Here is a 57,671-nt window from a genome sequence, read left to right as displayed (position 1 = left end):
ATGCACTGGGTCGAATTTACGTTGCCCACGAAGGCATCAACGCCCAAATGAATGTTCCTGCCGAAAATTTCGAAGCTTTCAGGGAGACTTTGGAAGTCTATGATTTCATGAAAGGCATTCGCCTGAATGTAGCCGTGGAGCATGACGATCACGCTTTTTTGAAACTGACCATCAAAGTGCGCCACAAAATTGTTGCCGACGGTCTCAACGACGACACTTTTGACGTAACCAACAAAGGAATCCACCTAAAAGCCAAGGAATTCAACGAAATTCTGGATGATCCCAACACCATCGTCGTGGATTTCAGAAACCATTACGAAAGCGAAGTCGGGCATTTCAAAGGCGCCATCACTCCCGATGTGGAAACGTTCCGAGAAAGTTTGCCCATCATCAACGAACAACTTCAAGACCATAAAGAAGACAAAAACTTGGTAATGTATTGCACCGGAGGAATTCGTTGCGAGAAAGCCAGTGCTTATTTCAAACACCAAGGTTTCAAAAAAGTTTACCAACTCGAAGGCGGCATCATCAATTACGCCAAACAAATTGAAGAAGAAGGTTTGGAAAGCAAATTCATTGGCAAAAACTTTGTGTTCGACAATCGTCTCGGCGAAAGAATCACGGACGATATTGTTTCCCAATGCCACCAATGCGGAAAACCTTGCGACAACCACACCAATTGTGCCAACGACGGATGCCATTTGTTGTTCATTCAATGTGACGAATGCAAAGCCGCCATGGAAAATTGCTGTTCTACCGAATGTTTGGAAATCACCCATTTGCCATTGGTGGAACAAGTAAAACTGAGAACCGGAAAACAAGTCGGAAATAAAGTTTTCAGAAAAGGAAAATCAGAAAGTTTAAAATTCAAACACTCTGGAGAATTAACGGATACAGCTTTGGCGACAGCCGCAAAAACAACTGACATTCGCCAGAAAATAAAAATCAAAAAAGTATTGCTTGGCAAAGCGGAACATTATTATGTAAAAGCGCAAGTAGGCCTTTTCATTATCGAAAACCAAGAATTGAATTTGGGCGACAAAATCTTGATTTCGGGTCCAACCACCGGAAACCAAGAAATGATTTTGGACAAAATGATGGTCAATGGAACCGAAAAAAACCAAGCAAAAACAGGCGACAAAGTAACCTTTGCAGTGCCTTTCAGAATTCGATTGTCTGATAAATTATATAAAATCTTAAACTAATTTGTGATGACAACAACCAACAAAATAGAATTAATGGCTCCAGCAGGAAACTTCGAGTCATTGCAAGCAGGACTGGACAATGGAGCGGATTCCGTTTACTTTGGCGTGGAGCAATTGAACATGCGCGCCCGTGCCACCGTGAATTTCACGATGGATGATTTGCCGGAAATTGCCCGCCGTTGCGAAGAAAAAAACGTTCGAAGTTATTTGACCTTGAACACCATCATTTACGACCACGATTTGTCGGTCGTGAAAACCTTATTGAACAAAGCCAAGGAAGCCAACATCACGGCCGTAATCGCTTCCGACCAAGCAGTAATCGCAATGGCAAGAGGCATTGGTATGGAAGTTCATATTTCGACCCAACTGAATATTACCAACATTGAAACCATTCGATTCTACAGCCTTTTTGCCGACACGATGGTTTTGAGCCGGGAGTTGAGTTTACGCCAAGTAAAAAAAATCACGGAGCAAATCGAAAAAGAACAAATCAAAGGACCCAACGGCAATTTGGTCGAAATTGAAATCTTTGGTCACGGAGCCTTGTGCATGGCAGTTTCGGGAAAATGTTATTTGAGTTTACATTCGCATAATTCATCGGCAAATCGTGGTGCTTGCAAACAAAATTGCCGCAAGAAATACACCGTCATCGACCAAGAAACTGGTTTTGAAATCGAATTGGACAACGAATACATGATGTCGCCAAAAGATTTGTGCACATTGGATTTCTTGGATCAAGTGATTGATTCTGGCATTCAAGTCTTGAAAATTGAAGGTCGTGGCCGCGCTCCGGAATATGTGGCAACAGTAGTAAAAACCTATCGTGAAGCCATCGACAGTTATTATGAAGGCACTTTTTCGAAAGAAAAAATCACAACCTGGATGGAAGACTTAAACACTGTTTACAATCGCGGTTTTTGGTCGGGATACTATCTGGGTCAAGAATTGGGCGAATGGAGCGATGTTTCGGGATCGGCTGCGACCCAAAAGAAAGTGTATGTGGGAAAAGGAACCCATTTTTTCCCGAAAGCGGAAATTGGCCAATTCAAAATCGAGGCTTACGACATCAAGATTGGCGACAAAATATTGGTTACCGGTCCAAGCACGGGAGCACAGGAAATGATTATCGAGGAAATGTTCGTGAATGACACTACTGCTGAAAAAGCAACAAAAGGTGACGACTGTACTTTGAAACTGCCTTTCAGAATCCGTATGTCGGACAAATTATATAAAATTGTGGAAGCCTAATGGTCATTATTACGCTGCAAAGGGACAAATGCATTGGCTGCAATTATTGCGTGGAAATGGCGCCTGTCCAGTTTCAAATGTCCAAAAAAGACGGGAAATCGGTTTTGATCAAGAGCGTGAATGCCAAAGGCTTTTTCACCTTGAAATCACCCGACCACACTATCGTTGAAGGATGTGAACTGGCCGCCAAAGCCTGTCCGGTAAAAATCATTTCGGTAAAAGAAACGTAGATTTTTGTTAAATATTAACTATTTATTAGCATTTTTTGTTAAATTAACATTAAAATTTCATTGTGTTTTGTTTATGTTTGCAAGACTAATCAAAAAAATTAACCACAATGAAAAAAAGGTATTTAATTCTTTTACTGTTTTTTTTCGGAATACTTACAAACTATTCCCAAAACATTATCGTAAAAGGTAAGGTTTCAGACGCCCAAGGTCTCGCTTTGCCGGGTGCAAATGTCTCCCTGAAAGGAACCAAATCTGCCGTTGCGACAGATATTGATGGAAATTATCAAATTGAAGCTTCAAAAGGAAGCACTTTGGTATTTTCTTATATCGGTTTTTTAAATCAGGAGATAAAAGTTACGGGCAACAGCCTCAACGTAATTTTAAAAGAAAATGGCGAAAATAAACTAGAGGAAGTCGTGGTAACGGCGATGGGGATTAAAAACAAATCCAAATCTTTAGGATATGCCAACCAGACCATCAAGGCGGCAGACGTGGAACGTCCTGGCCAATTAAATGCATTAGAGTCGCTGCAAGGAAGTGTTTCAGGTGTAACCATAAGCAAAACTTCAGGTGAAGCTGGAGGTGGTGTTGATATTTTAATTCGTGGTGTTTCCTCCTTGAGTACAGGAAGTAACAATCAACCTTTAATTATTATTGACGGAAACCCAGTAAACAACAGCACCATATCTGGTAATGTTTTGGCGAGTATCGGTAACTCACCAAGTAGTGCCGAGCAATTTTCGTTCTCCAATCGTGGAGTTGACTTAAATCCAAATGATATTGAATCCTATACTGTGTTAAAAGGAGCAGGAGCGACAGCCTTGTACGGTATCTTGGCCGGAAATGGGGTAATTATCATAACTACCAAAAAAGGAAAAGAAGGAAAAACAAAAGTAAATGTTTCTTCGAGTACTTCTTTTAGCGATGTAAATAAATATCCTGAACTACAATCTACTTACAGAGAAGGTTCGTATAGAAGAGTAAACTTGAACTCACAAACTCCTGCTGTGTTTGATTATTATCCTGCTGTAAAAAGCATGAATGCAAATACTCCTTCTGGTATTGAATTTAACGTAAATCCAAATAGCGCCACTGGAGCGATTATCAATGGAGGTTTCCAATCGAATGGTCCCAAATATTCAAGTGCTGATGGTCCTGGAATATACTACAGAAATTTCTACAAAGATTTCTTTAAAACAGGAATTAATTTTACAAATAATGTTAGCTTCAGCGGTGGCACCGATAGAATAAATTATTTTGTGTCGGCGTCTAGCAGTAAAGACCAAGGTATTGTGCCAAATACTGATTATACCCGAAAAACTTTCAAGTTCAATGGAGGATACAAACTTTCAGAAAATTTAAAACTAGGAACCTCGGTAGCTTATTCTAATTCTGGTGGAGCTCGTGCCAATGGAGGAGACAGATCAATCATGAGTGTACTTTCTTATTGGTCACCATCTATCGATGTCAATGATTATTTAACGCCCTCCGGAAGCGAGAAAGATTGGTCCGTGGGAACGGTTGACCAGCCATTATATTTAGCAATGGTAAGCAACTTGCATGACAAAGTAGATCGTTGGATTGCTTCTGCCGATGTGAATTGGCAAGCAAAACCTTGGTTGCAAGTAGTTTACAGAGCCAGTTTAGACAACTATGCCGAACAAAGAAACCGTTATGTTGGTGCTGAATTGGATGCCGGAGGACCTGTAGGTGGTTTTATCGTAAACGAAAACATCAACTTTAAAGGATTAAACTCTAACTTTATGGTTACTGCCAACAAAAAATTTGGCGATTTTAACACTTCTGCTTTGGTTGGAAACATGATTTTTGACACTAATTCCAATTACATGAATGTAAGAGGAGAAGGATTGTTAAAACCAAATTTCAACAATATGGCAAATACCATCAACAAATATGTGTCACAAACCAATGAAGTTGTTAGAACAGTGGGGTATTATACCGAGTTGAAAGCTGATTATAAAGAAATAATTTTTGCATCTGTAACAGGAAGAAGGGATTATGCTTCTACGCTACCAAAAGCAAATCGTGCTTTTAACTATTTTTCAACAAATTTAGCTTTCGTTTTCAACGACTTTATAGACAAAGAAGCCAGCATCCTTTCTTACGGAAAACTTCGAGGGTCATGGGCGCAAGTAGGGAAAGTTCCTCCTTTTGGAATTGGCAGGTATTCATCTCCTGATATCCCTTTCAATGGAATTGGAGGAGTAAGTATTGGAACCGTGGATGCAGATCCGAATATCAAAGCTGAAATTGTAACCACCAATGAAGCAGGTATCGATTTAAACTTTGCAAAGAATCGCATTCGTCTGGAATATACTTATTTTGATAGAACGAGCGATGGACAAATTTTGAAAGTTACCGTTCCACAATCTGCAGGATTGTCATCAATTTGGAAAAATTCGGGTTCCTTAAACACTAAAGGTCACGAACTTACTTTAGCGGCAGATATCATAAAAAACAACGATTTTAAATGGACTGCTACTGCAAATTTTACGGCTTATAAAACAGAAGTATTATCGTTACCGTTTGAACAAATCGATTTTGCAAATGACGCTGGTGCTTCTGAAGTGTATTCTCGTATAAAAGTGGGTGATGCAATAGGTTCTTTGTACGCACAATCATGGGCTTATGTAAATGGACAACGATTAATTGTTAATGGTTTACCCGTAATGGCAAAAGATGCCAATGGGGCAATCGCCTATACTAATGTAGGAAATGCTTTTCCTGACTATGTGATTACATTAAACAATAGCTTAAAATATAAAAACTGGAATTTAGGCTTTTTGGTTGAATACAAAAAAGGAGGCGAAGTTTTCGATTCAGCCGAAAGAAATGGTATTCGTAACGGAAGTTTGAAAATGACAGAAGACAGAAACTATTCAAAAGTTTTAGACGGTGTAAAATCAGACGGAGCTGGAGGTTATGTTAAAAACGACATCCCAATTATGTACGACGGAAATACATATTGGAGAAACACCGTTATCAACAGGGCTTCGGAGATTTTAATACAAGATGCATCTTGGTTCAAATTGAGAAATGTAAATCTGACTTATAATCTAGCTTCCTCGATTGTAAAACGCATGAAATTAGACTCAATGTCATTAACTGCCAGTGGAAGTAATTTCTTGATTTGGACTCCATACAGAGGTTTTGACCCTGAAGGAACACAATATGGTGCAGGAAGCAATGTGTACGGATTTACAGGAAAAAGCATTCCTCTGACACAAAGTTATTCCTTGGGACTTAATATTGGATTTTAATTAATAAAGATGAGAATTATGAAAAATATATTTAAAATTGTAGGAGTGTCAATACTGGCAATCTCAATTTACAGTTGCAGTGATAGCTATTTCGATGTAAACACACCAAGCAATATATTGGCCAATGAAGTTGTGGTAATGAAAGATGTTTTATCGCCTTGTATTCAATATACGATGACTGCACAGTATCAAGCATCAACAAACATTGCAATTGTAGATCAACACATAACTACAATAGTACAAGACCGACAAGGGATTGACAACCACTATTTAAGTACTTTAGATAATTATTGGGCCACCGTTTACACAAAAGCGTTGCCAAACATCAAAGTCTTGGAAGAGAAATCAATAACCACAAATTCAAGCCATTACCTTGCCATTGCAAAAGTTTTGAAAGCGATCAATATAGGACAAACTACTGATATCTATGGAGATGTTCCTTACACAGAAGCAACTTTGTCGGGTCAAAATTTTACTCCAAAATATGATAGTCAGCAAACTATTTATGCAGATGTAATTAAATTATTGGATGATGCAATTGTACTATTTTCCAGTCCAAACACATCTACTTTTGCACCAGGCTCAGAAGATTTGATTTATGCAGGAAACATTACTAAATGGACCAAAGCGGCTTATACTTTCAAAGCCCGATATCAATTGCATTTATCAAAAATAAACGGATCAGTTGTCACTGGAAATGCTGTTGTGGAAAGCTTGGCAAAAGGATTTACTGCAAACACAGAAGATTTTCAAATAAAATACAATGCTGTAAATGTGAATCCTTGGTATGCGAGTCAATTAGGATTATTTGCAGGAAATGTACTGTATGCGATTTCAAATCAATTCATAAGCTACATAAATGGAGGAACAGTATACCCATTTACTACAGTAAACATGGATCCAAGATTACCATTATTGGTTGACATGAGAACCTATAACGGCGCCGGTATTAGTGGAAGCCAGCCCACAACAGGAGCAGGATTTATTGGCACCACAAACGGGACAGGAACAGGGTCATCGGCAAAAATTGGCACTGAATTTTACTATTCAAACGCTGCTGCACCAACAGTTATTTTAAGTTATGCCGAGGCTAAATTTATGGAAGCCGAAGCACAATTTCTTATTAATGGAGGAAATGCAACCACAACAGGTACAAATGCCGCATCCTATGCCGCCTACAAAGCGGGTATCACTGCAAACATGACTAAATTAGGCGTTGCATCAGCATCGCAAACGGCCTATTTATCAGACACATCTATCGATAAGGGCGCTGCAGCATTAGAATTGAAAGACATCATGCGTCAAAAATTCATTGCCCTGTTTTTGAATCCAGAAACATTTACAGATTATAGAAGATACGACTTTTCGGCAAATGCTTTCAAAGGCCTAACGATTCCTGTGAATACCGACCCAGTAAATGGCGGAAAATGGATAAGAAGATTTGTATATTCAACCAATGAAAGAGGCTCGAATGCCACAAATTATTCAGCTAATTTCAAACCAATGGTTACTCCAGTTTGGTGGGACAAACAATAGTTGATTCATAATCAAATTAAAAACCTCAATTTCCGTAAAAAGAAATTGAGGTTTTTTTATGAAAATTGGAAATCTTAAACTTGAAAATCAAAACTAAAAAAAATACTATCTTTACCAACTAAACGTTTTAAAAACTTAATTTGCGTCTTTCGCAATACTACATATAAAATTATGGCATGTACAAGTTGTTCGACTTCTGATGGTAGCGCACCAAAAGGTTGTAAAAATAATGGGACTTGCGGCACCGATAGCTGCAACAAATTAACGGTTTTCGACTGGCTTTCCAACATGAGTTTACCCAATGGAGAAGCTCCGTTTGATTGTGTCGAAGTACGTTTCAAAAACGGAAGAAAAGAATTTTATCGCAATACAGAAAAACTATCATTATGCATGGGCGACATTGTTGCCACCGAAGCTTCTCCGGGACATGACATCGGAATCGTAACGCTAACAGGTGAATTGGTTCGCATCCAAATGAAGAAAAAAGGAGTCAATCCTGCCAGTTCTGATGTTGCCAAAGTCTACAGAAAAGCGTCTCAAAAAGACATTGATATCTGGTCCAATGCCCGTGATAAAGAAGAACCAATGAAGGTTCGTGCAAGAGAATTGGCCATTGCTCAAAAACTGGAAATGAAAATTTCCGACATCGAATTCCAAGGCGATGGTTCGAAAGCCACTTTCTATTATACCGCCAATGACAGAGTAGATTTTAGACTCTTAATAAAAGATTTCGCCAAAGAATTCAGCACCAGAGTCGAGATGAAACAAGTAGGTCTTCGACAAGAAGCCGCACGTTTGGGCGGAATTGGATCTTGCGGAAGAGAACTCTGTTGTTCGACTTGGCTAACTGATTTTAGAAGTGTAAACACCTCGGCAGCACGTTACCAACAATTGTCCTTGAACCCACAAAAACTGGCTGGTCAATGCGGAAAATTAAAATGCTGCCTGAATTATGAATTGGATACTTATATGGATGCCTTGAAAGGTTTTCCAAGTTTTGACACCAAATTAGTTACCGAAAAAGGTGATGCCATTTGCCAAAAACAGGATATTTTCAAAGGATTGATGTGGTTTGCCTACACCAATGATTTTGCTAATTGGCACATGCTAAAAATAGAGCAAGTCAACGAAATCATTGCCGAAAACAAGCTCAAAAACAAAGTGGCTTCAATTGAAGATTTTGCAATTGAAGTGATTCAAGAACCGGAAAAACACTTTAACAACGCGATGGGCCAGGAAAGTTTAACCCGTTTTGACCAACCCAAGAAAAAGAAAAAACCAAACAAAAAACGCAAACCCGGCGGAGAAAATGTTATTGTTGCAAACAAAAACAGCGAAAACGGAAACGGAAACAGCAATAAACCAAACAATAATAAATCAAACAACAACAAAAGGCCTAACAACAATTCCAAGCCTAATGTAGCAAACGATAAAAAACCTGCGGTAGCCAGAAAACCAATAATTATCACCAAAAATGAGAATAAACAATAGTGCATTACTGATTTTAGTTGTGATACTCTTTTTTTCCTGTGATAAAAAAAGGGTTTTCGACGAATACAAAACCGTGGGAACGGCATGGCATAAAGACAGTGTTGTAACTTTCGATTTACCGGAGCTAGATTCAACCAAACAATACAATTTATTCGTAAATTTGAGAAACAACAATGACTATCCATTCAACAATCTGTTTTTAATTGTTGCACTGGAAATGCCAAACGGCTTTACAAAAGTCGACACGCTAGAATATCAAATGGCAGAACCAGACGGAACCTTGTTGGGCGATGGATTTACGGATATCAAGGAAAGCAAACTTTTTTATAAAGAAAAAGTACGATTTAGAGGGAAATACAAAGTGAATATCAAACAAGCCGTTCGAGAAAACGGAAAAGTTCCTGGAGTAACTGCTTTAGAAGGAATTACGGAAGTGGGTTTTAGAATAGAAAAAATAGATTAAAACATAATATGGCTACTCGAAAAAACAATAATCAAACAAACAACATAGAAAAAGACATCAAATACTATAAAAAGAAATTTTGGAAAGTTTTCTTTTATGGTTTGGGAGGCGTGCTGGTCTTTTTCTTATTTGCATCATGGGGTCTTTTTGGTTCCATGCCTTCATTCGAAGATTTAGAAAATCCAGATTCCAATTTGGCAACAGAAATCATCTCGTCTGACGGAGTGATTCTGGGAAAATATTTTGAAAAAAACAGATCCCAATTAAAGTACTCCGACTTGCCAAAAAATCTTGTGCAAGCACTTATAGCCACTGAAGACGAACGTTTCTATGAACACTCCGGAATAGATGGCAGAGGAACATTGAGAGCCATTGCCAGTATGGGAACCAGCGGAGGAGCCAGTACCTTGACCCAACAATTGGCCAAACAATTATTTCACGGAGAAGGTTCAAAATTCCTGCCTTTCAGAATCGTTCAAAAAATCAAGGAATGGATAATTGCCATCCGATTGGAAAGACAATACACCAAAAACGAAATCATCGCCATGTACTGCAACGTGTATGATTTTGGAAATTATTCCGTTGGGGTAAGCTCTGCGGCGCAAACCTACTTTTCAAAAGCACCCAAAGATTTAACCATTGACGAATCGGCAATATTGGTCGGAATGTTCAAAAACTCAGGGTTGTACAATCCCGTAAAAAATCCGCAAGGTGTAAAAAACCGTAGAAATGTAGTGCTTTCGCAAATGGAAAAAGGCGGTATAATTACAGAAAGCCAAAAAGAAAAACTACAAGCATTGCCTATTACGTTAAAATTCAAACTGGAAAGTCACCGCGAAGGAACGGCCACTTATTTCAGGGAATATTTGCGTGATTACATGAAAAAATGGGTCGAAGAAAACAAAAAAGCCGATGGTTCGGATTACGACATCTACAAAGACGGCTTGAAAATCTACACCACCATCGATTCCAGAATGCAATTGCACGCCGAAGAAGCGGTTGAAAAACACATGGCTAACCTGCAAGAACAATTTTTTATTGAAGCCAAAGACAATAAAAACGCACCTTTTGTAAACATTTCCGAAGCAGAAACCCAACGCATCCTCAAACAAGCGATGAAAGCATCCTACCGATGGACGGTAATGACAGAATTGGAAAAAAGCGAGGACGAAATCATCGCTTCTTTCAGCAAAAAAACAAAAATGAAGGTCTTCACCTGGAAAGGCGAAAAAGACACTATCATGACGCCATTGGATTCCATTCGCTATTACAAACACTTTCTGCAATCCGGTTTAATGGCCATGGAACCTCAAACAGGCAACATCAAGGCTTGGGTTGGAGGAATCAACTACAAATATTTCCAATACGATCACGTGGGTCAAGGAGCAAGACAAGTAGGATCCACATTCAAACCCTTTGTTTATGCCACGGCTATCGAACAATTGGGGATGTCGCCTTGTGACACCATTGTCGATGGACCGTTCATGATTCGCAAAGGACGTCACCACGTAACCGAAGATTGGGAACCTAGAAACTCCAACAATCAATACCGTGGAATGGTCACATTGAAACAAGGATTAGCCAATTCCATCAACACCATTTCGGCCAAATTAATCGACAAAACAGGTCCGGAAGCCGTTATCGAATTGACCCATAAATTAGGCGTAAAATCCGAAATTCCAGCTCAACCATCCATTGCATTGGGTGCAGTTGATATCACCGTCGAAGATATGGTAGCCGCTTATGGAACTTTTGCCAACCAGGGCGTTTATGTCAAACCACAATTCATCACTCGAATTGAGGACAAAAGTGGCGTGGTGATTTACGAACCCATTCCAGAATCACACGATGTATTGAATAAAGACATTGCATTTGCCGTTATCAAATTGTTGCAAGGCGTTACCGAAAGTGGCTCTGGAGCAAGATTAAGAACACAAGGCGGCGGAAGCGGAGACACCCGTTGGACAGGCTACCCATATATGTTTACCAATCCTATTGCCGGTAAAACAGGAACAACACAAAACCAGTCAGACGGTTGGTTTATGGGAATGGTACCCAATCTGGTAACCGGAGTTTGGGTAGGATGCGAAGACCGTTCGGCACGTTTCAAAAGTTTGACTTATGGACAAGGAGCCACAGCCGCATTGCCTGTTTGGGGATATTTCATGAAGCTTTGCTACGAAGACAAAAACCTAAAAGTTTCCAAAGAAGATTTCGAAAGACCACCAAATCTTTCCATAAAAGTAGATTGCTACACCCGTCCTGCAGTCGTAAAAGACACCACTGCAGTAGAACAAGATACCGAGGAATTCGAGTTCTAGTAAGCATTACGAGAGCTAAGCAATTTGTAGTTATTGGTTTTATAATGAGGAGCTATTTCCAGCTGTTCGCTAAATCTTTTTATCCCGCTAAAAAACGCGGGGTAAAAAGGATATCGCTGCCATCTGGGCTAAAAAACACGATATGATCAACAAAAAAGTTAACAACGTTCAAGAAGCACTCCAAGGAATCGAAAACGGAATGACCCTAATGCTGGGTGGATTTGGATTGTGCGGCATTCCCGAAAACTCCATTGCCGAACTCGTCAAAAAAGAAACCAACAATCTCACCTGTATTTCAAACAATGCCGGTGTCGATGATTTTGGTTTGGGACTGCTTTTGCAAAAACACCAAATCAAAAAAATGATTTCTTCCTACGTGGGAGAAAATGCCGAATTCGAACGCCAAATGCTCTCGGGAGAACTCGAAGTAGAACTCATCCCACAAGGAACTCTGGCCGAACGTTGTCGAGCGGCACAAACCGGAATTCCCGCTTTTTTCACACCAGCCGGTTTCGGAACCGAAGTCGCCATTGGCAAAGAAACCAGAGAATTCAACGGAAAAATGCACGTGATGGAACTGGCCTTCAAAGCCGATTTTGCCATCGTGAAAGCTTGGAAAGGCGATACGGCTGGAAACCTCATCTTCAAAGGAACCGCTCGAAATTTCAATCCCTGCATGGCAGGTGCCGCCAAAATCACCATCGCCGAAGTAGAAGAACTAGTCGAAGCCGGAACCCTCGACCCCAACCAAATTCACACGCCCGGAATTTTTGTGCAACGCATTTTTCAAGGCGAAAAATACGAAAAGAGGATTGAGAAAAAAACGGTGAGGGAAAAATAGTGTTCAGTTGCAGTACACAGTCAAAAGCAACAACTTAAATTGACCTTCTATTCCTTATATGATTTAAAAAGACTTAACGGTTCAAAATTATGCTAACAAAAGAAGATATCGCCAAACGAATTGCCAAAGAAGTCAAAGACAAATATTTTGTCAACCTGGGAATTGGGATTCCAACTCTAGTGGCAAACTATATCCCTAAAGGAATTGAAGTGGAATTCCAGAGCGAAAACGGCGTTCTGGGAATGGGGCCTTTCCCTTTTGAAGGCGAAGAAGACGCCGATTTAATCAATGCCGGAAAACAAACCATCACGACTATGGAAGGCGCTTCCTTCTTTGACTCGGCAATGAGTTTCGGAATGATTCGCGGGCAACACGTCGATTTAACGATTCTTGGTGCGATGGAAGTTGCCGAAAACGGCGATATTGCCAACTGGAAAATTCCCAAAAAAATGGTCAAAGGAATGGGCGGCGCCATGGACTTGGTCGCTTCGGCCGAGAATATTATCGTGGCCATGATGCACGTCAACAAAGCCGGAGAAAGTAAAATCCTAAAAAAATGTACTTTGCCATTAACGGGCGTTGGCTGCGTAAAAAAAGTCGTTACCGAGTTGGCAGTAATGGAAATTACTCCAAATGGTTTTAAACTGTTAGAACGTGCGCCAGGCGTTTCTGTAGCATACATAGTTGCCTCCACAGAAGCCAATTTAATTATCGATGGAGAAATTCCCGAAATGGTGATTGATTAATATTTTTATGATTCAATGTGGCAAAATAAAAGACCTCATTTACTCATATCCCAATTTTTCTCTCACTCTAGCCAAAACACCATTGGCGACCATTCCAGCTTTTTCGGCACCAGCTTTTAGTAAAGAATCCACTTCGGCGAGGTTGTTTATGTAGTAATTGTATTTTTCTCTTTCTGTTTTGAATTTATCGATAATCAGTTCAAACAAGGCTTGTTTGGCGTGACCGTAGCCGTAATTTCCACCAAGGTAATTGGCGGTCATTGTTTGAATTTGACTTTCGTTTGCCAATAATTTATAAATAGCAAAAGCATTGCATGTTTCTGGATTTTTGGGGTCTTCGAGTGGCGTACTGTCGGTTTCGATACTCATAATTTGCTTGCGCAATGCTTTGTCATCCAAGAAAATATTGATGAAATTGTTGGCTGATTTACTCATCTTTCCACCATTGGTTCCCGGAATATACATCGTGTCTTTTTCGATTTTGGCTTCAGGAATTACAAATGTTTCTCCCATTTGGTGATTGAATCGAGAAGCAACATCACGTGTAATTTCTATGTGCTGCAACTGGTCTTTTCCCACGGGAACAAATTCGGCATCATACAACAAAATATCAGCCGCCATCAGCATTGGATAAGAAAATAATCCCGCATTTACATCTTCCAATCTATCAGCTTTGTCTTTGAAGGAGTGTGCCAATGTCAATCTTTGGAATGGGAAAAAACAACTCAAATACCAAGACAATTCTGCCGTTTGTGGCACATCTGACTGACGGTAAAAAACCACTTTCTCCACATTCAAACCACAGGCAAGCCAGGCTGCTGCAGTGCTGTAAGTATTTGCTCTTAAAGTTTTTCCGTCTTTTATTTGAGTTATCGAATGCAAATCGGCGATAAAAAGAAAGGATTCGTTTTCAATATTATTCGATAATTCGATTGCGGGAATGATTGCGCCAAGTAAGTTACCTAAATGTGGTGTTCCTGTACTTTGAACGCCGGTGAGTATTTTTGCCATTATGTTTATTTCTTAACCGCAAAGGTTGCCAAGAATGCGGATTCTATATTTAAATTGGTTACAAAAATAACTAAAATCCATACAATTTAATACATTTTAGAGCAGCTTCTAAAATAAAAATACCGCAGATTCCCAGCCTGAAAAAATCATGCTTATAATTTGGGAATCTGCGGTTAAAAACTTTGTAAACTAAGTGCGAGACTTCGAGTTATTTATGGTTATTGGAAACTACAAATTAGCAAAGAAATCATTCCCTTTATCGTCAGTGATAATGAAAGCAGGGAAATCTTTAATCGTGATTTTACGAACGGCTTCCATCCCTAATTCTTCGAAATCAACGACCTCAACCGAAAGAATGTTTTCTTTGGCCAAGATAGCCGCCGGCCCTCCAATGGAACCCAAATAGAAACCACCGTAGGTTTTGCAAGCATTCATCACGTCTTTGGTTCTGTTTCCTTTGGCAAGCATCACCATACTTCCGCCGTTCTTTTGGAATTCCTCCACATAAACGTCCATTCTGCCCGCAGTAGTTGGTCCAAAACTTCCAGACGGCATTCCTTCAGGTGTTTTTGCAGGTCCTGCGTAATAAATTGGGTGATTTTTGAAGTATTCCGGCATTGGTTTACCCGCATCCAATAATTCCTTGATTTTGGCGTGGGCAATGTCACGAGCAACGATTAAAGTTCCGTTTAATTTCAAACGGGTTTTGATTGGGTATTGCGATAATTTTTTAAGAATGTCGGCCATTGGTTGGTTCAAATCAACCTCAACCGCTTCTTCTAAATGTGGTGGTGTTGCTGGCAAAAATTGCTTTGGATTTACCTCCAATTGCTCCACAAAAATACCGTCTTTGGTGATTTTTCCTTTAATGTTTCTATCGGCAGAACAAGAAACTCCCAATCCAACCGGACAAGAAGCCGCGTGACGTGGCAAACGGATTACGCGAACATCGTGGGTGAAATATTTTCCTCCAAATTGTGCTCCAATTTCACTTTGTTGACAAATCAACTGCACTCTTTTTTCCCATTCCAAATCACGGAAAGCCTGACCGGCCATATTTCCTGATGTTGGCAAATGGTCAAAATATCCAGCCGAAGCTTTTTTAACGGCAGCCAAATTCGCTTCCGCAGAAGTTCCTCCAATCACTAAAGCCAAGTGATACGGCGGGCAAGCCGAAGTTCCCAAATCCATTATTTTGGCACGAACGAAAGCATCCAATGATTTTTCATTCAACAATGATTTTGTCTGTTGGTACAAATAGGTTTTATTGGCAGAACCGCCACCTTTTGCCAAAAACAAAAATTCGTAAGAAGCCCCTTTTTTGGCATAAATATCAATTTGCGCCGGAAGATTTGAACCCGAATTTTTCTCTTCGAACATACTGATAGGCACAATTTGGGAATAACGAAGATTTCTTTCTTGATAAGTATTAAAAATCCCTTTAGAAAGCCATTCGGCATCATCGACTCCTGTATATACATTTTCGCCTTTTTTGGCCATTACAATCGCCGTTCCGGTGTCTTGACAAGAAGGCAATTCACCATCGATGGCCACGACTGCGTTTTGCAATAAATTATAAGCCACGAATCGGTCGTTATCGGTCGCTTCGGGGTCGTCAAGAATGGCTTTTAGTTTTGCTAAATGTGCTGTTCGCAACATAAAAGAAACGTCTTTCAAAGCTTCTTGCGCCAACAATTCCAAGCCTTTTGGGTCAACGGTCAAGATTTCTCTTTCGCCTAATTTTTCTGTTTTTACAAAATCAGATGTGATTTTGCGGTATTGGGTATCGTCTTTTAAAATTGGATAAGGATCCTGGTATATAAAGTCCATATTATGAGGTTTTTTAGAACGTCAAATATAAGAATTGTATAAAGAATTAAACCTGATTTATCTCAACTTATGCTTTAGAATTGTTATAAATTAAAGGGTTTTTAATCGTAAATTGGCTTGACAAAATTTTCTACGAATTGAAATCGTTTGCGGAAAATTGGAAAAGCAAATTGTTTTTTTTCTCTCTTCGAATGGATTGAAATCTATTGCTACAATATCAATATTCCTATCTCCAACGGATTTTAATCCGTTGCTACAATATAATTCGTTCCTATGAAACTTTCACGTACAGCAAAGAGCCATCGGCTCGACACATCTTATGGGCTGGACTTTAATCCAGTTTATTGGGTGTATATCAATTTTTTAAGTTGAATTAAAAAAACCAGCTCGCCACAAAAATCGCCGTAATCACGCAAATTACGTCCACCAAAAGCATTGTTCCTAAAGCATATCGGGTGTTTTTGATGTTAACCGAGCCAAAATAAACCGCAATCACATAGAAAGTGCTTTCGGCACTGCATTGAAAAATGCTGCTCAAGCGACCCGTTAAGGAATCGGCGCCAAAAGTATTCATCGAATCAATCAAAAATCCTCTTGAACCCGCAGAACTGAACGGTCTTAGCAAAGCAACCGGCAAAGCATCGGTGATTTCTTTGCTGACTCCCATATTGGAAAAAGCAAAAGCAATCCAGTTACTGATAATTTCGAACAACCCGCTGTTTCTGAACAATGAAATGGCCACCAACATTCCCAATACATAGGGAAAAATAGTTACGCCGGTTTTAAGCCCGTTATTAGCACCCGAAACAAAAGCCTCATAAACCGTGGTATTTGCCTCGGTAAATTTCTTTTCCTTGACAAAGGACAAGACTAATGTAGCCACGATAATCCCTACCAATATCAAGGCCGAAAGATTAGAAGTAAAATAATTTTTTCCAATTAAATCCAAATGGTTTACGTACATCAACAAACCAACTATGGCTGCAATCAAAACCATTAAAGACAAAACTAAAGAAGCACTTTTGAAATTGATTTTCTGCTTGATTCCAACTATAAGAAAAGCGGCAATCGTACCAATAAACGATGTGATGATACAAGGCAACATCACATCGGCGGGGTTGCTGGCATTGGCAGCAGCACGATAACCAATAATAGAAGTTGCGATTAAGGTAAGTCCCGAAGCGTGCAGACACATAAACATAATTTGTGCATCGCTAGCCTTGTCTTTTTCGGGATTTATTTCTTGTAAACTTTCCATCGCCTTCAATCCAAAAGGAGTAGCTGCGGAATCCAATCCCAAGAAATTAGCTGCAAAATTTAAGGTCATATAGGAAATCGACGGGTGATTTTTGGGAATACTTGGAAACACTTTTACAAATACCGGACTCAATCCTTTGGCCAGTTTTTCAGAGGCTCCAGAAATGATTAAAAGCTCCATCAAACCGCAGAAAAAAGCCAAATAAGCCATAAGCGGCAAAATCAAATCCAGCAAGGTGCTTTTGCAAGTGGGTAACAACCCATCCGATTTTTGAACACCACTAAAAATTTTCACCACTTTATTTTTATACACATAAGTAGTATCGGCATTTAGCGTATCACGGTTGATAACAAAGGTTTTTTCTTCCGATTCATTGATGCTGTCTTTTATAAAAACAGGAATCTGATCCATATATTTCTCAGAAATTAAAACAGGATCGTCTTTTTTTCCGTTTAAAACGTGGTCAATAGTATAACTGTTACCAGAGAACAAACTGAAAATCACAAATGCAATCGAAGAAATGAAAATAACCAACCAAAATCTGCTCAATACCATAATATATAATTTTTGTAAATGTAAATATTTTAAAAAAGTTCAGCCTCAAATTCGCAAATTAAAATAAATTGGAAATAAATATTTGAATTATAAAAAGTCCAATTTCCAAATTTGCGGTGAATAATTAAACATGCATAATCTCTTCCTCAATCAACAAATCTTGCCGGCGAAGGCGAAGGAAAATCTGTGCCACGGCAATGGTGTCTTTTTCGCAATAAGTGACTATTCGGTCGATGTCTTTTTCCACATAAAAAACATGACCTACCTGACTGCCATCGATATCGCCTTTTGGTGAAGGTATTCCGAGAACTTTACACATTAATTTCAAGGAAGTAAAATGCTTGTAGTCGCCAAATTTCCACAATTCTAAAGTATCCAGATGCGGAATTTCCCAAGGTTTTTTGCCAAATAAATTGAGCTTATCGGGAATGGCAATGTTGTTTATAATCATTCGGCGCGCCAGAAACGGAATGTCAAATTCCTTGGCGTTATGCCCACACAAAACGTGTTGCGGCTGATTGAAATGATTGTTGAGCAGATTGTTGAAGTCTTTCAGGATTTTCGTTTCCTCTCCAAAAAAAGAAGTCACCCTAAAATTCCGAATATCGCCCTTGATGACAAAATAACCTACCGAAATACAGACAATTTTCCCAAACTCGGCCCAAATTCCGGCTCGATCGTAAAAATCCTCGGGTGTGTATTCATCTTTGCGCTGGTATTGGGTTTTGTGTTCCCATAACCCTTTCATTTCATCATCCAAAGAATTGAAATCGGCTACTTCAGGAACCGTTTCTATGTCGAGAAACAGGATGTTGTTGAGGTTGATTTTTTCGATCATAATGATTTATTTGAACACAGATTTAATACATTGAAAAAAAAATATAAACTTTTGAAGTCCTAAATTTAGTCAATTTTGTAATCCAATAAATTTAAATTAGTGAAAATTCGTTCAATTCACGTAATTCCTAAAACAAACTTTGCTGCGAAGTGGGATTTTCGTGTCCCAACAGCCATTTTTTCCGCCACAATCCACCGGCATAACCAGTAAGCGAACCATCGGTTCCGATGACTCTGTGGCAGGGAACCACAATCCAAAGCGGATTTTTCCCATTGGCGGAAGCCACGGCGCGAATGGCTTTGACATCGCCCATTTTTTTGGAAAGTTCTAAATATGACATCGTTTTTCCGAAAGGTATTTCGAGTAATTCTCGCCAAACTTTTTGCTGAAATTCAGTTCCTGAAGGATTTAATTTAAAGGTAAAATTGATTCTTTTCCCTTCAAAATAGTCGTCGAGTTGGAAAACGGCTTCTTGTAAAACCATTGGAATTGTTGCTGAAATCTCACCTTCATCTGAAACTGAAATGGTTGAAATGCCGTTTTCATCCCCTATTATTCTGGCGATTCCTAAAGGCGTTTTGATGTAAACAGTTTCCATAATCAAGAAAAAAAACTTACCCGCAAAGTACAGAAAGTTTTTGGCAATGCAAACAAAGAATTTAGCTATAAAAAAACCATCTCGGTTGAAATGGTTTTGTTTATATGAGCTTCTCACTCCTCAAGTCAAAGATGACGATTATTTCAAATTCGAATAAACATAAGCTTCCAGGGCTTTTAGTTCTTCATCAGAAAATGTTTTTGTTATGGCAAAATTGGCTTTCATTACTTCATATTGTGTTGGATCTACAATTGCTTCGCCTTCGCCTTTAAGGAAAGTAACCATGTCGCCATTTTTGTCTTTATAGATTTTGGCAATGTCTTGTAAACTTGGGCCAACTAGTTTCACATCGGGTTTATGGCAAGCCACGCAAGCTCCTTTACCGTTAAAAATTTCTTTTCCCAATTCTTCGGGTTTTTGAACTTCGGTAGTAGCTTCATTTGTTGTTTCATTTGTTGTTTCAGGTTTGCCAAAGGATTCTTCACTTTCTTTTTTACAGGACATCAAAACTAAAACGGACATTAAAAATATAACTTTCTTCATATTTATTTGTTTAAAATTATAGCGGCTTCTTTGGCAAAATAGGTCGAAATCAAACTCGCTCCTGCCCTTTTGATACACATTAATTGCTCCATCATGATTTTGTCGTGATCGAGCCAACCTCTTTCTGCTGCGGCTTTGATCATCGCGTATTCGCCCGAAACATGAAAAACGGTTACGGGAACATTCACTGCATTTTTTACTTCGCGAACAATATCAAGATATGCTATTCCAGGTTTTACCATCACCATATCAGCACCTTCTTCGACATCCATTAGTACTTCACGAATGGCTTCGATGCGATTGGCATAATCCATTTGGTAGGTTTTTTTGTCTTTTGGAACGACAATATCTGCATCTTTTGGCGCACTGCCCAAAGCATCACGGAATGGTCCGTAAAATGCCGAAGCATATTTAGCCGAATAACTCATTATTCCCACATTTTGAAATCCTGCAGCATCCAATCCTTGACGCAAACGCAAAACACGACCATCCATCATATCGCTTGGCGCAACAAAATCGGCTCCAGCCTGAGCGTGAGAAACCGCCATTTTTACCAAAGCATCGTTGGTCGCATCGTTGGCAATATCCCCGTTTTCGATGATTCCGTCGTGGCCATAAATAGAATATGGATCGAGAGCCACATCAGGCATAACAATCATTTCCGGACAAGTTGCTTTGATGGCTTTAATGGCTCTTTGCATCAATCCATCAGGATTCCAAGCTTCTTTTCCGGTATTGTCTTTTAGGGATTCGTCGACTTTTACGTAAATATTTACGGCACGAATTCCCAAAGCAAAAAGTTCTTTAACTTCTTCCACGGTTAAATCTATCGAACGGCGGTAAATTCCTACCATTGATGGAATTTCAACTTTTATGTTTTCTCCTTCTGCAATGAACATTGGGAACATAAAATCGGACGGACTTAATGTCGTTTCTCGAACTAAGGAACGAATACTTTCGTTGGTTCTTAATCTTCTACCTCTTTGTAATGGGAACATATGATTTATGATTTTAGATTAACGATTGCTGATTTATGATTTAAAACGATTTGACGATCTCAGAAAATCTGAAATCAAAAATCGTTAATCATCAATCTGCAATCCATTCTTTTGGTTGTTGTAATACTTTCAATAATTTTTCTTCTTCGCTTCCGGCTTCCGGATGATGGTCATAAACCCACTGAACGTGAGGTGGCAAACTCATCAAAATACTTTCTATTCTTCCGTTGGTTTTCAAACCAAACAAGGTGCCTTTGTCGTGTACCAAATTGAATTCGACATAACGTCCTCGACGGATTTCTTGCCAAGTTCTATTGGCATCCGAATATAGTAATTTTTTTCTTTTTTCGACAATTGGAACGTAGGCTTCCAGAAAACTGTTACCGACTTCAGTTACAAAATCAAACCAATTTTCCATTGACATTTGCTCATTTGCTTTGCAATAATCAAAGAACAAACCACCAATTCCGCGGGCTTCGTTACGATGTGCGTTCCAAAAATAAGCATCACATTGTTTTTTATATTTTAGATAAAAATCCGAATTGTGTTTGTCACAAGCGGTTTTACAAGTTTGGTGAAAATGTTTGGCATCTTCTTCAAACAAATAATACGGAGTTAAATCCTGTCCGCCGCCAAACCATTGTTGAATTACTTTTCCTGAACCTGTACTGAGCGGAGTCGAAGTATCGTACATTTCAAAATAGCGCCAATTGGCGTGAACCGTTGGCACCATTGGACTTTTAGGATGCAAAACCAAACTCAATCCGCAGGCAAAAAAATCGGCTTCGCCCACATTGAACAATTTCTGCATACTGTCCGGTAATTTTCCGTGAACAGCAGATATATTTACTCCACCTTTTTCGAAAACTGTTCCGTTTTCAATCACGCGTGTTCTTCCACCTCCGCCTTCTGGTCGTTCCCAAAGATCTTCTTTGAATTTAGTTGTGCCGTCAGCAGCTTCTAATCCTGCACAGATTTGGTCTTGAAGATTTTGTATATATTGATAGAATTTGTCTTTCATTTTTAAATCAAATAAACATTTTAAATAACATAATTCCAACTAATAATAAAAAGGGTAATGAAATATATTCATAATCAGTGAAATATTTCTTTTTTGAAATTAAATTAATTATTGCAAGTACTAACAAAAATAACAGTGATAAAATTGGAGTAAAAAACATTAATCCAACCATCATATAGCCAGCTCCGCAAGGAGCTTGATTATTAAATATTTCTTGTTTAAAAAAATAAAAATACAATACATATAAAACCCATATATTATAAAGCACAATAGGTAAAATATTATTTTTGTTGTTGATCTTCAAATATTTCAAATTTTATTTTTTAATTACTTAATAAACCTTTTACCTTGTATTAAATCAAGTCAAATACAACTAATGATTCTAAATTAATTTGCTTTTACAGGAGCTGTCTTATTAAAAATTCCAAACGAGAAGACCTTGCTTTCCTTTTGAACATAATCGTAAATGGCAATGGCTTTTCCTGAAAAATCAAATTGACTTTTTTTCGAAAGAGCGATTAAAAAATCGGCAAATATCTCGAAATGATTCCAATCAAAATGAAGTCTTTCCAAATGGGAAATCAATCCTTTTTCATCGAAATCACGAAGACTTTCGACATTCATTCCCAAATCTTTTAGCTCATTTTCAAGCGAAAGAATATCTTCCAAATTCCAGAATTTAGGCACAAAAGTCAGTGAATGCAACATCTTTAGAATGTTGTCTATTCGAATACTTTCCTGATCTCGTAAGCCTTTGTTGAGCATTTTCGAAACTTATTTTTGCTTGTATTCCTTCACCGCATCCACAAATGCTTTAGCGTGATCTACAGGAATATTGGGTAAAATTCCGTGACCCAAATTGGCTATGTATTTGTCTTTTCCGAATTCGTCAATCATTTCGTGTACCATTTTCTTGATGGTCGGAATTGGCGAAAGCAATCTTGATGGATCAAAATTCCCTTGTAAAGTCACGTTTCCACCCGACAAATAACGAGCATTTCTAGGCGTACAAGTCCAATCTACTCCAAGAGCAGCTGCTTTACTTTTTCCCATTTCACCAAGCGCAAACCAACATCCTTTTCCGAAAACAATAACCGGAGTGATTTCGGCCAGCGCCTCCACGATTTGGTTGATGTATTTCCAGGAAAACTCCTGATAATCTACAGGTGAAAGCATTCCGCCCCAAGAATCGAAAATCTGGATAGCGTTGCAACCAGCCTTCACTTTTTCTTTTAGATATAATATGGTTGTATCGGTGATTTTTTGCAATAAAGTGTGAGCAGCAACAGGATTTGAGAAACAAAATCCTTTGGCAGTATCAAAACTTTTCGAACCTTTTCCTTCCACGGCATAACAGAAAATCGTCCAAGGCGAACCGGCAAAACCAATTAATGGCACCTCATCGTTCAGCATTTCTTTGGTCAATTTCACGGCATCAAAAACATAGCCCAAAGTTTCGTTCACATCGGGAACATAAACCTGATTCACTTGTTCCATCGTGCGAATTGGATTGGGGATAATCGGCCCCAAATTGTCTTTCAATTCCACGTGGATTCCCATCGCTCTTGGCACCACCAAAATATCCGAGAACAAAATCGCGGCGTCTGGCCCAACAATTCGAATAGGTTGCACAGTGATTTCAGCAGCCAATTCCGGCGTTTCGCAACGGGTGAAAAAATCGTATTTATCACGCAAAGCCCTGAATTCCGGCAAATATCTTCCTGCCTGACGCATCATCCAAACCGGCGGACGTTCTACTGTTTCTCCTTTTAATGCTTTTAAAAATAGGTCGTTCTTTATCATTTTATAGATGTAAGCTTTCGCTTTTGGTTAATTAATTATATTCGTTTATGCATTCTTCAATCACGTTTTCAACCGAAGGCGAATCGGCAATGATTATGTTTCTGGCTGTTTTTTCCAAAGCTTCTGCAGTGGTTTCGCCAATGCAAAAGCAAATTTCATTTTTTATTTTGTTTTCGGCCAAATAACTTTCCACTCCCGACGGACTGAAAAACAAAATCCCATCGACTGGCGTTTTTATTTTGTGCGGAGTCAATATCGTTTCATAAACTTGTATCTCATTGAAATTGACTTTGGCTGCTTTCAAGGCTTTTGGTAAGGTTTCTTTTCGAAGATTACCACTGAAAAAAGTATAGCTCTGTTTGGCGTAAATCAAGGTGATGATTTCGGCCAAATCGGAAGCATAATCAACGTAAACCTCGACCGTAAAACCATTTTCTTCCAACAATGCCTTGGTTTTCATTCCCACACAAAACACGTTTTTGGATTTTAATTCGCCGCATTTGGGATGCAACAAAACGCTTTGAGCCGCATTTTGACTGGTAAAAATCAAATTGTCGTTGATTCCTTTTAAGTCGAAATCCGAGTTTTTAGTCTTGATAAAATTGGCTTCGGTTACTGAAAAACCTGCATCCAACAAGGCCTGCTTTTGATGGCTCAAAAGTATTTTTGTGGATAGAATATGGATTGGGTTGCTCATTACTTCTTCAAACTTTCCTTAATAGTTTGCATCAACTCTGCTCCACCTTTTTCCAGGATTTCTTGAGCACAAAGGAAACCCAATTTTTTCCATTCTTCAACGGGCACGATTTTTTCAATTTCCAGTTTTTCTTTTCCGTCAATAGCCAACAAAGCACCTTTGAAAACAAAAGTGTCTTCCAACTCGCAATACCTTGCCAAAGCGCCGATTGGTGCCGTGCAACCGCCTTCAAGCGTTTTCAGGAATTGTCTTTCGATGTAGGTGCAAATTTCGGTTTCAACATCATTCAATTGGGAAACAGCGTCGAGTATAAAATCATTATTCCCCATCGCCACCACTACCATTGCGCCTTGGGCCGGTGCCGGAATCATCCAATCGAGATTGATAAAATCAGTTGGTTTCAAGTTGATTCTTTCTAATCCTGCAGCGGCAAAAACGGCTCCGTTCCAGTCACTTTCATTCAATTTTTGCATTCGAGTGTTCACGTTGCCGCGCAAATCGACTACAATATGATTGGGATATTTGTTGAGCCATTGCGCTTGACGACGCAAACTTCCGGTGGCAATGGTTCCGTTTTCTTCCAGAAAATCCAGGTTTCCTTTGTGAACCAAAATATCCAACGTATTGGCTCTTTCAAGAACCGCCGCTTGCACAATACCAATGGGTAAAGCCGTTGGCACGTCTTTCATCGAGTGCACGGCAATATCGACTTGGCCATTTATCATGGCAATGTCCAATGTTTTCGTGAAAATTCCGGTGATTCCGAGTTCGTAAAGCGGTTTATCGAGAATGATGTCGCCTTGCGATTTTACGGCAATGATTTCGGTTGTATAGCCTAAATCGTTTAATTTTTTTTGGACTGTATGGGCTTGCCAAAGCGCTAATTCGCTGTCGCGAGTCCCAATTCGAATTGTTTTATTTGAATTCATTAAACCTTTTTCTTTTTTTAAACCATAAAGATATTAAGGTTTGTTTGGATTTTTACTATGAAAGGGTGATTTTGTATTTTTCCTCGATGGGCGAAGTTGTTTTTTGGGGAGTTTGCATTCCTATTTGGAATACTTTTTCGATAAATTCGATGCTTTCGTCTACCGAAGTGTTTTCGTCTTTCAGGTGACTGGCGAAATGATTGGTGATTTTTTGGATAATTCTGGAAGTGATCAATTCGGCTTGTTCTTCGTCGAAATTAGGCAATTTTTTTCTGTGCAAAGTCATTTCACTTGCCACGATGTCAATCAATTTTGCTTTTAATGCGTGAATGGTAGGTGCATATTTTCTGCCATTCATCCAAGTATTCAATTCCAGTTTCATATCCTCGATAATGGCTTCGGCGGCAGGAATGTGTTGTTTCCTTCTTTCAAGAGTGTCATCGGTCATTTGCGACAAATAATCCATATGGATTAAAGTTACTCCTGGAATTTCTTGCACGTCAGCATTCACGTTTTTCGGGATGGATAAATCCAAAATCAAAAGCGGTTTCTTTAAATTCAAAATAGCTTTGTCGATAGTTGGATTTTGTGCTCCGGTTGCCACGACCAAAACGTCGGATTTTTGTAATTCCAAATGTAAATCGGAATAATCTTTTACCACTAAGTTCAGTTTCCCGGCCAGCATTTCGGCGGTACTTTTAGTTCTGTTTATTAAGGTAATTTGTTCGTTTTTAGTGTGTTTTATTAGGTTTTCACAGGTGTTTCTTCCTATTTCTCCTGTTCCAAAAAGCAAAATATTTTTATTGCCAATATTCTCTATATTTCTGATAATGTATTGTACGGCGGCAAATGAAACAGAAGTGGCTCCGGAACTAATTTCGGTTTCGTTTTTGATTCTTTTGCTGGTTTGAATCACGGTATTGATCAACCGGTCTAAAAAAGTATTGATTAAACCCAAAGTTCGAGATTCATCGAAACTGTTTTTAATTTGTCCAATAATTTCAAAATCACCCAGAATTTGACTGTCTAAACCTGTTCCTACACGAAACATGTGATCGATGGCTTCGTGGTGTTTGTAAACAAATCCCACTTTTTGAAATTCCTCGACAGTGCCATTACTGTTTTCGCAAATCAATTTTATTAATTGAAAAGGGTGGTCTGCATAACCGTAAATTTCGGTGCGATTGCAGGTAGATGTGACGATTAAACTCTCGATGCCTTCCTCTTTTGCTTGGAGCAATACATTGGTCTTTGCTTTGGCATCCAGACTAAATTTACCTCTCACTTCGGCATCAGCCTTCTTGTAACTCAACCCAATGGAGTAGAAAGTTTTGTGTTTCGGTACATTTAGATTTTCCATATATAACCTTTTTCTGATGCGACTGGCAAAGTTAGAACTAAGGTTTCTATTAAAACAACGCTTAAAGTTCTTTTTGTGTCGCTAAATGATTTTTTGCCCTTTATAAAATTTTTAATGTAAAAAAGACTATTTTTGTAACAAAATCAAGCATTTCGATAACAAACTTACAGTTATTTTTTTAAAAAAAAACTGATAATTGTCATATCGCTTAAAAAAAATGTCGCAATGAGTTCTCAAGATATCATAACAATTGAAGACGACTTTACCCTACTTCGTTTCCAAAACGATGGTGATGAAGTATATTTTACCCAACGTGAAGTAAAAAGCGGATTGATTCAATTCCATTTCGGGTTGAAAGGAAAAGCCAAGTTTCTTTTCAATCAAGGAAATTACGCCTTGGATTTGAAAGAAGAAAAATCATTATTACTCTACAACCCACAAAAAGAATTGCCGTTAAACCTCGAAATAGCGCCTAATTCCTGGGTGATTTCGGTTATCATTTCCATTCAAAAATTCCACAATTTATTTTCGTCCGAAGCCAATTACATCACTTTTTTGAGTGAGGACAACAGGGACAAAAAATATTACAAGGAAGGTGACATCAGCCCATCGATGGCGATTGTTTTGAGTCAATTATTTCATTACAACCTGCATCCATCGATAAAAAACTTGTATTACAAAGGCAAAGGATACGAATTGTTGAGTTTGTATTTCAACCGAACCGAAGATCCCAATGCGGAACAATGCCCATTCCTGATTGACGAAGAAAATGTCTTGAAAATAAAAAAAGCCAAAGAAATCATCCTTGCCAATATGGCCGAACCGCCCGGATTGCAGGAACTGGCCGACGAAGTGGGACTGACCTTGAAGAAACTCAAAATGGGTTTCAAACAAATTTACGGAGACACCGTTTATGGCTTCCTTTTCGATTACAAAATGGATTCTGCACGCAAATTATTGGACAGCGGTTCATATAACGTGAACGAAGTGGGCTTAAAAATTGGTTACAGCACAGGTAGTCATTTTATCGCGGCTTTCAAGAAAAAATTTGGCACCACGCCAAAGAAATATTTGATGTCGATTAATCCGAATACTTAATGAAAAAAATCGCGCTTTTATTGACTGTAGTTTTATGTTTTTGTTCTTTTAAAAAAGAGTCAATTCTATCTAATTTTGATAAAATTGAATACTATCATCTTGTTGAAGAAGATAACAATATAAATGGAAAGATTACACCGGAAAAAATTAGAATATTTGAAAATAATCTTAAAAAAAATGAAAAAATTTTAGATGGTTCATTTGTCAAATTATCAAATGAGAAAAATTATATTTTAGAATTTAACTCCAAAAAGTTTATTAAAAAGCAATTTTCAACTGCTGATATCAGTGAATTTTTGAAGATTTTCAATACTGATGTTTTTTTAGATTATGACACAAAAGCTTGTGCCCCAGAATATAGAGATTTCTTAATTTTAAAGAAAAACGATAAAACTGTTGGAATTGTAAAGATTTGTCTTCAATGTCAAATGCATAGTATTGAAGGAAGAAATCAAAGAAACAAAAAAATTAATTTTGGAGGCTGTATTGAAATGAATCAGGCAAATAAGATAGAGACTCTTTTGAAAAAATATCAAACTCAATAAATTTAGATTATCAATCATAATTATAGAAAACATTAAATTATACAAATTAGATTTTTAAACACAAAATATGAAAGGAGTTCTACTAGTAAACCTCGGTTCACCCGAAAGTCCAACAGCAAAAGACGTAAAACCGTATTTAGACGAATTTTTGATGGACAAATACGTGATTGACGTTCCCTTTTTATTGCGAGCATTGCTAGTTCGGGGTATCATTTTGAGAAAAAGACCCGAGAAATCTGCCGCAGCTTACGCCAAAATCTGGTGGGATGAAGGTTCTCCGCTTGTCGTAATTTCCAAAAGAATGCATGAAAAAGTAAAGCAACAAGTTGACCTTCCTGTTTCATTGGCAATGCGTTACGGAAACCCATCTCTTTTATCAGGATTAAAGGAATTACACGACAAAGGCGTAACCGAAGTATTGCTTTTTCCATTGTATCCGCAACACGCGATGGCTTCGACAACGACCATTTTAGAACTGGCCGAGGAGCACAGAAAAAAGTATTTCCCAGAAATGAAATTCACGATTGTTCCTGCTTTTTATAACAAACCAGATTATTTAAAAAACCTTGCCGATTCCATTCAATCCCATTTGGAAGGTTTCGAATATGACCATTTATTGTTCTCCTATCACGGAATTCCGGAGCGACACATTCGCAAGACGGACATCACCAAATCGCATTGTAAAATTGATGGTTCATGCTGCAACACGCCTTCGCCAGCACACGAATTTTGTTACCGTCACCAATGCTACGAAACCACGAAACAAGTGGTAAAACTTTTGGGAATCCCGGAAGGAAAATACAGCCAAACTTTTCAATCACGATTGGCGGGAGACAAATGGCTTACGCCTTACACAGATGTTGAAGTGAACAAAATGCCCGAGAAAGGCATCAAGAATTTGGCTGTCGTGACACCTGCTTTCGTTTCGGATTGCCTAGAAACCTTGGAAGAAATCGCAATGGAAGCCAACCATCAATTCAAGGAACACGGCGGCGAGAATTTTATGGCCATTCCCTGCTTGAACGACGATGACGAATGGTGCAAAACGGTGGCAAATTGGATAAATGATTGGGCTAAATAAATATTTTTGTCGCGAATTCACGGCTAATTAAAAGAGCAAAATGGACTACTACAACTACCTCAAATCCCTGCACCTTATCTTTGTCATGACTTGGTTTGCCGGACTTTTTTACATTGTTCGCTTGTTTGTGTACCAAATTGAAGCCAACGACAAACCTTCGCCAGAAAAGGAAATTTTACAAAAGCAATTCAAAATAATGACGTATCGTTTGTGGTACATCATCACTTGGCCCTCAGCAGTTTTGGCCAGTATTTTTGCATTTTGGATGTTGTTTTTTACCGATATTGGAAAAGCCTGGTTGCAAATGCCATGGATGCACGTAAAACTTGGCTTTGTTTTTGTGCTGTATTTGTACCATTACAAATGCCATAAAATATTCAAACAATTGCAAAACAATGAAGTAAAATACACGACAAATTATATGCGTTTGTGGAACGAAGGTGCCACGATTATCTTGTTTGCCGTAGTGTTTTTGGTCATTCTAAAAAACGCCGTAAACTGGATTTATGGAGTGGTCGGAATTATGTTGTTTTCAATTTTGATTATGTTGGGCTTTCAATTTTACAAACGAATTCGAGAGAAAAACAGTGATCAGTGATCAGTGGCCAGTTGCAAAGCTGGAAACTGAATACTGAATTATTGAATACCGAACACTATGCTAAAAGACTTCAAAATATCAATGCTTTCGTTGCGAACCAGGATTTTCCTTTCGATGATTGTATTGATTATTGTGGCTTCGGTGTTGCTGGCGTCGATTTCGATTTTTCAATTCAAGAATGAGGCCAAACAATACCATCAAGAAAGATTAGAACACAAAGAAGACGCCATAAAAGAGAACATTATTTATGTACTTTCGAATACCACTTATCCGCTTACGCCAAATAATTTATCGCTGATTTTTAAAGATAAAATCCACGAATTATCGGATATCCACAATCTTGAAATCAATATTTACAGTCTGGACGGAAGACTTTTAAAATCTTCCAAATCGAGATTTTCCATCGATCCGGTTGATCCTCCAATTCCAAAATACATCCTGAAACTGGTTCAATCTTCAGTTGAAAAACGCTACGTTGACATCAAAAATATCGATGGAAAAAAGAACCGTTCTTCTTATAGTTTGATAAAAGACGACAAGTTCAAACCCTTGGGAATCCTGAATTTACCTTATGTGGAAGACGACAGTTATTACCAAACCGAACTGCAAAATTTCTTGATTCGATTGGCACAAGTGTATTCATTTATGCTTTTGGTAGCTTTTGCAGTGGCTTATTTTCTTTCGTCCTACATCACAAAATCATTGAAGACCATTTCGGATAAATTGAGCGAAACGAGTTTGAACCAAAAAAACGAAAAGATTGTTCTGGAAGCCAACAGCAAAGAAATCAACCTTTTGATAAAAGCTTATAACGGGATGGTTGACGAACTCGAAGAAAGCGCCTTGAAACTGGCCCAAAGCGAACGAGAAGAAGCTTGGCAAGAAATGGCCAAACAAGTAGCGCACGAAATCAAAAACCCGCTGACGCCAATGCGCTTGACGGTGCAAAGTTTTCAAAGAAAATTTGACCCGAACGACCCAAATTTAAAACAAAAAATCAACGATTATTCTGAAACCTTGATTCAGCAAATCGACACGATGAGTTCCGTGGCATCGGCATTTTCGAATTTTGCTTCGATGCCGGCACAACAAAATGAAACTTTGAACGTGGTGGCTGTTGTCGAATTGACCATGGATATTTTCAATGAAGAATACGTCCATTTTAAAGCGGAAGAAGACGAAATTATTTCGAAAATTGACCGAACACAACTCATTCGAATCATTACCAATTTGGTCAAAAACGCCATTCAAGCCATTCCCGAAAGCCAAGAAAACAAGGCGGTATGCGTCAACATCAAAAAAGCGATGGGCAATGTCGTCATTACTGTTGCCGACAACGGAATTGGAATTGCCCCAGAAGATTTCAATCGGATTTTTGAACCCAAATTTACTACCAAAACCAGCGGAATGGGATTGGGTTTGAGCATCATCAAAAACATTATCGAAAATTATAACGGAACCATCACATTCGAATCCCAAAAAGGAAAAGGGACGACTTTCAAGGTTTCTTTGCCCATTATAAACAAATAAACATACAAAGTTATGACTCCGGAAAACATCATCTTGGAACACGAAAAAGGGATTGCCACCATTTATGTCAATCGCCCCGAAAAACTAAATGCCTTGAATAAAGCCACTATTCAAGAATTGCACGAAACCTTGAAATTGGTAGAAGAAAACCCTGATGTGCACGTAATAATAATCACCGGAAGCGGAGAAAAAGCTTTTGTGGCTGGTGCCGATATTGCGGAATTTGCCCATTTTTCGACAGAAGAAGGAGCACAATTAGCGGCAAAAGGACAACAAATTTTATTCGATTTTATCGAAAACATGAAAACTCCAGTGATTGCCGCCATCAATGGATTTGCCCTTGGAGGCGGACTAGAATTGGCTATGGCTTGTCATTTTAGAATCGCTTCGGAGAATGCCAAAATGGGTTTGCCTGAAACTTCGTTGGGCGTTATTCCTGGTTATGGAGGAACCCAACGTTTGCCACAGATTATTGGCAAAGGTCGCGCGATGGAAATGATCATGACCGCCGGAATGATTGATGCCGAAACGGCGAAAATGTACGGATTGGTCAATCACGTTGTACCTCAATCCGATTTATACTCAGCCTATATGACCATTGCCACCAGAATCATGAAGAATTCACCAGTGGCCATTGGCAAAGCCATCGAAGCCATAAATGCCAACTACATTTCTGGCATCAATGGATTTGATGTTGAAATCAAAAATTTCGGCGATTGTTTTGCAACCGAAGATTTCAAAGAAGGAACAACGGCATTTTTGGAGAAAAGAAAAGCAGAGTTTAAGGGAAACTAAAAGGAGTGTTCAGTGTTCAGTAGCAGTTAACAGTATAAAATATTGTAATTTTGAAATCTCATTTCTGAAAACAGTTCATCAAAAAATTAAACTTATGTCCTTCCAACCTGTATTTGCCGAATTCTGGGAAAAAGTAACAGAAAGCATCACGAATAAAACCTTGGCCAAATTGACTTTGGCCAAAACCATTGGCGACACCGAGTTGAAAAACATTTACGTCCGTCCGGTTTTGCTGGAAAATGACGTATTAAAACTTTCCGTCATTGCCCGTTACAAAACCGAAGAAATAGAAAGTTTTCATTCCTTGGAAGAAGCGTTTTTTGTTCTGGCTCCGTATATGAACAACCCATTTTTGACGGCAATATTATTCACCACCGAAAACGATTTTACTTTTAAATTGAATAAAAAACGTGTGGGAACCATCATCGAGCAAGCACCCACTTTCAAAAATGCTTCGGACGTGATTCTGGAAATGAAGGAAAAAGGAATTTAAAAAAGTGTTCAGTGTTCAGTAATCAGTGTTGGAATAAATAAAAGTGTTCAGTTACCTGACTGCAAACTGAACACTGAACACTGCCAACTACTTCTCCCCGTCCCATTCAGCATAAAACTGCGAAAGGAAAATTTCCATAAAACGATGTCTTTCTTGGGCAATTTGTTTTCCGGTTTGAGTATTCATTTTGTCCTTCAACAGCAATAATTTTTCGTAGAAATGATTGATGGTTGGCGCTTGGTTGTTTTTGTATTCTTCCTTGCTCATGCGAAGTTTTGGAGCAATGTTCGGGTTATATAAAGGCCTGTTTTTGAAACCGCCATAATTGAACGTCCTGGCAATGCCAATGGCGCCAATGGCATCCAAACGGTCGGCGTCCTGGACGATATCCAATTCGACTGACGAGAATGCCTTTTCTGAATTTCCGCCCTTGAAAGAGATGTTTTCGATGATGTTGATAACGTGCTCGATGGTGTCTTCGTCCACATTATGGGATTCCAGAAATTCACGAGCCATTTTGGGACCAATAGTTTCGTCTCCATCATGAAATTTACTGTCGGCGATATCGTGAAGCAAGGCTCCCAATTTTACAATGTCAATATCACAAGTTTCGCCATCGGCAATCAGCAAAGCATTTTTATACACTCGTTCTATGTGAAACCAATCGTGTCCACCTTCGGCGTTTTCGAGTTTTTCCTTTACAAAAAGAATGGTTTTGTTGACTATGGCGGTATATCTCATATTGGATGTTTTTATAAAAAAAGCTGATTTTTAAAGTATTACATTCAAAAATCAGCAATTCAATATTTTAATCAATGGCAAAAAACAATTTCAATGGCAATTTTAAAAAAAATCAACTTTTCATTCCGACCAATCTGAAATCTAAAATCTGCGCTCTAAAATTTACAATCTCGCTGGTTCTACCCATTTAAAAATAAATGACTCTTGAGGAATCACTAATCTCTCTGAAATTTTTGCCATTCTAGCCGGCAACTTCATCAAATAATCTCTGGCTTTTTCGGCTTCATCGGTTAATCCTGAAATCTTGTCGATTTGCCATTTATCGATTAACTTTTGCATAATATCAACATAATCACTGGCTGTATAAACCCCAATTCGTTGTGCTGAATCCGAAAAATGTTCGAAAGCGGAACTTATTTTTTGTCCTGATTCTCTCAAGAAATGAGCTGGCATCACGATTTTTGCTTTCATCATGTATTGAAAAGCAAGCATCATTTCGCTTGGGTCAATTTTGAAAATCTGGTTCACAAATTCGCTGTAAGCCAAGTGATGACGCATTTCGTCTCCGGCTACCATTTTACACATTTTGGCTAGTTTAGCATCTCCGTAACTTTTTGCCAATTGCGAAACTCGATTGTGGGAAACATAAGTGGCCAATTCCTGAAAACTAGTGTAAACAAAGTTTTTGTAAGGATCTCTTCCGGTGCCAATGTCGAAACCGTCATTGATAAGATGTTGCGTGGTCATTTCGATTTCACGCATATTCACTCGACCCGATAAATACAAGTATTTGTTCAGCAAATCACCGTGACGATTTTCTTCGCCAGTCCATTGGCGAACCCATTTGGCCCAACCGTTTCGTTCTAGATTATCCACGCCTTCCACTTCCATCAACCAGTTTTCATAGGTTGGCAAAGCTTCTTCGGTAATCATGTCGCCTACCATGGCAACCCAGAAGTCATAAGGCAAATCTTTGGAGATTTCTCTCAATTCTTTAACTTCTTCCAGAAAATTGTCGCTTTCTGGATTAGGCAAAAAATCAGACGGTTGCCAAATTTTTTCCACTGGAATTAAATATTGTTCAACATAAGCGCTGACGTTTTTTTCTAGAAGCTGCATCACTTCTAGACGAATGTTTTTAATTGACATATGTGTTTTTGGTTTATTGATTTTTGAACTTGGAATTGCTTCCAAGAATATGCAAAGTTAGCACATTTTTAAATTTTTATCCCTTGAACGATAGCATTTTCTGTTTTTGACATCAAATCGTCAAAGGAATTATCTTTTACGGACATCGCTTCGTGAATGGTAAAAGTGATGTGGTTTGCCAATCCGTAAGGAAAAAATCCGAATCGGAAAAACTTCCAGGAATTGTTGATGGTCACCGGCACCACGTAGGCCGAAGGCGCATATTTGCACAATATTTTCAATCCACTTTGCGCAAATTCTTTGGGTTTCCCCGTTTTGCTTCGGGTTCCTTCGGGAAAGATTACCGCGGAACGTTTGTGTTTTTCGATATATTCAGACAAACCTTTAATTGCCGGAATGGCTTGTTTTGGATCTTTTCTGTCAATAAGTACGGAGCCACCGTGAGTCAAATTATAGGAAACGCTTGGAATTCCTTTCCCTAATTCAACTTTGCTGACAAATTTCGGATGAAATTTTCTTAAAAACCAAATCATCCCGATAATATCATACATTCCTTGGTGATTGGCCACAAAAATGATGGGAACGCCCGTTGGAATTTTTTCTCTACCCTCGATTTTAAAAGTATTGAACATGACGTGTCCGATTCTCAACAAGAAAAAGTTCAAATAATCGACACTTTTTTTATGGGCTTGATAGCCAAAAACATTGAAACAAATCCACTGGATGGGGTGAAAAATAATCAATGTCAAAAGGAATAACAAGATTGCAATAAAGGATATGGGATAGGATATAATTTTTTGCATTATGTGATTTTTTTGGCAAAAATAGGAAATATATTTCTGTTTGTGACTGTTCCGAATAAAGCTAAAATGTTAATAATCCCATAGTTTTATTCAGAAAACCCTTTTTCGATTTCTTGATTAGACTTTTATGCCTTCAACAATGGTATTTTTTGTTTTTTCCAAAATCTCGGCAAAGGGATAATCGCTGACTTTTATGGGGTCGTGAACCGTAAAAACAAGATGATGCCCCACACTAAGAGGAAAATATCCGTATTGGTACACTTTCCAGGAATTGTTGATGGTAATGGGAACAATATAGGCCGATGGCGCATATTTGCACAATATTTTCAAGCCACTTTCGGCAAATTCGTTGGGAATTCCAGTTTTGCTTCGGGTTCCTTCTGGGAAAATGACCGCCGAACGTTTTTCTTTCTCGATGAATTCTCCCAAGGATTTTATCATCGGAATGGCTTGTTTGGGTTTGCTCCTGTCGATAAGCACGTATTTGCTGTGGCGCAAATTATAGGAAATCGCCGGAATGCCTTTGCCCAATTCCTTTTTGGTCACGAAAGCCAAATGAAACTTCCTCAAATACCAGATAATTCCGCCTGTGTCCAACAAACTCTGATGATTGGCCACAAAAATAATAGGCACGTTTTTGGAAATTAATTCCCGATTTTCAAAAGTGTATCTCGTGCCCAAAATATGGGTACATTTCAGGGTAAAATAAGCAATGTAATCAAAGCAGACTTCGAGTCCTTTCTCTCCAAAAATCTTATAAACCACCCACTGAACGACGTGGATCGTACACAAAACCACTAAATAAGCAAAATAATACAGTAGTGTTATGGGATATAATAAAATTTTCTTCATCCTTTTTTAAATTATACGCAAAAGTAATGATTTTTAGGATTCAATTTTAATCCCGAATAATTATGCTGTTTTGGGTTTAATCGTACCTTTGCTCCCAAAACAGTTGCCTTTTTTTAAAACAAAATGAATTTCACTTATCCCAAAACCGAAAAGCTGAAAAGCAAAACCACGATCGATTTGCTTTTTTCCAAAGGCAAATCCGTGTCCAAATATCCTTTGCGACTGGTTTTTGTGGAGAGTGATTACGGCATTCCCGAAGATTCGGACCAAAAGCTGAAAATGGGCGTTTCGGTTTCCAAAAAATACTTCAAGCACGCCGTTGATAGAAATTATTTCAAGCGCGTGCTTCGCGAAACCTATCGATTGAACAAGCACCTCCTGATTGATAATTTGGACAAAAAATATGCTTTCATGTTTTTTTACCAAACCAAGGAGCGATTGACTTACGAAGAAATCCATACCAAGACCATTCAACTGTTTGAAAAGTTTGTACAACAACTGAAAAAGGAGGAATAAGACACGATTTTTCATACGAATATTCATTATTTTTACGTTGTGATAGTCTAAATCAAATTCTTATGAAAAACATTCTCTTCCTATTCGTATTTCTTGTGTCTTTTTCAGGTTGCAAAAAAGCTGAAGAACCTTTAGCTGATATGGCAATTTCAGCGGTAAAACTTCCTTCTAAAGAAAAATCTGAAACAGTTTCATATGATAAATTAAGTTCTCCGGCAGTAGAAGACTCAAAAGTTGTGGAACAAAAAATCATCAAGACTGGCGACATCAAGTTTGAAACCAACGATTTGGGAGAAACTTACGGCCAAATGATTTCGGCAGTGAAAAAGCACCGCGCCTTTATCCAAAACGACACTGAAGGAAAGGATTATGGTTCGGTTTTCAGACGAATAACGGTTCGCATTCCCAGCAAAAACTTCGATTCCTTTTTGGCCGACATTTCAAAAGGAGTCACCTATTTTGACAACAAAGAAATTTCGTCCCAAGACGTAACCGAAGAATACATTGACGTTGATGCCCGATTGAAAGCCAAAAAAGTGCTCGAAGCCCGTTATCTCGAGCTTTTGAAAAAGGCAAACAAAGTCAGCGAAATGCTGGAAATAGAAGCACAACTTTCGGCCATTCGCGAAGAAATTGAAGCCAAGGAAGGACAATTGCGCTATATGCAAAGCCAGATTTCGATGAGCACCATCAACATCGAATTCTACAAAACCGTTGCCAACGAGGGCGGCGCCACCATTTCGTACGGCTCCAAAATCTGGAATGCCATAACATCCGGTTTCAATTCCATTTCAAGTTTCTTCATCGGATTGTTAAGTATTTGGCCTTTTCTGATTATTTTAGCGGTGATTGTACACTTTATTAGAAAACGATTCAAGAAAAAAACGACATAAAATGACATCTCCTTTCCAAAAAAAATACATAATTCCTGTTGTAGCTTCGGCATTTTTGTTTGTAGGCGTTAGTTTCAAAGACGATTTTTTTGAAATTGCCAAGCAAGTGGAAATCTTCACGACCCTTTTCAAGGAGTTGAACCAAAATTATGTGGACAAAACCAATCCAGGCGATTTGATGGACAAAGCCATCAAGGGAATGTTGGCCAGTTTAGATCCTTACACGATGTATTTCAATGAGCAGGACGTGGTCAAATTCAAGATCAACAACACGGGTGAATACACCGGAATTGGCGCCATGATTACCCGAAAAGACGACAAATTGATCATCAAGGAACCTTATAAAAATTTCCCCGCGGATAAAGCCGGTCTCAAAGCCGGAGACGAAATCATTCAAATAGGCGACGTGCTTTTGTCTGATTTCAAGGACGATGCTTCGCAACTTTTTAGGGGAGCCAAAAATACCAAAATCGACGTTAAATACATTCGTCAAGGCAAAACCAACAGCGCCCAAATCATTCTGGACGAGGTGGAAATTAAATCGGTGCCATTTTTTGGAAAAATAGACGAGAAAACCGGCTACATCGTTTTGGCCCGTTTCAACCAAAAAGCGTCCTACGAAACCAAACAGGCATTGGAACAATTAAAAAAAGAAGGCGCAGAACGAATTGTACTTGATTTAAGAGGAAATCCCGGCGGACTTTTAAACGAAGCGGTGAATATTTGTAATTTATTTGTTCCAAAAAACGAAATCATCGTGACCACCAAATCGAAAATAGAGAAACACAACAACACCTACAAAACCTCGAAAGAGCCCGTGGACACTGAAATTCCATTGGTTATTTTGGTGGACGGAAAAAGTGCTTCAGCTTCGGAAATTGTTTCGGGAGCTTTGCAGGACTTGGATCGTGCGGTGATTATTGGCAGCAGAAGTTTTGGAAAAGGATTGGTGCAAAGACCCGTGGACTTGACTTACGGGACACAGTTGAAAGTAACCATCTCTCGATATTACACGCCTTCTGGGCGATGCATCCAAGCTTTGGATTATGCCCACAAAGACAAAAACGGGATTGCCACAAAAACCGAAGCCAAGAATTACAACGCCTTCAAAACCCGCAAAGGCAGAACGGTTTATGACGGCGGCGGCATTCAGCCCGACATCGAACTGGAAGAAACCAAGTTGAGTCCAATAACCGAAGCCTTAGTTAAAAACGACGGAATCTTTAATTATGTGACGGCTTATGTTTATAAAAATCCGAATCTTGGAGACAAAATTCCAACGTTTACAGATGCCGATTTCCTTGATTTTAAACAGTTCTTGAAAACCCAAAAATTCTCCTTTGACACCGAAACGGAATTGGCCTTGAAAAATACTTTGGCCGTGGCCAAAAAAGAAAAAGTGGACGAAAGCATTAACGTGGAATACCAACAACTACTGGCCGCGCTCCAAAAAAGTGAAGAAAAATTATTGGACAAAAACCAAAAGGAAATCCAGAATTTAATTATGGACGAAATCATCAAACGCTACCAATACCAAGAAGGTTTGTATCAATATTACATCAAAAACAATTCCGAAATCAAGAAAGCAGTAAGTGTCCTGAACAATAGTGCCCAATACAAAAGCATCTTGAAAATGTGATGAAAAAAGGCATTCAAATACTGCTTTTTTTAACTTTTGGTTTTCTTTCCGCCCAAGAAAATGCCGTTCAATCCGTGTATTTTAAATTTGACAAATTCGATTTGGACGCCAATCAAATAAACACGATTGTTGCCACAATCAAGTCCGCTGGTTTTTCCCAGTTTGAAACCATCCAGCTTTATGGTTATTGCGACGATCGGGGAAGCGAAGAGTACAACACTAAATTGTCTGAGAAAAGAGTAACTACAGTCCAGAAAATATTGGTTTCCAACGGCATTTCACTAAACAAAATTTTCATTTGCGAAGGCAAAGGACGCGTGAGTTTGGACAAAGACACGGTGAAAAATTTAGAAAAAACACGTTATCAAAACAGGCGTGTCGACATACTTTTTATTAAAAAAAGGATATTTACTTTCTTTCCAGAAAACCCAAAAGCGGGTGATCTTATCGTTTTAGACAAAGTTACCTTTGATATGGGTTCCAGTATTCTTTCATTAAAAGCAAAAAAAGAATTGGACAGAATTCTGGTTTTGTTGGGGAAACATAAATCGTTGCAATTTGAAATTAAAGGCCACGTGTGCTGTACTTCGAGCAAATATTCGGATGCCATTGACGAAGAAACACAAAATAGGAATCTTTCGCTAAACAGGGCCAAAAACGTGTTTGCCTATCTTCGATCCAAAGGAATAAGTCCGTACCGAATGTCTTTTAAAGGCTATGGAAACCAATTTCCGTTGGGAAAAGGAGACGCGCTTGACAGAAGGGTGGAATTATTAATTATTAAATCCTGATGAACCTTTACGGAAACAAATTCCTGTAAAATTCTACTTTATATTCAAACTCGCCTTGAACATTTTTAATTCATCCCAAGTGAATTTGTCGCCATATTGTTCCTTCAAACTATTTAGCGTTTCTTCATTGTAGCCTTTGAAAGCTTTTTCTAGTTCCAATAATTTATCTTCAGGCAAAACAGCCGTAATGGCTATGGTTCCTGATTCAATGAGTTTGGCAATATGCGTTCCAATAGTTTGCAAAGTCAATTTTCTGATAGCTGCGATTTCTTTGATGGTGTTCTTTTCAAGCCACAATTCATAAGTTTCCTCAATGGTCGATTTTTTGGTCACCTTGATTCCTTTTTTCTTTTTGGTGTAACGTTCCAAGTCGGCTTCATCTTCAATCAAGGTGATGTTGACTTGCTTGACTTGCGATTGAATGGCTTCAGTTTTATGGCTAATGTATTTTTTAATCGTATTCGAAGTCAATTTTTCCTTCGAAATCGTTTCACCAGACACCACGGTTTCAATCAGTAATTTTGCTTTCATCAATCGCAAAACGACCTTGGTTTGCAGTTCTTCCAAAACCATCAATTCGTCATAAAACGTCTTAGCCTTCTTGAGTCGTTTGACTTCTTCAACTTTCCAAAGAATTTCAAAAACCAAATCATCCATCGGCTGGAAGAAATAATTATAAGCTGCCTGAAAACGCTCCGAAACGTGATTCAAATCGACGGTTTCCGTATTGAAAATTTTATGCAACTGCAAAATGAATTTTTGGGATGGATCCAATAGTTTGTCGATGGTTTCCAATTGTTTGGCAGCCCAATTCGCCTGTTTGGATTTGGCCGAACTTTCGGAATTATCCAGATAACTGAACTTGTGGTTGCGCCATTCTTGCGCCAATTCCGCCCAATCGAAGGTGTTTACCAAATAGTTATGGATAAAATTCTTGGTTTCGAAATGCAGGGAATTCTTCAGAAAATCGTCCGAAGCTTTGTTCAACGAATAATCCATCACGTCCTGATCGTTCGAAATTCCGTTCATTCGCAGCGGAGAAAGCAAAATCAAGCCGTTTAACGAGCGTAAACGCGACAATGCGACATACGCTTGTCCGGGCAGAAAAACTTGCGACACATCGAGCGCAGCTTTGTCAAAGGTCAAACCTTGGCTTTTATGAACGGTAATCGCCCAAGCCAATTTTATTGGATAATGGACAAACGTTCCCAAAACCTCCTCCTCGATTTCCTTGGTCAATTCATCGACTTTGTAGCGAATGTTTTCCCATTCGTACTTTTCGACTTCAATGGTGGTGTTTTCTTCGGGAAAATGAACCAAAATCTCCTCATTCGAAAGTGATTTGATGATTCCCATTTTGCCGTTGAAATATTTTTTGTCGAAAGACAAATCATTTTTCACGAACATCACCTGTGCTCCTACTTTCAATCTCAATTCCTCGTCAACGGGATAAATTTTATCCGGAAAATCACCAACAATCGAGGGTTTGTATACAAATAATTTTGTGTCCAAATCTTCCAAAGCTTGCGCATTCATCGCATCGGCTTTGGCGTTGTGAGTTGTTAATGTTATGTAGCCTTTGTTGGCTTTCAAATCGAAATTTGGATTTACGTATTGGTTTAAATTTTGGACATCTTCTGCTGAAATTTGGTTGTTTCGCAGGTTGTTCAAAATCGAAATAAAAACATCATCCGTTTGACGAAAAATCTTGGATAATTCAATGTACAAAGGTGGATTTTGCTGAATGACGTGCGAATGAAAAAAGAATTTCCCTTTGTAATACGTTTTTAAAGTGCGCCATTCCTCGTCCCGAATCACGGGCGGCAACTGTAATAAATCTCCTATATATAAAACTTGAACACCGCCAAATGGAGTGCTTTTTTTGCGAACAGTTTGCATCATAAAGTCCATCGCGTCCAATAAATCGGCACGAAGCATACTCACCTCGTCAATAATCAGTAATTCCATATTTCGAATAACCGATTTCTTTAAACCGCTCATTTTGAAATGCCTGCGCAAAGTGGCCTTAGTTTCAAACTTGGTACTTTCCGAAAAATGAGGAGAAGAATTGTCGGGAATAAATCCGCCGAAAGGCAACTGAAACATCGAGTGAATGGTAACTCCGCCAGCATTTAAAGCCGCAATTCCTGTTGGTGCCACGACCACTGTGTTCTTGTGCGTGGTTTGAATAATTTCACGCAGAAGCGTCGTTTTCCCTGTACCGGCTTTCCCCGTAAGGAAAATGGATCGATGTGTTTGATTGATAAATCGCAAGGTGTAAACAGCAGCTTCGGAAATAGTTTGCATTTGGCGTGTAAATTAAAAGCTAAAAATATGGTTTTAAAGTAGATATAACAAAAAATGCCTTCAGTTTGTGAAGGCATTTACTGTATTAATATTGGTAAATTATTTTTTTGCTTCCTCTTTTTTGGCAGAAGCTTTGTATTTTTCGTTTAACAATGTTACGATTTCTTTTGTAATATCATACTTCTCTTCAGCATATAAAATTGATGCAGGCTCACCTGTTCCATAGATGTAAGCATATCCTTTTTCTTTTCCATAATCTTTGATGAATTTTTTTACGCCTGTTATCAAACTATCCATCTCTGCGCCACCTTCTTGTTGCAATTGCTGGGAAAGTGCTTGTTGTGCATAACTCAATTGTTGTTCTCTTTTTTGTAATTCTGCACCTTTTTGTTGGGCCCAAGCTTGTCCGTTGGCTTGTGCTTGTGCTTGAAAATTGGATGCTTCCTGTTTGAATCTGTTAATTTCAGCTTGAAGTTGTCTTCCTTTTTCCTCGCCTTTGGCTTTGTATTTTGCCTCAAGATCTTTTGCCTCTGTATACTCTTTCATTAAAACCGAAGTATCAATATAGGCTGTTTTAACTTCTTTAACTTCTGCTGCTGGTTTATTGCAAGAAACAATTGTAATTGCAAGTGCAATTAGTACTACTATTTTTTTCATTTTGGTGTTTTTTCTAATTTTTTAAGAATTGGTAACAAAAATATAAAAAAATAAGTAGCATTATCATAAAGTTGGAAAAATGCAGAAATATTTATAGTATAAGTATTTATTATCCAAATTAATTATTTTATAATTTATGATTATCGAAATCGGATTTAACAGGCTTCGAATAAAGAGTTTTAAAAAAAATCCAATATTAGCAATAACTAAAGGCAAAAAAAGCGCTTAAAAGCGCTTAAAATGATTTTTACTTATTTTTTAGGATGTAAATATGTGAAGAATACTCAAAATTCTTCTTTGCCTTCCAATTTGAGTGTAAACCGGTGAAAAATGCCTTAACAAAATTCATTTTCCCTGATTTGTATTTTTCGGAAAGCAGACTCACATAAAATGAATCAAATTTCATTGGAAGGACTTTTTCCAATTTCATTGCTTCTTTTTCGAAAAGCAATTTTATCGCCGTTTTAGAAAAATGCCAAAAATGAATTGGCACATCGTAAGCCGCCCAAAATTTCCCATAGTATGATGCGTCGTAAGATTTGAAATTCGGAACCGCAATAATTAATGTTCCTGTTGGTTTTAGCAATCGTTTCAATTCTTTAATTTGTTTGTCTAAATCCGGAACGTGTTCCAAAACGTGCCACATCGAAATCAAATCAAAAGAATGATCTTCTAATTCACTCGTTGCTTCAACAAATGAAATGCCTTTATTTTTTGCAATGGATTTGGCTCTATCGCTTGGCTCCACTCCTATTGTTTTCCAACCGTCATTTTTTGCAACAGACAAAAATTCTCCTGTTCCAGCTCCAATGTCTAAAATTTTTCCTTTTTTCGGTTGAAGTGAATTTATTAGATTCAATTTATTCTTTAAAGCAATGCTTTTTATGAAATGATACAATTTCTCAAACAAAGAACGTTTGTTATCGGTATGGGAAATATAATCTTCGCTTTCGTAGTATTTACCCAAATTTTCTAATCTTGGTTGCGGATGTGTAATCAGCATATCCAAAGTTTCGTCATAATACAAATCGAAAGTTTCCTGCGAAACCGAATAATCTTTTACAGTTAGAAAATGTTTTTTGTTTGAAATGTCCATTTATTTATTTTATTCTTTTTTTAAAATTCTCAGTGATATCAATACCTCACAAAGTAGTTTCACGTGGAACAAATTTATTTTAGATTGTCGAGCAATCTAAAATCTAAACTCTGAAATCTGCAATTACCTACCCATATAAATCAACAATACGGAAATATCACTTGGTGATACTCCGCTTATTCTTGATGCTTGTGAAATAGTTACTGGGCGAATTTTGTTCAATTTTTGCTTGGCCTCTATCGACATCGATTTGATTTTGTTGTAATCGAAATTCTCAGGGATTTTTACATCTTCCAGACGAGTCAGTTTATTGGCATTATTTCGCTCCTTTTCGATATAACCCGAATATTTTACTTGAATTTCGGCTTGTTCCAAAATTTCCTGATCTAAATTATTCTCCTCGATGTAAGCAGCTACTTTCTCGAATTTAACGATATCCTCTAAATCGATTTGCGGACGAGAAAATATTTTAAACATTTTATCGCCTTGAGTAATCAATGCAGTTTCTTTCGATTCTAAAATTGGATTGGTTTCTGCGATAGTCACACTTGTCTCTTTGAAGAAAGCAACCATTTTCTCAGATTCATTCAATTTGTGCTCCATTCGGCGTAAACGCTTTTCAGAAGCTAAACCAATTTCATACGACATTGGCGTTAATCGGAAATCAGCATTGTCCTGACGCAGTAAAGTTCGGAACTCGGCACGAGAAGTAAACATTCTGTATGGCTCTTCTGTTCCTTTCGTAATTAAGTCATCAATCAGAACACCAATATACGCTTCGTCTCTTTTTAAAGTAAACGGATCTTTATCCTGAGATTTTAACGCCGCATTAATTCCAGCCATTAATCCTTGGGAAGCTGCTTCTTCATATCCAGTCGTTCCATTAATTTGTCCGGCAAAATATAATCCGTCGACTAATTTTGTTTCCAGGGTATGTTTCAATTGTGTTGGTGGAAAGTAATCGTATTCAATAGCATATCCCGGACGGAAAAATTTCACGTTTTCAAAACCAGCAACAGAACGCAAAGCTTTAAATTGAATATCTTCAGGAAGCGATGTTGAAAAACCATTCACATAAACTTCACACGTATTCCATCCTTCCGGCTCCACAAACAATTGGTGTCTTTCTTTATCGGCAAAACGATTAATTTTATCTTCGATAGACGGACAATATCTTGGCCCAAGAGATTGAATCCTTCCGTTGAACATTGGTGAACGATCAAAACCTTCTCTCAAAATATTGTGAACTTCAAGTGAAGTGTACGTCATATGACAAGACCTTTGATGAATCAAAGGTGCAGTAATATCTGAATATGAAAATTTATCAGGCTTTGCATCTCCTTTTTCTTCATTCATTTTAGAATAATCCAAAGAACGTCCATCGACACGCGGAGGCGTTCCTGTTTTCATTCTTCCGGATTGAAATCCTGCATTGACCAAATCTTCGGTAATTCCATACGCAGCACTTTCTCCTGCTCTTCCCCCTCCGAATTGTTTTTCTCCAATATGAATCAAACCATTCAAGAAAGTCCCATTCGTCAGAACCACTGTTTTCGATCTGATTTCAATTCCAAGTGAGGTTCGAACTCCTTTTATCTTTCCGTTTTCGATTAGCAATCCTTTTACCATTTCCTGATAAAAATCAAGATTCGGAGTTCCTTCAAGCATCATTCTCCATTCTTCCGAAAAACGCATTCGATCACTTTGAACTCTTGGCGACCACATTGCAGGACCTTTCGATTTATTCAGCATTTTGAATTGAATTGCCGTCTTGTCAGAGACAATTCCGGAGTATCCGCCAAGTGCATCAATCTCACGAACGATTTGTCCTTTTGCAATTCCTCCCATCGCAGGATTGCAGGACATCTGCGCAATGTTTTGCAAACTCATTGTAACCAACAAAGTTTTCGATCCCAAATTGGCAGCTGACGCTGCAGCCTCGCAACCAGCGTGACCCGCACCAACCACAATTACATCATACTCTTCTAAAAACATTTTGTTTTTTATTTTTTTTTGGATTTAGAATTTCATTCTAAATCCTGAATTATTCAATCTACATGTTCCACGTGAAACACTTTTAATTTTAGATTTCAGAGTTGAGACTTTAGACTATTTTACATTAAAAAAACCATTCGAAGCAAACGATGTTCCACGTGAAACATTAATCATAACCGTTTGGTATTTTTGGAATCTAAAATCAGAAATCTACACTCTAAAATTTTTTATTGTTCCACGTGAAACATAGCTAATTTTTCATCTTCTTTATTTCTCATCAAAAGCTCGTCTGCTTCAGATTTGTCTTTATATCCGCAGTAATGTAAAATGCCGTGAATAATAACACGTTTCAATTCTTCATCAAAAGTAACATTGAAATCTACAGCATTCTCTTTAACTCTATCAACCGAGATAAACATATCGCCGTTTATTTCATTACCAACCGTATAATCGAAACTAATTATATCGGTGTAATAATCGTGCTGTAAATGTTCCTGATTAATTTGTAACAAATACTCATCATTGCAGAAGATATAATTAATCTCTCCTTCTTTCTTGTTTTCTGAACTGATTACATTAGAAATCCAATTGCTAATTGCTTCTTCGTTTTCTAAAGTAAATTCGGTTTCGTAATTAAAGTCTATCATTTTTTATTGAAATATTCTTGAACTTTTTGATTAAAATTGGAGCGCAAAGGTAGTGATTGTCTGTTTAATATTTCGATACTGTTCAGATAATCTAATAATGCTGACGGCAAGGGTTTAGCTTGGTTCGAAAACTCCTTTTTATTCGTTTCCGATTGGCGCTTGTTTTCCTGTCCTTGTTGCTGAATTGCAGTGTTTAATTTTAGTAACTCCTGCTTCACATTCAAGATTCTTTGTAGGACATCATTCTTAAAACCTTTGTTCAATAATTGCTTTTCGATCTGTTTCATTTGATCCAAAGCATTCTGACCGTTACCACCCAATCCTTTCTTATTTAATTCATTTTGCAAAGCTTCTCGCAATTGCTTTTGCTCTTTATAAATTTCCATAATTGCCTTTGCATCTCCTTCTCCGTCCTCACCATTTTCTCCATCAGAACCACCGCCTTGTTTTCCGCTTTTACCGTCTTTACCTTTCTCACCTGATGCACCGGGTTTTTGTCCATCTCCAGGTTTTGGTCCGGGTTTTTGACCTTTCTTCATTCCTTCTTTCATCTTCTCGCCAAGACCTTCTTGCTTCTTAATAATATCCGGTAACTGCATTCCGTCACCTTCCCCTTTTTTGGGTTTACCACCACCCATACTTCCCGACATTTGCATTTGCATCTGCATATTGCTCAAGACTTCGGTCAGGAAATCAGCCAATTTGTTGGCGGATGAAACAGTGTATTGCTGATGCGAAACTCCTTTCTGGATTTGGGCATCGGCCAAAGTCTCCAACGATTTATCCAAATTGTACTGGGCATTCCCTATTTCTTTCGTAATGTTTTCGCCAATTTTGGGATTACGTAATGACATTGCAAACAAGCTGTCATCGATATGTCTAAACTGTAATTTTAAATCCTGTTGGTTTTTTAAAGCTTTATTGAAAGCAGGAGAACCAATTTTATACCCCTTGAATTTACCCATCAAATCTTCTTGTGAAAAAGAGAAAGCCAAAAGGTTATCCAGAACTTGACGCAACATTGCAATGTCTTCTTCTAATTGCTCTATTTCACCGCCTTCCATTTCTTGCTCCATTTTCTGAGCCATTTGCTTCATCTTTTTAGATGCACTTTTTTGTTTTGGTTTAGCTGAAGATTTACTGTTCTTTTGCAATTCATCCGAAGCTTTTTTCAAATCTTCATCGATGCTTTTTTCCTGTTCTGCATCAGTTGGAATATCTAAAGGTTTTTTCAATTCCTTGTTTTCCTTATCCAATTCTTTTAAATCTTCCTGAATTTTATCAAATTCCTTATTGATTTCATCTTGATTTTCTTTGGTGTTTTCTTTCTCTTTGTTCGACAAATCTTCCTGATTATCTGAAAGCTTATCCAATTTATCTTTTAATTGTTCTGCCTTTTTCTGAACATAATATTTTTTGGTCAGCTCCACCAATTGCTCCAAACTCTTCGATTGATTCTTTGCAGTTTGTTTGAACTTATCCATTTTCTCCATCAAGTCTTCTTGCTTGATTTTGTCGTTCAACTCTTTTAGTTCATCAAATAATTTCTTATTTTTCTCTAAATCCTTATCGACATTTTCTAATCGTTTTTGCAGTTCTTCTTTGAATTCATCCTTTTTCTCAGACTTAGATTTGTCCAGATTGTCTTTCATTTTCTCAGCAAATTCCTTCATCATTTTATCCTGCTGATTCTGACGTTTGATAAATTCATTGATCTTTTGCTGATCTTTAAACTCCATATTGTCTTTCTCTTTTCCGGATTTCTGTAACTTTTCCATTTCAGAAATTTGCTTATCCTGATTCTTCAATGATTTTTCCAAACCATTGATACTTTCATTTTGCTGTTGGAATTGCTGATCTTCTTTCTCATCATCCGTAGCAATAAGATTATAGAAAACAGAAGATTTAGTACTCTTGAAATTATGAATTACATCGTTATCAAAAACCTCAAAATAGTACTCATAAGAAACTCCCTGCTCTACAGGAAGCGAACCCGGAAAAGCAAAAATGAACTGATCATATAGATTTGACTTCACAGCAATTGTTCCACGTTTAACCAATTCAGGCTTGTTTTTAGGATAATAAATCACCTGAAGCTTAGATAATCCGTAATCATCTGAAATTTGTCCTAAAACATAACTTTTGTCGATTTTAAGGCTATCCGGAGCGTTATTCACGTTGATGGTTGGGAACTGATCTTTGATAACCGAAATCTGATAGTTCAATTTCTCGTAATTCTTAACCTTAGCATTCGAAGTAAGAATTTGATATTCTGTATTTTGCGAGATTAATTTAGATAATGTAAAATCATTTTCAGACTTAGAAAAAGGAAAATTAGCTGTAGCATTCTTCCATACCACATTTTGAGTAGCCAAAGTATTGATTCTCCAGGTAACTTTGGTTCCTTCAGGAATTATAGCATTACCATTTCCTTTGATAACCTCAGATTTCTTTTTCAAATAAGAAGGGAAATTCAAAAGCATTTCAAAATTAGCAATCGATGGAACGGTCACTACATTCAATTCATAATCGGAAGAGGAAATGGTATTTGCCTCCACGTGGAACAAAACGTTTGATGCAGGTTTTTCTATTCTATATTGAAACTCACCAGCTTTGGTTGATTCCATAAAATAACTTTCGTCACCAATGAAAATCATTGCATTTTCAGGAATTATTTTTCCTTCGGTTTTTATGCGAATGATGAAATCTTTATTCTGCTCTGTTTGCAGATTAGGATTCAGAATTACAAATTCAAAAGGTGCAGGCGGTAAAAACTGATCTCTGAAATGCACTACCCTATTCAAACTTTGAGAAATAATTTTGCTGTTTCCAGAAACATAAAAGAACGCAAATAACAAAATTGGCAGTATCGCCAAAGGCAGATATTTTCTATTGGCATTAAAATTAATCGCATTACCAAAAGGAATTGGCTGTAGCGAATTAGCTTTTTGTTCAATCGAAGCCAACAATAATTCCGATTGATTTTTATCATTAGACAACTGAAGGAAATTGGTCAGCTTGTCATTTACTTCTGTAAAATGATTTCCAATAATCGCTGAAGCATCCTTGTAATCAATCCCTTTTTGAAGTTTGAACAACTTGAATGTGGGAAACAAAATAAATCGGAACAAAAGGAAAATTTCCACACCAATAAAAGTCCAGAACAAAAGTGTTCTTCCCATTGGCTTTAACCATAGAAAATATTCCACAAAAAGTGTGAACAAGAAATACAGCAATCCCAGACCGATAAAGAAAATCATTCCTCGAATCAGTTCATTGGTGTAAAACTTCTTGATGAAAAGTTCTAGCTTTTGATAAATTACTTTTGATTTTTCCAAAATTTACACAACTTTTTTTATAACCGATAAAAGTAACCATTTTTCAATTCTGTCGCTGTTAAAAATTGATTAAACAAAAAATTAGAAAACAATTTTGAACCATATAAGGCATTTAAGTTCATATAAGATTTGTGTTGAAACAACTTAAATGACCTTAAATGCCTTATATGGTAACTAAATAAAAATGAACTTTGTGTTTTTGTGTCTTCGTGGCCAAAAGAACTTCTTATCTTTGCATCAAAATTTATAAAAAATGTCAAGACAAGTTCGTGTGCGTTTTGCACCAAGTCCAACAGGACCTTTACATATTGGCGGAGTTCGTACTGCCCTATTCAATTATTTGTTTGCCAAAAAAAACAACGGGGTTTTCTTTCTTCGAATTGAAGATACAGATCAAACCCGTTTTGTTCCGGGTGCCGAAGAATACATTATGGAAGCATTGGAATGGCTTGGAATTGCTCCGGATGAAACCATTGGAAAAAATGAAAAATTTGGTCCTTACAGACAAAGTGATCGTAAAGATTTATATCAAAAATATGCGGATCAATTGATTCAAAGTGGCTGGGCTTATTATGCATTTGATACTCCGGAAGCATTGGATGCTCATAGAAAACAACACGAAGCAGAAGGAAAAACATTTATTTACAACCATCACAACCGTGAAAAATTAGATACTTCTTTGGTAATTTCTGCTGAAGAAACTGCAAAAAGAATTGCGAATGGTGAGCATTATGTAATCCGTTTTAAAACTCCGGTTGATGAAACTTTGCATTTGAAAGACATTATTCGTGGTGATGTGAAATTTGAAACCAATCTTTTGGACGATAAAGTTTTGTTCAAAAGTGACGGAATGCCAACGTATCATTTAGCGAACATTGTAGATGATCATTTAATGGAAACCACGCACGTAATTCGTGGTGAAGAATGGTTGCCTTCAATGCCGTTACACGTTTTGTTGTATCGAGCATTTGGTTGGGAAGCACCAGAATTTGCTCATTTACCATTGATTTTGAAACCTGTTGGAAACGGAAAATTATCCAAACGTGATGGAGACAAATTAGGATTTCCTGTATTTCCATTGGAATGGAAAACAGAAGAAGGCGTTTCATCAGGTTATAGAGAAAAAGGATTTTTCCCTGAAACCGTGGTCAACTTCTTGGCTTTATTGGGTTGGAATGACGGAACGGAACAAGAATTGTTTTCGTTGGAAGAATTAGTGGAGAAATTTGATTTAAGTAGAGTTCACAAAGCAGGAGCTAAATTTGATCCCGAAAAAAACAAATGGTTCAATCATCAGTATTTAATCAAACAAAATGATGCCGATTTGGCGAAAAGCTTCGCTTCTATTTTAGAAGAAAAAGGCATCTCGACTGCGCTCGATTTGACAAAAATAGTTTCTCTAATTAAAGAAAGAGCACATTTCGTTTCGGAATTCTGGGATTTGAGTGATTTCTTTTTTGTTGCTCCAACATCTTATGACGAAAAAGCAAGAAAGAATTGGAAAGAAGAAACTCCAGCATTAATGCAGAAATTGATTTCTGTTCTTGGAGAAATAACTGATTTTACATCAGTAAACATCGAAACCATTGTTAAAGACTGGATGACAAAAAACGAAATTGGAATGGGGAAAGTAATGCAACCGTTTCGATTAAGTTTAGTCGGCGCATTGAAAGGTCCACACTTATTTGACATCGTGGAACTCATTGGAAAAGAGGAAACGATTAAGAGAATTGAGAAAGCAATAGCTACTCTATAAAACAAAAAAAGTCCCGATAAACTCGGGACTTTTTTATAAATAAATAATCAAACTTCCGTTCAGTATTCCGGGATTTCCCTTGAAATTATAACCGAGATTTTTGTTATTCAAATTACCGAGCATATTATTTACGCCATATTGGTAAGAAACATTAAGACGAACGTGGCGAACACCTGCTGTAATACCTACTACAGGATAAAAATTAAATTGGGAAATATCCACGATGTCTTTGGCCAATAAAGTGGTTCCAAATATAATATTGTTTTCTTGATCTTGATCCACCTTCAGTTTTCCGTTGATTTGAACCAATGGTCCAAACTCAAAACTCAAATGATTTTCGACAATTTTGTAACTCCACATCAAGGATATTTGTGCTGATGGCAACTTATAATCCGTGTCTTCCGTTATAAAACCACCGATTGTGGCAACCGAAAAATTATTCTCGCTGAACTGCATCGCATAAACCATGTCCCAATCATTGTAGAAATTCCCCCGCATCGAAAGTCCGGCATTCCATCCTATTCCTGGTTTGGTCTGGAAATTATTCGTGTTTAAAGTAAATTGGTTCATGCCAAAGGATATTCCAATTCTGTTGGAATCCCGATAATCGTATTGGGCAAAAACCGTCATTGAGATTAGAGCGAAAACAACGGCAAAACATAATCTTTTCATAAAATAAAATTTAACACCGGCAAACCTAAAGTATTTTTGTAATTTAACAGTTAATTTTTTAACTAAATTATACTTCTTATGGACATTTCATTGATTATCATTATTGTATTTGGTTTCTTTATTTTTCTTTCCTCCTTTTTTACCGTAAAACAACAATCGGCTGTTATTATTGAACGTTTTGGAAAATTTTTGAGTGTGAGAAATTCTGGTTTACAACTCAAAATTCCTTTGATTGACAGAATTGCCGGCCGGGTAAATCTAAAAATCCAACAATTGGACGTTATTATCGAAACCAAAACTAAAGATAACGTTTTTGTAAAACTAAAAGTATCCGTGCAATTTATGGTGGTAAAAGAAACCGTTTATGATGCTTTTTACAAACTGGAATACCCACACGATCAAATCACTTCTTATGTTTTTGACGTGGTTCGTGCCGAGGTTCCAAAACTGAAATTGGACGATGTTTTTGAAAGAAAAGACGACATCGCCGTTGCCGTGAAAAGAGAATTAAACGAAGCAATGACCACTTACGGTTACACAATCATCAACACATTGGTTACCGATATTGATCCAGATATCCAGGTGAAAAATGCGATGAATAGAATCAATGCTGCCGACAGGGAAAAAACCGTGGCTGAATTTGAAGCAGAAGCCTCAAGAATTAGAATTGTGGCCAAAGCCAAAGCAGAAGCAGAAAGCAAACGTTTACAAGGTCAAGGTATTGCAGACCAAAGACGCGAAATTGCCCGTGGATTAGTAGAAAGTGTGGATGTTTTGAACAAAGTGGGCATCAATTCGCAGGAAGCTTCGGCCTTGATTGTGGTAACGCAACATTACGATACTTTGCAGGCTATTGGGGCTGACGCCAATTCCAATTTGATATTGTTGCCTAATTCTCCACAAGCTGGAAGTGATATGTTAAATAATATGGTAGCTTCCTTTTCTGCATCCAATCAAGTGGGCGAAATGATGAAAAAAAACAAAAGAACGAAACCAAAAACAACCGATCATTCTTTAGATTATCAAACGCCACAAGCGCCTGAACAACCTGAAACCGGAGTTTAACTTTTAACTATTTATAATAAAAAAGAGGCTTAATTGCCTCTTTTTCTTTTTGTAAACCAATTAATCAGTAATGGAATCGCCATGTTAAGAATCATTCCAGAATAGTCGGATAAAATCGATTTATAATCTCCTAAAAAACTCTTTATTATATTTTTGGGCAACAGACTTTCTTTTGTTTTTTCAACATCCAAAATTATTTTCTGAAGGTTCAATTCTCTTTCTAATTTGAGAATTTCCAGTTCTAACTCAATTTCTGCGTAAGACGCATATTTTTTTGGTTCCATAATTTAGTCGTTAAAAAAGATTTCTGAGAATTTCTCCAAGATGGGTCCTTCAACAACTTTATCCTTGACTAAAAATAAAAGTCCGGTTAAGGCTAAATAAATCCCGCCAACGATTAGAAACCCCAACGCATAACTATCCAAAGCTTGTCCAATTGCTAAAGCGCCTGCAACAGAAAAAAATAACAAAACCATGGATAGCGACATTGCGATCAATGCAAATTTCAACATCATCGTGGTCGATTTCATTGCCACCTTGAAACCCCATAACTTGTAATAAGCTACGCTGTTTTCAATGTATTCTTTCGCTTGTTTCTGAATGTCTTCGGTGTGTTCTTTGAGTTCTTCGAAAGCCATAAATAAGTTGTTTAAGAATTTTCCTTTTGGGCAGCCATCTGTTTTTTCTGTAGCTTGGCATTTTGCTCTTTTAAATCGGCCAACTTGGTTTCCAAAAAAGAAATAACATCTTCGGTTTTGTGACTCATGTTTGAAACCAAATCTTCATAGGTTTCTTCCAAGTCATATTTTGCACCCGAAAATTTATTTCTCAATTGATGAGATGCTTCTTCAAATTTATGCTTTAAATTGTCTTTCGCATCATCAAAACCATCTTTAATTTTTTCCCTGGTTTTTGAACCTTTATCCGGAGCAAATAAAATTCCTACTCCTGCTCCAATCGCTGCACCCAACAAAAGTGCCAATACTGAATTTGTGTTATTTGACATCGTTTCTAGAATTAAATTAATAATATTCTAAATTTACGACATTTATCAACACCGGACTGTTAACAAGCCGTTAAAGTGACTTTAATTCTTATTAAAACTTAAAATAAGCCGTCGTGTTTTTAGAACTTTTCAGTAATGATAAAATGCTTATAAAACTTAAAAAAACGTCTTAAAATCAATTTATGAAAGCCGTTTTTGATTACTAAAATTGATATAATTTTAAAATTCAATCACAAAAACAAATGATAAAAAAAAGCGCTCCTAAAAGCGCTTTTAATAGTTTTTATTTATTTAAAAATTGTTCGATAAATTCCGTTTCTCTCTCGGTTGTACTTTTCGAAGGATTGGATTTTAATTTCAAAATTTCGGCTGCAAATGAATTTACAAAATCTGGATCTTTTTCTAAATCCAATAAATTCAAAATCGCTCTCGAACGAACAAATGAAGATTCACTTCTTAAAGACATCGAATACAATTTGGAAACATCTTCTTTTTCAAAATCAGATGATTTCAAACTGGAATATTTTAAAATCAATTGGGCAAACAACAAGGAACTTTTATTGTTGTTGATGTTCTTTTTGAATGAATTTTGCAACAAGCTGTAATTAGCAATTCCTGCCAAGGTCTCTCCTATTGCTTTACGAATCGCAATACGTTCTTCACGTGTTCCAACTTTGAAATATTTGTTGATTTCTTTCAAGGCATTGTTGATGCTGTTTTCCTCTTTTTTGCCTTTTTCTTCCCAAGCGTCTTTCAATCCAACTGTTTTGTTAAACACTAATTTAGAAGTAGTTGAGTCTTTATCAACATTGAAATAACCCAAACGTTGAAACTGGAATTTGTCTCCCGATTTTGCCGTAGCAAGACTTGGTTCCACAAATCCTTTCACGATTTGCAAGGAATTGGAATTCATAAAATCCAAGAAGTTTTTCTCCTTGTGACTGTCTGGCGCTTCATCTATAAAAAGTCTATCATACAAACGAACTTCAGCTTCCACGGCGTGTTGGATGGAAACCCAATGCAAGGTTCCAGCCACTTTTCTTTTGGAGGCTTCACTCCCACTTCCGCTCAAGGAATCGGTATCGTAAGTCACGTGAATTTCGGTAATATTTCCTTCCGAATCTTTTACAACAGATTCTCCTTTAATGATATATGCATTTTTCAAACGCACTTCATTTCCTAAAGACAAACGGAAAAATTTGGCTGGAGCCACTTCTAAAAAGTCTTCTCTTTCGATGTATAATTCTTTTGAAAAAGGCACTTTTCTGAAACCTGCCGCTTCGTCTTCCTGGTTGTTTTCGGCATCCAAAAGTTCTTCTTTATCGTCAGGATAATTAGTGATTACGACTTTTACTGGATCTAAAACTGCCATCACTCTTGGAGCTGTTTTGTTCAAATCTTCTCTTAAACAAAACTCCAAAAGCGAAACATCGATGATATTTTCTCTTTTGGCTACTCCAATAACATCACAAAATTTACGAATCGAAGCTGGTGTGTACCCTCTTCTTCTTAATCCGGAAATCGTTGGCATTCTTGGATCATCCCAACCATTTACTATATTTTCTTGAACTAATTGCAACAGTTTTCTCTTGCTCATTACGGTGTAATTCAAGTTCAAACGCGCAAATTCGTATTGGTTTGGTCTCACTAAGGTTTCATCATAAATTTGGTCTAAAAACCAATTGTATAATTCTCTGTGCATCACAAATTCAAGTGTACAAATGGAATGTGAAATTTGCTCGATATAATCACTTTCACCGTGTGCATAATCATACATTGGATAGATTTTCCAATCATTTCCAGTTCTATGGTGATGACGGTGCAAAACTCTGTACATCAAAGGATCACGCATTAACATATTGGTCGAAGCCATATCAATTTTGGCTCTCAAAACATGACTTCCTTCCGGAAAATCGCCATTTTTCATTCCTTCGAACAAAGTCAAATTTTCTTCAATCGAACGGTTTCTGTATGGTCCATCAACTCCTGGTTGGGTTGGCGTTCCTTTTTGAGCCGCCATATCTTCAGAAGATTGGCTGTCAACATAAGCTTTTCCTTTTTTAATCATCAAGATTGCCCAATCGTGCAACTGCTGAAAATAATCGGAAGCATAACGTTCTTCGGCCCAATTAAAGCCTAACCATTGCAAATCTTCTTTGATGGCATCTACATATTCCTGCTCTTCTTTGGCTGGATTGGTGTCGTCAAAACGCAAATTGACTGGCGCATTGTACTTTAGACCCAAACCAAAATTCAAACAAATGGATTTGGCGTGACCAATGTGCAAATAACCATTAGGTTCAGGCGGAAAACGGAATCGTAAATTAGCTTGGGGAAAACCAGTTGCTAAGCTGTCTTCGATAATTTGTTCTATAAAATGAAGTGATTTCTCTTCGGTTGACATAATTTTTGTAATTTTAGCAAAGATAAAAATTTAGATGATAGATAATAGACAGATAGATAATAGATGCTGTTTTATTTAACTATTTACAAACCGAATTATATAAAAATGGGAATTATAAAACTGAAAAATATTAGAACTTACTCTTATCACGGTTGCTTAATCGAAGAAGGAAAAATAGGCTCTGATTATGCTGTTGATTTAGAAGTTAAAACAGATTTAAGAAAATCAGCTGTTTCAGATGATTTGAAAGACACTGTTGATTATGTGCTTTTGAACCGTATTGTCGTGGAGGAAATGGAGATTCGAGCACAATTATTAGAACACGTTGCCCACCGAATTATTAAAAGAATTTTTAAAGAAGTAGCTGCCATTTCGAGAATTACCTTGGCAGTTTCAAAATT

At 37.7% G+C, this 57,671-nt stretch carries 53 protein-coding genes (1 of these 53 running past the window's edge); 24 read left to right on the top strand and 29 right to left on the bottom strand.

Going from position 1 to position 57,671, the window contains the following annotated elements; all coding sequences use genetic code 11:
- From C0430_RS08550 to C0430_RS08505, 10 genes are all read left to right on the top strand, one after another.
- Positions 1-1,205, top strand: partial view of a rhodanese-related sulfurtransferase gene (locus C0430_RS08550; RefSeq protein ID WP_290868189.1) — the 3' portion only. The gene continues 154 nt to the left of window position 1, outside the view; the window shows 1,205 of its 1,359 coding nt (coding positions 155-1,359); the start codon falls outside the window, past its left edge; its stop codon occupies positions 1,203-1,205.
- Positions 1,206-1,211: 6 nt separating this feature from the next.
- Positions 1,212-2,453, top strand: a complete 1,242-nt coding sequence (locus tag C0430_RS08545) for a peptidase U32 family protein (RefSeq protein ID WP_290868186.1) — start codon at positions 1,212-1,214, stop codon at positions 2,451-2,453.
- Complete coding sequence (locus C0430_RS08540; RefSeq protein ID WP_290868183.1) at positions 2,453-2,683, top strand: ferredoxin; 231 nt, start codon at positions 2,453-2,455, stop codon at positions 2,681-2,683. Before C0430_RS08545 ends, C0430_RS08540 begins: the two co-directional genes overlap by 1 nt.
- 107 nt (positions 2,684-2,790) lie before the next feature.
- The gene (locus C0430_RS08535; protein ID WP_290868180.1) at positions 2,791-5,964 is read left to right on the top strand and encodes a SusC/RagA family TonB-linked outer membrane protein; all 3,174 of its coding nucleotides are present in this window, start codon (positions 2,791-2,793) and stop codon (positions 5,962-5,964) included.
- Positions 5,965-5,982: 18 nt separating this feature from the next.
- Entirely contained in the window at positions 5,983-7,500 is a 1,518-nt protein-coding gene (locus C0430_RS08530; protein ID WP_290868177.1) for a SusD/RagB family nutrient-binding outer membrane lipoprotein, read from the top strand.
- Between the two features lie 171 nt (positions 7,501-7,671).
- Positions 7,672-8,991 (top strand): regulatory iron-sulfur-containing complex subunit RicT, encoded by a 1,320-nt coding sequence (gene ricT, locus C0430_RS08525; RefSeq protein WP_290868173.1) that lies wholly within the window; start codon positions 7,672-7,674, stop codon positions 8,989-8,991.
- A complete protein-coding gene (locus tag C0430_RS08520) occupies positions 8,975-9,454 on the top strand; it encodes a gliding motility lipoprotein GldH (RefSeq protein ID WP_290868170.1) in 480 nt (159 codons plus the stop codon). Before ricT ends, C0430_RS08520 begins: the two co-directional genes overlap by 17 nt.
- An 8-nt stretch (positions 9,455-9,462) precedes the next feature.
- Positions 9,463-11,775, top strand: a complete 2,313-nt coding sequence (locus tag C0430_RS08515) for a transglycosylase domain-containing protein (protein ID WP_290868167.1) — start codon at positions 9,463-9,465, stop codon at positions 11,773-11,775.
- A 142-nt stretch (positions 11,776-11,917) separates the two neighbouring features.
- The gene (locus C0430_RS08510; RefSeq protein ID WP_290868164.1) at positions 11,918-12,616 is read left to right on the top strand and encodes a CoA transferase subunit A; all 699 of its coding nucleotides are present in this window, start codon (positions 11,918-11,920) and stop codon (positions 12,614-12,616) included.
- 89 nt (positions 12,617-12,705) lie between these two features.
- Positions 12,706-13,362 (top strand): 3-oxoacid CoA-transferase subunit B, encoded by a 657-nt coding sequence (locus C0430_RS08505; protein WP_290868161.1) that lies wholly within the window; start codon positions 12,706-12,708, stop codon positions 13,360-13,362.
- Between the two features lie 39 nt (positions 13,363-13,401).
- Here the strand turns inward: C0430_RS08505 and trpS are convergent, their stop codons facing one another.
- The 14 genes from trpS to hemA form a co-directional block, all read right to left on the bottom strand.
- Positions 13,402-14,373 (bottom strand): tryptophan--tRNA ligase, encoded by a 972-nt coding sequence (gene trpS, locus C0430_RS08500; RefSeq protein WP_290868158.1) that lies wholly within the window; start codon positions 14,371-14,373, stop codon positions 13,402-13,404.
- Positions 14,374-14,601: 228 nt separating this feature from the next.
- Entirely contained in the window at positions 14,602-16,203 is a 1,602-nt protein-coding gene (locus C0430_RS08495) for a fumarate hydratase (protein WP_290868155.1), read from the bottom strand.
- Between the two features lie 373 nt (positions 16,204-16,576).
- Positions 16,577-18,016: a nucleoside recognition domain-containing protein gene (locus C0430_RS08490; RefSeq protein ID WP_290868152.1), complete on the bottom strand. Its 1,440-nt coding sequence runs from the start codon at positions 18,014-18,016 to the stop codon at positions 16,577-16,579.
- 124 nt (positions 18,017-18,140) lie between these two features.
- Positions 18,141-18,854: a 3'-5' exonuclease gene (locus C0430_RS08485; RefSeq protein ID WP_290868149.1), complete on the bottom strand. Its 714-nt coding sequence runs from the start codon at positions 18,852-18,854 to the stop codon at positions 18,141-18,143.
- 127 nt (positions 18,855-18,981) lie between these two features.
- Entirely contained in the window at positions 18,982-19,452 is a 471-nt protein-coding gene (locus tag C0430_RS08480) for a methylated-DNA--[protein]-cysteine S-methyltransferase (RefSeq protein WP_290868146.1), read from the bottom strand.
- A 138-nt stretch (positions 19,453-19,590) separates the two neighbouring features.
- Entirely contained in the window at positions 19,591-19,995 is a 405-nt protein-coding gene (locus C0430_RS08475) for a c-type cytochrome (protein WP_290868143.1), read from the bottom strand.
- Positions 19,996-19,997: 2 nt separating this feature from the next.
- Complete coding sequence (gene hemB, locus C0430_RS08470; protein WP_290868140.1) at positions 19,998-20,993, bottom strand: porphobilinogen synthase; 996 nt, start codon at positions 20,991-20,993, stop codon at positions 19,998-20,000.
- A 91-nt stretch (positions 20,994-21,084) separates the two neighbouring features.
- Complete coding sequence (gene hemF / locus C0430_RS08465) at positions 21,085-22,014, bottom strand: oxygen-dependent coproporphyrinogen oxidase (RefSeq protein WP_290868137.1); 930 nt, start codon at positions 22,012-22,014, stop codon at positions 21,085-21,087.
- 7 nt (positions 22,015-22,021) lie between these two features.
- Entirely contained in the window at positions 22,022-22,318 is a 297-nt protein-coding gene (locus C0430_RS08460; protein WP_290868134.1) for a hypothetical protein, read from the bottom strand.
- Between the two features lie 83 nt (positions 22,319-22,401).
- On the bottom strand, positions 22,402-22,779 hold the full coding sequence (locus C0430_RS08455; RefSeq protein WP_290868131.1) for a hypothetical protein: 378 nt from the start codon (positions 22,777-22,779) through the stop codon (positions 22,402-22,404).
- A gap of 9 nt (positions 22,780-22,788) precedes the next feature.
- On the bottom strand, positions 22,789-23,817 hold the full coding sequence (hemE, locus tag C0430_RS08450; RefSeq protein WP_290868128.1) for a uroporphyrinogen decarboxylase: 1,029 nt from the start codon (positions 23,815-23,817) through the stop codon (positions 22,789-22,791).
- Between the two features lie 31 nt (positions 23,818-23,848).
- Complete coding sequence (locus C0430_RS08445; RefSeq protein ID WP_290868123.1) at positions 23,849-24,514, bottom strand: uroporphyrinogen-III synthase; 666 nt, start codon at positions 24,512-24,514, stop codon at positions 23,849-23,851.
- Positions 24,514-25,443 carry a hydroxymethylbilane synthase gene (gene hemC / locus C0430_RS08440; protein ID WP_290868118.1) on the bottom strand — a complete coding sequence of 310 codons (930 nt, stop codon included), beginning with the start codon at positions 25,441-25,443 and terminating at the stop codon, positions 24,514-24,516. Before hemC ends, C0430_RS08445 begins: the two co-directional genes overlap by 1 nt.
- A 55-nt stretch (positions 25,444-25,498) precedes the next feature.
- Entirely contained in the window at positions 25,499-26,803 is a 1,305-nt protein-coding gene (hemA, locus tag C0430_RS08435; RefSeq protein ID WP_290868113.1) for a glutamyl-tRNA reductase, read from the bottom strand.
- 225 nt (positions 26,804-27,028) lie between these two features.
- On the opposite strand from hemA, the gene C0430_RS08430 reads away from it, so the two are divergent.
- The 7 genes from C0430_RS08430 to C0430_RS08400 all read left to right on the top strand — a co-directional run bounded on the left by C0430_RS08430 (position 27,029) and on the right by C0430_RS08400 (position 32,943).
- Positions 27,029-27,901, top strand: coding sequence for an AraC family transcriptional regulator (locus C0430_RS08430; protein WP_290868108.1), 873 nt, complete (start codon positions 27,029-27,031; stop codon positions 27,899-27,901).
- Complete coding sequence (locus C0430_RS08425) at positions 27,901-28,446, top strand: hypothetical protein (protein ID WP_290868103.1); 546 nt, start codon at positions 27,901-27,903, stop codon at positions 28,444-28,446. The genes C0430_RS08430 and C0430_RS08425 overlap by 1 nt, the downstream gene beginning before the upstream one ends.
- 67 nt (positions 28,447-28,513) lie before the next feature.
- Positions 28,514-29,527, top strand: a complete 1,014-nt coding sequence (hemH, locus tag C0430_RS08420; RefSeq protein WP_290868097.1) for a ferrochelatase — start codon at positions 28,514-28,516, stop codon at positions 29,525-29,527.
- Positions 29,528-29,567: 40 nt separating this feature from the next.
- A complete protein-coding gene (locus C0430_RS08415; protein ID WP_290868091.1) occupies positions 29,568-30,125 on the top strand; it encodes a CopD family protein in 558 nt (185 codons plus the stop codon).
- 57 nt (positions 30,126-30,182) lie between these two features.
- A complete protein-coding gene (locus tag C0430_RS08410; protein WP_290868085.1) occupies positions 30,183-31,655 on the top strand; it encodes an ATP-binding protein in 1,473 nt (490 codons plus the stop codon).
- A 12-nt stretch (positions 31,656-31,667) separates the two neighbouring features.
- The gene (locus C0430_RS08405; protein ID WP_290868078.1) at positions 31,668-32,450 is read left to right on the top strand and encodes an enoyl-CoA hydratase-related protein; all 783 of its coding nucleotides are present in this window, start codon (positions 31,668-31,670) and stop codon (positions 32,448-32,450) included.
- 94 nt (positions 32,451-32,544) lie between these two features.
- Positions 32,545-32,943 (top strand): hypothetical protein, encoded by a 399-nt coding sequence (locus C0430_RS08400; protein WP_290868075.1) that lies wholly within the window; start codon positions 32,545-32,547, stop codon positions 32,941-32,943.
- Between the two features lie 87 nt (positions 32,944-33,030).
- Here C0430_RS08400 and C0430_RS08395 read toward each other — a convergent pair whose 3' ends face one another.
- From C0430_RS08395 to C0430_RS08380, 4 genes are all read right to left on the bottom strand, one after another.
- On the bottom strand, positions 33,031-33,684 hold the full coding sequence (locus tag C0430_RS08395; protein WP_290868072.1) for an HD domain-containing protein: 654 nt from the start codon (positions 33,682-33,684) through the stop codon (positions 33,031-33,033).
- 162 nt (positions 33,685-33,846) lie between these two features.
- On the bottom strand, positions 33,847-34,833 hold the full coding sequence (locus C0430_RS08390; RefSeq protein WP_290868069.1) for an acyl-ACP desaturase: 987 nt from the start codon (positions 34,831-34,833) through the stop codon (positions 33,847-33,849).
- A 68-nt stretch (positions 34,834-34,901) separates the two neighbouring features.
- Positions 34,902-35,636, bottom strand: a complete 735-nt coding sequence (locus C0430_RS08385) for a lysophospholipid acyltransferase family protein (protein WP_290868066.1) — start codon at positions 35,634-35,636, stop codon at positions 34,902-34,904.
- 117 nt (positions 35,637-35,753) lie between these two features.
- Positions 35,754-36,488, bottom strand: a complete 735-nt coding sequence (locus C0430_RS08380; protein WP_290868063.1) for a lysophospholipid acyltransferase family protein — start codon at positions 36,486-36,488, stop codon at positions 35,754-35,756.
- A gap of 123 nt (positions 36,489-36,611) precedes the next feature.
- Here C0430_RS08380 and rnpA point away from each other — a divergent pair, with 123 nt between their 5' ends.
- The 4 genes from rnpA (at position 36,612) to C0430_RS08360 (ending at position 40,327) form a co-directional block, all read left to right on the top strand.
- Entirely contained in the window at positions 36,612-37,004 is a 393-nt protein-coding gene (gene rnpA, locus C0430_RS08375) for a ribonuclease P protein component (protein WP_290868060.1), read from the top strand.
- Between the two features lie 62 nt (positions 37,005-37,066).
- Positions 37,067-37,897 carry a DUF4349 domain-containing protein gene (locus C0430_RS08370; RefSeq protein WP_290868057.1) on the top strand — a complete coding sequence of 277 codons (831 nt, stop codon included), beginning with the start codon at positions 37,067-37,069 and terminating at the stop codon, positions 37,895-37,897.
- Between the two features lies 1 nt (position 37,898).
- A complete protein-coding gene (locus C0430_RS08365) occupies positions 37,899-39,536 on the top strand; it encodes a S41 family peptidase (protein ID WP_290868054.1) in 1,638 nt (545 codons plus the stop codon).
- The gene (locus C0430_RS08360) at positions 39,536-40,327 is read left to right on the top strand and encodes an OmpA family protein (RefSeq protein WP_290868051.1); all 792 of its coding nucleotides are present in this window, start codon (positions 39,536-39,538) and stop codon (positions 40,325-40,327) included. Before C0430_RS08365 ends, C0430_RS08360 begins: the two co-directional genes overlap by 1 nt.
- 33 nt (positions 40,328-40,360) lie before the next feature.
- On the opposite strand, the gene C0430_RS08355 is transcribed toward C0430_RS08360, so the two are convergent.
- From C0430_RS08355 to C0430_RS08330, 6 genes are all read right to left on the bottom strand, one after another.
- Positions 40,361-42,634, bottom strand: coding sequence for a helix-turn-helix domain-containing protein (locus tag C0430_RS08355; protein ID WP_290868048.1), 2,274 nt, complete (start codon positions 42,632-42,634; stop codon positions 40,361-40,363).
- A gap of 99 nt (positions 42,635-42,733) precedes the next feature.
- Entirely contained in the window at positions 42,734-43,291 is a 558-nt protein-coding gene (locus C0430_RS08350; RefSeq protein ID WP_290868045.1) for an OmpH family outer membrane protein, read from the bottom strand.
- Positions 43,292-43,538: 247 nt separating this feature from the next.
- Positions 43,539-44,387: a class I SAM-dependent methyltransferase gene (locus C0430_RS08345; protein ID WP_290868042.1), complete on the bottom strand. Its 849-nt coding sequence runs from the start codon at positions 44,385-44,387 to the stop codon at positions 43,539-43,541.
- 123 nt (positions 44,388-44,510) lie between these two features.
- Positions 44,511-46,382, bottom strand: coding sequence for a tRNA uridine-5-carboxymethylaminomethyl(34) synthesis enzyme MnmG (mnmG, locus tag C0430_RS08340; protein WP_290868039.1), 1,872 nt, complete (start codon positions 46,380-46,382; stop codon positions 44,511-44,513).
- Positions 46,383-46,609: 227 nt separating this feature from the next.
- Positions 46,610-47,029: an rRNA maturation RNase YbeY gene (ybeY, locus tag C0430_RS08335; RefSeq protein WP_290868028.1), complete on the bottom strand. Its 420-nt coding sequence runs from the start codon at positions 47,027-47,029 to the stop codon at positions 46,610-46,612.
- Complete coding sequence (locus tag C0430_RS08330) at positions 47,026-50,367, bottom strand: DUF4175 family protein (protein ID WP_290868024.1); 3,342 nt, start codon at positions 50,365-50,367, stop codon at positions 47,026-47,028. Before C0430_RS08330 ends, ybeY begins: the two co-directional genes overlap by 4 nt.
- Positions 50,368-50,620: 253 nt before the next feature.
- On the opposite strand from C0430_RS08330, the gene gltX reads away from it, so the two are divergent.
- Positions 50,621-52,123: a glutamate--tRNA ligase gene (gene gltX, locus C0430_RS08325; RefSeq protein ID WP_290868020.1), complete on the top strand. Its 1,503-nt coding sequence runs from the start codon at positions 50,621-50,623 to the stop codon at positions 52,121-52,123.
- A 33-nt stretch (positions 52,124-52,156) separates the two neighbouring features.
- Here gltX and C0430_RS08320 read toward each other — a convergent pair whose 3' ends face one another.
- Entirely contained in the window at positions 52,157-52,795 is a 639-nt protein-coding gene (locus C0430_RS08320; protein WP_290868017.1) for a PorT family protein, read from the bottom strand.
- Between the two features lie 78 nt (positions 52,796-52,873).
- Here C0430_RS08320 and C0430_RS08315 point away from each other — a divergent pair, with 78 nt between their 5' ends.
- The gene (locus C0430_RS08315; RefSeq protein WP_290868014.1) at positions 52,874-53,860 is read left to right on the top strand and encodes an SPFH domain-containing protein; all 987 of its coding nucleotides are present in this window, start codon (positions 52,874-52,876) and stop codon (positions 53,858-53,860) included.
- A 29-nt stretch (positions 53,861-53,889) separates the two neighbouring features.
- Here C0430_RS08315 and C0430_RS08310 read toward each other — a convergent pair whose 3' ends face one another.
- From C0430_RS08310 to C0430_RS08295, 4 genes are all read right to left on the bottom strand, one after another.
- Entirely contained in the window at positions 53,890-54,144 is a 255-nt protein-coding gene (locus tag C0430_RS08310) for a DUF6327 family protein (RefSeq protein WP_290868011.1), read from the bottom strand.
- A 3-nt stretch (positions 54,145-54,147) separates the two neighbouring features.
- The gene (locus C0430_RS08305; RefSeq protein WP_290868008.1) at positions 54,148-54,498 is read right to left on the bottom strand and encodes a phage holin family protein; all 351 of its coding nucleotides are present in this window, start codon (positions 54,496-54,498) and stop codon (positions 54,148-54,150) included.
- 11 nt (positions 54,499-54,509) lie between these two features.
- Positions 54,510-54,866: a YtxH domain-containing protein gene (locus C0430_RS08300; RefSeq protein ID WP_290868005.1), complete on the bottom strand. Its 357-nt coding sequence runs from the start codon at positions 54,864-54,866 to the stop codon at positions 54,510-54,512.
- 283 nt (positions 54,867-55,149) lie between these two features.
- Positions 55,150-57,270, bottom strand: a complete 2,121-nt coding sequence (locus C0430_RS08295) for a glutamine--tRNA ligase/YqeY domain fusion protein (RefSeq protein WP_290868002.1) — start codon at positions 57,268-57,270, stop codon at positions 55,150-55,152.
- Positions 57,271-57,375: 105 nt separating this feature from the next.
- Here C0430_RS08295 and C0430_RS08290 point away from each other — a divergent pair.
- The coding region (locus tag C0430_RS08290; protein ID WP_290867999.1) for a dihydroneopterin aldolase at positions 57,376-57,671 on the top strand (296 nt) is incomplete at its 3' end.

It is taken from the genome of Flavobacterium sp. (assembly GCF_013823965.1).
GTDB lineage: Bacteria > Bacteroidota > Bacteroidia > Flavobacteriales > Flavobacteriaceae > Flavobacterium.
Note: the sequence above shows the minus strand (reverse complement) of the source record. Positions and strands in the feature narration are given on the sequence as shown.

What these genes read in the sequence shown, in the direction of transcription:
- C0430_RS08545 (WP_290868186.1), top strand. Translation starts at nt 1,212, where the DNA reads ATGACAACAACCAACAAAATAGAATTAATGGCTCCAGCAGGAAACTTC.
- C0430_RS08540 (WP_290868183.1), top strand. Translation starts at nt 2,453, where the DNA reads ATGGTCATTATTACGCTGCAAAGGGACAAATGCATTGGCTGCAATTAT.
- C0430_RS08535 (WP_290868180.1), top strand. Translation starts at nt 2,791, where the DNA reads ATGAAAAAAAGGTATTTAATTCTTTTACTGTTTTTTTTCGGAATACTT.
- C0430_RS08530 (WP_290868177.1), top strand. Translation starts at nt 5,983, where the DNA reads ATGAAAAATATATTTAAAATTGTAGGAGTGTCAATACTGGCAATCTCA.
- ricT (WP_290868173.1), top strand. Translation starts at nt 7,672, where the DNA reads ATGGCATGTACAAGTTGTTCGACTTCTGATGGTAGCGCACCAAAAGGT.
- C0430_RS08520 (WP_290868170.1), top strand. Translation starts at nt 8,975, where the DNA reads ATGAGAATAAACAATAGTGCATTACTGATTTTAGTTGTGATACTCTTT.
- C0430_RS08515 (WP_290868167.1), top strand. Translation starts at nt 9,463, where the DNA reads ATGGCTACTCGAAAAAACAATAATCAAACAAACAACATAGAAAAAGAC.
- C0430_RS08510 (WP_290868164.1), top strand. Translation starts at nt 11,918, where the DNA reads ATGATCAACAAAAAAGTTAACAACGTTCAAGAAGCACTCCAAGGAATC.
- C0430_RS08505 (WP_290868161.1), top strand. Translation starts at nt 12,706, where the DNA reads ATGCTAACAAAAGAAGATATCGCCAAACGAATTGCCAAAGAAGTCAAA.
- trpS (WP_290868158.1), bottom strand. Translation starts at nt 14,373, where the DNA reads ATGGCAAAAATACTCACCGGCGTTCAAAGTACAGGAACACCACATTTA.
- C0430_RS08495 (WP_290868155.1), bottom strand. Translation starts at nt 16,203, where the DNA reads ATGGACTTTATATACCAGGATCCTTATCCAATTTTAAAAGACGATACC.
- C0430_RS08490 (WP_290868152.1), bottom strand. Translation starts at nt 18,016, where the DNA reads ATGGTATTGAGCAGATTTTGGTTGGTTATTTTCATTTCTTCGATTGCA.
- C0430_RS08485 (WP_290868149.1), bottom strand. Translation starts at nt 18,854, where the DNA reads ATGATCGAAAAAATCAACCTCAACAACATCCTGTTTCTCGACATAGAA.
- C0430_RS08480 (WP_290868146.1), bottom strand. Translation starts at nt 19,452, where the DNA reads ATGGAAACTGTTTACATCAAAACGCCTTTAGGAATCGCCAGAATAATA.
- C0430_RS08475 (WP_290868143.1), bottom strand. Translation starts at nt 19,995, where the DNA reads ATGAAGAAAGTTATATTTTTAATGTCCGTTTTAGTTTTGATGTCCTGT.
- hemB (WP_290868140.1), bottom strand. Translation starts at nt 20,993, where the DNA reads ATGTTCCCATTACAAAGAGGTAGAAGATTAAGAACCAACGAAAGTATT.
- hemF (WP_290868137.1), bottom strand. Translation starts at nt 22,014, where the DNA reads ATGAAAGACAAATTCTATCAATATATACAAAATCTTCAAGACCAAATC.
- C0430_RS08455 (WP_290868131.1), bottom strand. Translation starts at nt 22,779, where the DNA reads ATGCTCAACAAAGGCTTACGAGATCAGGAAAGTATTCGAATAGACAAC.
- hemE (WP_290868128.1), bottom strand. Translation starts at nt 23,817, where the DNA reads ATGATAAAGAACGACCTATTTTTAAAAGCATTAAAAGGAGAAACAGTA.
- C0430_RS08445 (WP_290868123.1), bottom strand. Translation starts at nt 24,514, where the DNA reads ATGAGCAACCCAATCCATATTCTATCCACAAAAATACTTTTGAGCCAT.
- hemC (WP_290868118.1), bottom strand. Translation starts at nt 25,443, where the DNA reads ATGAATTCAAATAAAACAATTCGAATTGGGACTCGCGACAGCGAATTA.
- hemA (WP_290868113.1), bottom strand. Translation starts at nt 26,803, where the DNA reads ATGGAAAATCTAAATGTACCGAAACACAAAACTTTCTACTCCATTGGG.
- C0430_RS08430 (WP_290868108.1), top strand. Translation starts at nt 27,029, where the DNA reads ATGAGTTCTCAAGATATCATAACAATTGAAGACGACTTTACCCTACTT.
- C0430_RS08425 (WP_290868103.1), top strand. Translation starts at nt 27,901, where the DNA reads ATGAAAAAAATCGCGCTTTTATTGACTGTAGTTTTATGTTTTTGTTCT.
- hemH (WP_290868097.1), top strand. Translation starts at nt 28,514, where the DNA reads ATGAAAGGAGTTCTACTAGTAAACCTCGGTTCACCCGAAAGTCCAACA.
- C0430_RS08415 (WP_290868091.1), top strand. Translation starts at nt 29,568, where the DNA reads ATGGACTACTACAACTACCTCAAATCCCTGCACCTTATCTTTGTCATG.
- C0430_RS08410 (WP_290868085.1), top strand. Translation starts at nt 30,183, where the DNA reads ATGCTAAAAGACTTCAAAATATCAATGCTTTCGTTGCGAACCAGGATT.
- C0430_RS08405 (WP_290868078.1), top strand. Translation starts at nt 31,668, where the DNA reads ATGACTCCGGAAAACATCATCTTGGAACACGAAAAAGGGATTGCCACC.
- C0430_RS08400 (WP_290868075.1), top strand. Translation starts at nt 32,545, where the DNA reads ATGTCCTTCCAACCTGTATTTGCCGAATTCTGGGAAAAAGTAACAGAA.
- C0430_RS08395 (WP_290868072.1), bottom strand. Translation starts at nt 33,684, where the DNA reads ATGAGATATACCGCCATAGTCAACAAAACCATTCTTTTTGTAAAGGAA.
- C0430_RS08390 (WP_290868069.1), bottom strand. Translation starts at nt 34,833, where the DNA reads ATGTCAATTAAAAACATTCGTCTAGAAGTGATGCAGCTTCTAGAAAAA.
- C0430_RS08385 (WP_290868066.1), bottom strand. Translation starts at nt 35,636, where the DNA reads ATGCAAAAAATTATATCCTATCCCATATCCTTTATTGCAATCTTGTTA.
- C0430_RS08380 (WP_290868063.1), bottom strand. Translation starts at nt 36,488, where the DNA reads ATGAAGAAAATTTTATTATATCCCATAACACTACTGTATTATTTTGCT.
- rnpA (WP_290868060.1), top strand. Translation starts at nt 36,612, where the DNA reads ATGAATTTCACTTATCCCAAAACCGAAAAGCTGAAAAGCAAAACCACG.
- C0430_RS08370 (WP_290868057.1), top strand. Translation starts at nt 37,067, where the DNA reads ATGAAAAACATTCTCTTCCTATTCGTATTTCTTGTGTCTTTTTCAGGT.
- C0430_RS08365 (WP_290868054.1), top strand. Translation starts at nt 37,899, where the DNA reads ATGACATCTCCTTTCCAAAAAAAATACATAATTCCTGTTGTAGCTTCG.
- C0430_RS08360 (WP_290868051.1), top strand. Translation starts at nt 39,536, where the DNA reads ATGAAAAAAGGCATTCAAATACTGCTTTTTTTAACTTTTGGTTTTCTT.
- C0430_RS08355 (WP_290868048.1), bottom strand. Translation starts at nt 42,634, where the DNA reads ATGCAAACTATTTCCGAAGCTGCTGTTTACACCTTGCGATTTATCAAT.
- C0430_RS08350 (WP_290868045.1), bottom strand. Translation starts at nt 43,291, where the DNA reads ATGAAAAAAATAGTAGTACTAATTGCACTTGCAATTACAATTGTTTCT.
- C0430_RS08345 (WP_290868042.1), bottom strand. Translation starts at nt 44,387, where the DNA reads ATGGACATTTCAAACAAAAAACATTTTCTAACTGTAAAAGATTATTCG.
- mnmG (WP_290868039.1), bottom strand. Translation starts at nt 46,382, where the DNA reads ATGTTTTTAGAAGAGTATGATGTAATTGTGGTTGGTGCGGGTCACGCT.
- ybeY (WP_290868028.1), bottom strand. Translation starts at nt 47,029, where the DNA reads ATGATAGACTTTAATTACGAAACCGAATTTACTTTAGAAAACGAAGAA.
- gltX (WP_290868020.1), top strand. Translation starts at nt 50,621, where the DNA reads ATGTCAAGACAAGTTCGTGTGCGTTTTGCACCAAGTCCAACAGGACCT.
- C0430_RS08320 (WP_290868017.1), bottom strand. Translation starts at nt 52,795, where the DNA reads ATGAAAAGATTATGTTTTGCCGTTGTTTTCGCTCTAATCTCAATGACG.
- C0430_RS08315 (WP_290868014.1), top strand. Translation starts at nt 52,874, where the DNA reads ATGGACATTTCATTGATTATCATTATTGTATTTGGTTTCTTTATTTTT.
- C0430_RS08310 (WP_290868011.1), bottom strand. Translation starts at nt 54,144, where the DNA reads ATGGAACCAAAAAAATATGCGTCTTACGCAGAAATTGAGTTAGAACTG.
- C0430_RS08305 (WP_290868008.1), bottom strand. Translation starts at nt 54,498, where the DNA reads ATGGCTTTCGAAGAACTCAAAGAACACACCGAAGACATTCAGAAACAA.
- C0430_RS08300 (WP_290868005.1), bottom strand. Translation starts at nt 54,866, where the DNA reads ATGTCAAATAACACAAATTCAGTATTGGCACTTTTGTTGGGTGCAGCG.
- C0430_RS08295 (WP_290868002.1), bottom strand. Translation starts at nt 57,270, where the DNA reads ATGTCAACCGAAGAGAAATCACTTCATTTTATAGAACAAATTATCGAA.